The organism is Methanobrevibacter sp. TMH8 (assembly GCF_020148105.1).
Classification (GTDB): Archaea; Methanobacteriota; Methanobacteria; order Methanobacteriales; family Methanobacteriaceae; genus Methanobinarius.
Genome location: NZ_JAHLZE010000011.1, coordinates 1 through 57,530 on the forward strand (window position 1 = coordinate 1; position 57,530 = coordinate 57,530).

Annotated in this window: 46 protein-coding genes and 1 pseudogene; 25 read left to right on the top strand and 22 right to left on the bottom strand. The window is 25.9% G+C overall.

All coding sequences use genetic code 11. The features are described 5' to 3' along the window. The coding region (locus tag KQY27_RS02215; RefSeq protein ID WP_224424944.1) for a hypothetical protein at positions 1-214 on the top strand (214 nt) is incomplete at its 5' end. A gap of 157 nt (positions 215-371) precedes the next feature. Here KQY27_RS02215 and KQY27_RS02220 read toward each other — a convergent pair. Then, entirely contained in the window at positions 372-989 is a 618-nt protein-coding gene (locus tag KQY27_RS02220; protein WP_224424945.1) for a TetR/AcrR family transcriptional regulator, read from the bottom strand. A gap of 679 nt (positions 990-1,668) precedes the next feature. Here KQY27_RS02220 and KQY27_RS02225 point away from each other — a divergent pair. The 3 genes from KQY27_RS02225 (at position 1,669) to KQY27_RS02235 (ending at position 6,037) form a co-directional block, all read left to right on the top strand. Beyond that, the gene (locus tag KQY27_RS02225; protein WP_224424946.1) at positions 1,669-2,160 is read left to right on the top strand and encodes a hypothetical protein; all 492 of its coding nucleotides are present in this window, start codon (positions 1,669-1,671) and stop codon (positions 2,158-2,160) included. Positions 2,161-2,237: 77 nt separating this feature from the next. Then, a complete protein-coding gene (locus KQY27_RS02230) occupies positions 2,238-3,938 on the top strand; it encodes a DUF11 domain-containing protein (protein ID WP_224424947.1) in 1,701 nt (566 codons plus the stop codon). A 449-nt stretch (positions 3,939-4,387) separates the two neighbouring features. Beyond that, on the top strand, positions 4,388-6,037 hold the full coding sequence (locus KQY27_RS02235; RefSeq protein WP_224424985.1) for a bifunctional N(6)-L-threonylcarbamoyladenine synthase/serine/threonine protein kinase: 1,650 nt from the start codon (positions 4,388-4,390) through the stop codon (positions 6,035-6,037). A gap of 18 nt (positions 6,038-6,055) precedes the next feature. Here the strand turns inward: KQY27_RS02235 and ftsA are convergent, their stop codons facing one another. From ftsA to KQY27_RS02250, 3 genes are all read right to left on the bottom strand, one after another. Then, positions 6,056-7,489, bottom strand: coding sequence for a coenzyme F390 synthetase (gene ftsA, locus KQY27_RS02240; protein ID WP_224424948.1), 1,434 nt, complete (start codon positions 7,487-7,489; stop codon positions 6,056-6,058). A gap of 190 nt (positions 7,490-7,679) precedes the next feature. Then, a complete protein-coding gene (locus KQY27_RS02245; protein WP_224424949.1) occupies positions 7,680-8,516 on the bottom strand; it encodes a 4Fe-4S dicluster domain-containing protein in 837 nt (278 codons plus the stop codon). 5 nt (positions 8,517-8,521) lie between these two features. Continuing rightward, positions 8,522-8,875 (bottom strand): metalloregulator ArsR/SmtB family transcription factor, encoded by a 354-nt coding sequence (locus KQY27_RS02250; protein ID WP_224424950.1) that lies wholly within the window; start codon positions 8,873-8,875, stop codon positions 8,522-8,524. A gap of 124 nt (positions 8,876-8,999) precedes the next feature. Here KQY27_RS02250 and KQY27_RS02255 point away from each other — a divergent pair, with 124 nt between their 5' ends. The 4 genes from KQY27_RS02255 to KQY27_RS02270 all read left to right on the top strand — a co-directional run bounded on the left by KQY27_RS02255 (position 9,000) and on the right by KQY27_RS02270 (position 13,192). Continuing rightward, positions 9,000-9,569, top strand: a complete 570-nt coding sequence (locus tag KQY27_RS02255; RefSeq protein WP_224424951.1) for an XTP/dITP diphosphatase — start codon at positions 9,000-9,002, stop codon at positions 9,567-9,569. Positions 9,570-9,861: 292 nt separating this feature from the next. After that, positions 9,862-10,260: a 30S ribosomal protein S15 gene (locus KQY27_RS02260; protein WP_255596596.1), complete on the top strand. Its 399-nt coding sequence runs from the start codon at positions 9,862-9,864 to the stop codon at positions 10,258-10,260. Further along, on the top strand, positions 10,250-11,596 hold the full coding sequence (locus KQY27_RS02265; RefSeq protein ID WP_224424987.1) for a DHH family phosphoesterase: 1,347 nt from the start codon (positions 10,250-10,252) through the stop codon (positions 11,594-11,596). The genes KQY27_RS02260 and KQY27_RS02265 overlap by 11 nt, the downstream gene beginning before the upstream one ends. A 381-nt stretch (positions 11,597-11,977) precedes the next feature. Then, positions 11,978-13,192 (top strand): aconitase X catalytic domain-containing protein, encoded by a 1,215-nt coding sequence (locus KQY27_RS02270; protein WP_224424952.1) that lies wholly within the window; start codon positions 11,978-11,980, stop codon positions 13,190-13,192. A 239-nt stretch (positions 13,193-13,431) separates the two neighbouring features. On the opposite strand, the gene KQY27_RS02275 is transcribed toward KQY27_RS02270, so the two are convergent. Together KQY27_RS02275 and KQY27_RS02280 are read right to left on the bottom strand one after the other, a co-directional pair. Continuing rightward, positions 13,432-16,602 carry a right-handed parallel beta-helix repeat-containing protein gene (locus tag KQY27_RS02275; RefSeq protein WP_224424953.1) on the bottom strand — a complete coding sequence of 1,057 codons (3,171 nt, stop codon included), beginning with the start codon at positions 16,600-16,602 and terminating at the stop codon, positions 13,432-13,434. 934 nt (positions 16,603-17,536) lie between these two features. Beyond that, complete coding sequence (locus KQY27_RS02280) at positions 17,537-18,685, bottom strand: hypothetical protein (protein ID WP_224424954.1); 1,149 nt, start codon at positions 18,683-18,685, stop codon at positions 17,537-17,539. A gap of 869 nt (positions 18,686-19,554) precedes the next feature. Between KQY27_RS02280 and KQY27_RS02285 the strand changes: the two genes are divergently transcribed. Beyond that, positions 19,555-20,670 carry a radical SAM protein gene (locus KQY27_RS02285; protein ID WP_224424955.1) on the top strand — a complete coding sequence of 372 codons (1,116 nt, stop codon included), beginning with the start codon at positions 19,555-19,557 and terminating at the stop codon, positions 20,668-20,670. A 75-nt stretch (positions 20,671-20,745) separates the two neighbouring features. On the opposite strand, the gene KQY27_RS02290 is transcribed toward KQY27_RS02285, so the two are convergent. After that, the gene (locus KQY27_RS02290; protein ID WP_224424956.1) at positions 20,746-21,966 is read right to left on the bottom strand and encodes a hypothetical protein; all 1,221 of its coding nucleotides are present in this window, start codon (positions 21,964-21,966) and stop codon (positions 20,746-20,748) included. After that, positions 21,967-23,175 (bottom strand): oligosaccharide repeat unit polymerase family protein, encoded by a 1,209-nt coding sequence (locus tag KQY27_RS02295; protein ID WP_224424957.1) that lies wholly within the window; start codon positions 23,173-23,175, stop codon positions 21,967-21,969. Positions 23,176-23,550: 375 nt separating this feature from the next. Between KQY27_RS02295 and cfbB the strand changes: the two genes are divergently transcribed. Both cfbB and KQY27_RS02305 read left to right on the top strand, forming a co-directional pair. After that, the gene (cfbB, locus tag KQY27_RS02300; protein WP_224424958.1) at positions 23,551-24,912 is read left to right on the top strand and encodes a Ni-sirohydrochlorin a,c-diamide synthase; all 1,362 of its coding nucleotides are present in this window, start codon (positions 23,551-23,553) and stop codon (positions 24,910-24,912) included. A gap of 1,329 nt (positions 24,913-26,241) precedes the next feature. Further along, positions 26,242-27,072 carry a F420-dependent methylenetetrahydromethanopterin dehydrogenase gene (locus KQY27_RS02305; protein ID WP_224424959.1) on the top strand — a complete coding sequence of 277 codons (831 nt, stop codon included), beginning with the start codon at positions 26,242-26,244 and terminating at the stop codon, positions 27,070-27,072. A 1,068-nt stretch (positions 27,073-28,140) separates the two neighbouring features. Here KQY27_RS02305 and hisB read toward each other — a convergent pair. After that, positions 28,141-28,716 carry an imidazoleglycerol-phosphate dehydratase HisB gene (gene hisB, locus KQY27_RS02310; RefSeq protein WP_224424988.1) on the bottom strand — a complete coding sequence of 192 codons (576 nt, stop codon included), beginning with the start codon at positions 28,714-28,716 and terminating at the stop codon, positions 28,141-28,143. A 159-nt stretch (positions 28,717-28,875) separates the two neighbouring features. Between hisB and KQY27_RS09220 the strand changes: the two genes are divergently transcribed. Next, the gene (locus KQY27_RS09220; protein ID WP_255596597.1) at positions 28,876-29,007 is read left to right on the top strand and encodes a hypothetical protein; all 132 of its coding nucleotides are present in this window, start codon (positions 28,876-28,878) and stop codon (positions 29,005-29,007) included. Positions 29,008-29,033: 26 nt separating this feature from the next. Here KQY27_RS09220 and KQY27_RS02315 read toward each other — a convergent pair. Both KQY27_RS02315 and KQY27_RS02320 read right to left on the bottom strand, forming a co-directional pair. Next, positions 29,034-29,132, bottom strand: a pseudogene (locus KQY27_RS02315) (4Fe-4S binding protein); the annotation flags it as partial. 101 nt (positions 29,133-29,233) lie between these two features. Next, positions 29,234-29,926, bottom strand: coding sequence for a TOBE domain-containing protein (locus KQY27_RS02320; protein ID WP_224424960.1), 693 nt, complete (start codon positions 29,924-29,926; stop codon positions 29,234-29,236). Between the two features lie 633 nt (positions 29,927-30,559). On the opposite strand from KQY27_RS02320, the gene KQY27_RS02325 reads away from it, so the two are divergent. Next, on the top strand, positions 30,560-31,861 hold the full coding sequence (locus tag KQY27_RS02325; protein ID WP_224424961.1) for a TrpB-like pyridoxal phosphate-dependent enzyme: 1,302 nt from the start codon (positions 30,560-30,562) through the stop codon (positions 31,859-31,861). Positions 31,862-32,231: 370 nt separating this feature from the next. Here the strand turns inward: KQY27_RS02325 and KQY27_RS02330 are convergent, their stop codons facing one another. Next, positions 32,232-33,032 carry a hypothetical protein gene (locus tag KQY27_RS02330; protein WP_224424962.1) on the bottom strand — a complete coding sequence of 267 codons (801 nt, stop codon included), beginning with the start codon at positions 33,030-33,032 and terminating at the stop codon, positions 32,232-32,234. A 510-nt stretch (positions 33,033-33,542) separates the two neighbouring features. Here KQY27_RS02330 and KQY27_RS02335 point away from each other — a divergent pair. The 9 genes from KQY27_RS02335 to albA all read left to right on the top strand — a co-directional run bounded on the left by KQY27_RS02335 (position 33,543) and on the right by albA (position 42,587). Further along, positions 33,543-34,133, top strand: coding sequence for a flavodoxin family protein (locus KQY27_RS02335; RefSeq protein ID WP_224424963.1), 591 nt, complete (start codon positions 33,543-33,545; stop codon positions 34,131-34,133). Between the two features lie 514 nt (positions 34,134-34,647). Beyond that, positions 34,648-36,195, top strand: a complete 1,548-nt coding sequence (locus KQY27_RS02340; RefSeq protein ID WP_224424964.1) for a flippase — start codon at positions 34,648-34,650, stop codon at positions 36,193-36,195. 290 nt (positions 36,196-36,485) lie between these two features. Then, complete coding sequence (locus tag KQY27_RS02345; RefSeq protein WP_224424965.1) at positions 36,486-36,728, top strand: hypothetical protein; 243 nt, start codon at positions 36,486-36,488, stop codon at positions 36,726-36,728. Between the two features lie 89 nt (positions 36,729-36,817). Further along, a complete protein-coding gene (locus KQY27_RS02350) occupies positions 36,818-37,864 on the top strand; it encodes a DUF1786 domain-containing protein (protein ID WP_224424966.1) in 1,047 nt (348 codons plus the stop codon). Positions 37,865-37,918: 54 nt separating this feature from the next. Next, a complete protein-coding gene (locus tag KQY27_RS02355; protein ID WP_224424967.1) occupies positions 37,919-38,641 on the top strand; it encodes a PHP domain-containing protein in 723 nt (240 codons plus the stop codon). 225 nt (positions 38,642-38,866) lie between these two features. Further along, positions 38,867-39,127 carry a zinc ribbon domain-containing protein gene (locus tag KQY27_RS02360; RefSeq protein WP_224424968.1) on the top strand — a complete coding sequence of 87 codons (261 nt, stop codon included), beginning with the start codon at positions 38,867-38,869 and terminating at the stop codon, positions 39,125-39,127. 21 nt (positions 39,128-39,148) lie between these two features. After that, positions 39,149-39,958, top strand: a complete 810-nt coding sequence (locus KQY27_RS02365; protein ID WP_224424969.1) for a DUF63 family protein — start codon at positions 39,149-39,151, stop codon at positions 39,956-39,958. 344 nt (positions 39,959-40,302) lie between these two features. Then, positions 40,303-41,844 (top strand): 2-isopropylmalate synthase, encoded by a 1,542-nt coding sequence (locus KQY27_RS02370; RefSeq protein WP_224424970.1) that lies wholly within the window; start codon positions 40,303-40,305, stop codon positions 41,842-41,844. Between the two features lie 464 nt (positions 41,845-42,308). Then, positions 42,309-42,587, top strand: a complete 279-nt coding sequence (gene albA / locus KQY27_RS02375; protein ID WP_224424971.1) for a DNA-binding protein Alba — start codon at positions 42,309-42,311, stop codon at positions 42,585-42,587. Between the two features lie 220 nt (positions 42,588-42,807). Here the strand turns inward: albA and KQY27_RS02380 are convergent, their stop codons facing one another. The 5 genes from KQY27_RS02380 to KQY27_RS02400 form a co-directional block, all read right to left on the bottom strand. Next, positions 42,808-43,980, bottom strand: coding sequence for an aldo/keto reductase (locus KQY27_RS02380; protein ID WP_224424972.1), 1,173 nt, complete (start codon positions 43,978-43,980; stop codon positions 42,808-42,810). Between the two features lie 305 nt (positions 43,981-44,285). Beyond that, positions 44,286-45,506, bottom strand: coding sequence for a PQQ-binding-like beta-propeller repeat protein (locus KQY27_RS02385; protein ID WP_224424973.1), 1,221 nt, complete (start codon positions 45,504-45,506; stop codon positions 44,286-44,288). 136 nt (positions 45,507-45,642) lie between these two features. Next, positions 45,643-46,884, bottom strand: a complete 1,242-nt coding sequence (locus tag KQY27_RS02390; RefSeq protein WP_224424974.1) for an ABC transporter permease — start codon at positions 46,882-46,884, stop codon at positions 45,643-45,645. A 33-nt stretch (positions 46,885-46,917) separates the two neighbouring features. Beyond that, positions 46,918-48,183: an ATP-binding cassette domain-containing protein gene (locus KQY27_RS02395; protein WP_224424975.1), complete on the bottom strand. Its 1,266-nt coding sequence runs from the start codon at positions 48,181-48,183 to the stop codon at positions 46,918-46,920. Between the two features lie 100 nt (positions 48,184-48,283). After that, complete coding sequence (locus KQY27_RS02400) at positions 48,284-48,772, bottom strand: helix-turn-helix transcriptional regulator (RefSeq protein WP_224424976.1); 489 nt, start codon at positions 48,770-48,772, stop codon at positions 48,284-48,286. A 1,032-nt stretch (positions 48,773-49,804) separates the two neighbouring features. On the opposite strand from KQY27_RS02400, the gene KQY27_RS02405 reads away from it, so the two are divergent. Then, positions 49,805-52,306: a carboxypeptidase-like regulatory domain-containing protein gene (locus tag KQY27_RS02405; protein ID WP_224424977.1), complete on the top strand. Its 2,502-nt coding sequence runs from the start codon at positions 49,805-49,807 to the stop codon at positions 52,304-52,306. A gap of 157 nt (positions 52,307-52,463) precedes the next feature. On the opposite strand, the gene KQY27_RS02410 is transcribed toward KQY27_RS02405, so the two are convergent. Then, positions 52,464-52,751: a DUF3467 domain-containing protein gene (locus KQY27_RS02410; protein ID WP_224424978.1), complete on the bottom strand. Its 288-nt coding sequence runs from the start codon at positions 52,749-52,751 to the stop codon at positions 52,464-52,466. Continuing rightward, positions 52,741-53,322 carry a hypothetical protein gene (locus KQY27_RS02415; protein WP_224424979.1) on the bottom strand — a complete coding sequence of 194 codons (582 nt, stop codon included), beginning with the start codon at positions 53,320-53,322 and terminating at the stop codon, positions 52,741-52,743. The genes KQY27_RS02410 and KQY27_RS02415 overlap by 11 nt, the downstream gene beginning before the upstream one ends. A 161-nt stretch (positions 53,323-53,483) precedes the next feature. Between KQY27_RS02415 and KQY27_RS02420 the strand changes: the two genes are divergently transcribed. Next, positions 53,484-53,765 (top strand): hypothetical protein, encoded by a 282-nt coding sequence (locus KQY27_RS02420; protein ID WP_224424980.1) that lies wholly within the window; start codon positions 53,484-53,486, stop codon positions 53,763-53,765. Between the two features lie 265 nt (positions 53,766-54,030). Here KQY27_RS02420 and KQY27_RS02425 read toward each other — a convergent pair whose 3' ends face one another. Together KQY27_RS02425 and KQY27_RS02430 are read right to left on the bottom strand one after the other, a co-directional pair. Beyond that, complete coding sequence (locus KQY27_RS02425) at positions 54,031-54,408, bottom strand: DUF2283 domain-containing protein (RefSeq protein ID WP_224424981.1); 378 nt, start codon at positions 54,406-54,408, stop codon at positions 54,031-54,033. Between the two features lie 152 nt (positions 54,409-54,560). Continuing rightward, a complete protein-coding gene (locus tag KQY27_RS02430; protein WP_224424982.1) occupies positions 54,561-54,941 on the bottom strand; it encodes a DUF2283 domain-containing protein in 381 nt (126 codons plus the stop codon). Between the two features lie 540 nt (positions 54,942-55,481). Between KQY27_RS02430 and KQY27_RS02435 the strand changes: the two genes are divergently transcribed. Next, on the top strand, positions 55,482-56,294 hold the full coding sequence (locus tag KQY27_RS02435) for a sugar phosphate isomerase/epimerase (protein WP_224424983.1): 813 nt from the start codon (positions 55,482-55,484) through the stop codon (positions 56,292-56,294). Positions 56,295-56,453: 159 nt separating this feature from the next. Here the strand turns inward: KQY27_RS02435 and KQY27_RS02440 are convergent, their stop codons facing one another. Further along, positions 56,454-57,248, bottom strand: coding sequence for an HAD family hydrolase (locus tag KQY27_RS02440; protein WP_224424984.1), 795 nt, complete (start codon positions 57,246-57,248; stop codon positions 56,454-56,456). Between the last annotated feature and the right edge of the window lie 282 nt (positions 57,249-57,530).

Consider the following 57,530-nt stretch of genomic DNA (forward strand, 5'->3'; position numbering starts at 1 on the left):
TAAGTTTGTTAATATTAGGAGTAAGTCTGTTCGTGTGGGTTCTATTGGTGCTGGTATGAGGAAGTCTTTTGTTGTTTCTTATTATCCTGATAGGGATGGTCATAGGTTTTGTATTGGGGAGTATTTTGTTTTGAATCCTAAGAGGTCTATGGATGAGGTTTCTTATAAGAATAATCGTGTTGTTAAGACTAAAAGAGGTTTAAAAAGAATATAAAAATAGATAATATTAATAATTTATTAATATTATTTATAATATTTTTATAATATTATTTTTTTATTGTGGAGGAATTATTATTTTTTCCTTATTTTTTCAAATATATTATTTTTTTTTCTTATAATTTTTTCTACAATTTTTCATAATTTTTATTAAATTATCGTGGTTTAATAGCTTCCCAAATCAATTTTAAGTTAGTATCTATAATTTTGTCTAATGAATCTCGCGATTGATAAATCCATAAGTATACATATCCTTTTAAAGCACTTTGGATATATATCACGAGTGTTTCAATCTCAATATCCTCTCTTATTTCATTTTTTTTAATAGCTTCTTGGATTAATTTATAGTAAAGATCATATAGCTTATTATTTAATTCATTGATTTTATCCTTTGTTTCTCTATGATGATGAGTAGTACTTATAATGAAGGTGTAATAGTCTTTATAATCAAATTCAGCCAATACTGAAATATGTGGGTAATAAGATTCTTTTTTACCATAATCATTTGTTTTATATTTCATGATAAATCTTATCTTTTCAATAAAAGACCCATCAAAATTTTGCAAATATTTTTCTAATTCATAAAAACCATCTATGATATATATATTTATTATGTGTTCTAAGATTTCTCTTTTATTTTTAAAATGATAATATATTGATCCTGAAGCTAGTCCAGATTCTTCTTGGATTTGTTTCATAGATACATTATCAAACCCTTTTTTTAATGATAAAGCAAATGTCACATCAATTATCTTTTGTTTCTTGTTTATCATAAAATTGTTATATTAATTTTCCACTATTTAAATGTTTATGTAAAAAGCGATTATAAAAGCTTTTTTTAAAGTTTAATGTTATTTTTTGGTTTAATATTCTTTTTTAGTTATAAATATTGATATATTTTTGTTTATACTTTATTTATATTATATAAATAATTTTTAGAAGATTTTATCAGATTTACTGTCTCTGATTTAGTTTGTTATATAAATTAAACATTATCGTTGAATGCCTATTCGGTTTATTGAATGTTCGGTTTTGATAAAATATATATGGCAACTAGATAATATAAAGTGATATATGTAATAATTCGATGTTATTGATTTTATTCAATTATTCATACAGTTATTCATATGTTAATATATTAATCAAAATGCGAAGAATTTGAAGATATTTCATGATTTGAATCAGGTTTTTTTAAATCTGCATTTTAGATATTCATGAATATATAGATTTTTTACTAGTATTTCTATTTTGAGAGAGTATTTTCAAATTTTTTAATTTTTTAATTAATATAATTTTTAATTATATATAATTCACACTAATATACACTAATCTCAACCAATCTTAACTTAAATCTAATTTTTGATAATATCATGAGTAATTTACTCTACTGTGTGATTTTTATCTTAATTAATAATGAATTAATAATGAATTAATGAAAGGAAGGAATGAAAAATGAAAAAAATAAGGAATTTATCAGCTCAATCTTTAGTGTTTAATAAAGTTATATTTCTCATAATCTTATTAACTCTAATTTTTGTTGCTTTTTCAGCAGTTGATGGAGCTGATATTAATATTAGTAACTCTACTTCAGGTGGTTTAAATAGAACTGTTAATCAATCTAACAGTGGAGATAGGATAGTTCTTGATGCTGGAGTCTATACAAATAATGTAACAGATATATATGTATATAATAAAAATCTAACAATTGTTGGAAAAGATTCTAAAAATACAATAATAGATGCTAGAAAACAAGGAAGAATATTCTATATTATAAACTCAGTAACTCTAATTAATCTGACTTTATATAATGGATATGCCGGATCATCTGAAAATGGTGGTGCTATTTTCAATACTGGAAATTTAACTTTGATAAATTGTACATTTAGTAACAATGCAGCTTATCAGGGGGGGGGGGTGCTATCTCTAATTATGGTACTACTCTAACAATCATTGATTCTAATTTTGTTAATAATGTAGCTACTACTGGTCGTGGTGGTGCTATTTATAATGATAATACTGGAATGAACCCTAATAATCGATATCATACTAATGTAACAATTATTAACTCTATATTCACAAATAACATTGCTGAATGGGGTGGTGCTATTTATGATCAAAACTGGATTAATCTTACTATTGAAGGCACTAATTTCACTAATAATTCTGCTATTGTAGCTTCTGGTGGTGCTATCTATATTGGTGGGTCTGATAGAGCACAAATTAATAATTCTAAATTTGAAAATAATATAGCTGTCGGTTCTGGTGGAGCAGTTTCTTTTAATGCAATGTATAGTAATATAACTAACTCTATTTTCATTAATAATTCAGCTAATGTAGCTGGTGCAGTAGATTTTGCTAGTGCACCTGATGGATCCTTAATTTATTGTATTTTTATTAATAATTCTGCTAATAACTATGCAGGTGCTTTAAGAATTTATTCTAATAGAGTATTAGTCAGTGGTTCTAGATTTATTAATAATTCTGCTACTAATTATGGTGGTGCTATCTACAATAATGCGAATAATAATGTAATTATTAATAATTCTGATTTTTCACAAAACAAAGCTAATTATGGAGGGGCTTTCTACAATGCAGGAGATGCAAAAATTACTAGATCTAATTTTATAAGTAATTTAGCTAACTATGGTGGGGGTATTTACAATTCTAATGGAAATTATTTGATTGTTTCTGCTAATACTATGTTTTCTAATATTGCTAATGATTTAGGTAATGAAATTTATAATAATGGTAATATGGGTATTTTAAACTTAAAATATCTTAATAATTCTAATATTATTGTTAACAATAATTCTCAAATAACTTTATATGCGACTTTAACTGATGATATGGGTAATCCTGTCACTGGTCAAACTGTATCATTTTTAATCGATGGCTTAAGTGTTGGATATTCTATTTTTATTGAAGGGGCTGCTGAATTAACTTATTTTGTGAATTTAAACACTGAAAATGCCCTTGTTAATGGTCTTTATTTGGGATCTGGAAACAATATTAATATTTTAAATGGTATGTTAAGAATTACTTCTACATCTGAGGTAGGAGGTAATTTAACCTTAAATCAAACTGAATATTTTGTTAATGATACTATTAAAGGAGTTATTAATGTAATTAACAATGGTCCGAATCATGTTTATAATGTCAATGTCAAAATAAACTTACCAGCTTGGTTTAATATTAATAAAAATGACATAATTGTATCTCAGGGTTATTATGATGATATTACTGGTATCTGGTATATTGGTGATTTGGTTTCTACTGCAAGAGCTATGATGGAATTTACAGGCGAATTTACTCAAAAAGGTCAAGGTATTTTATCTATCGATATATCTGGAGATAATTTTAATAATTCAATGGATTCATTTAATTTTTTAGTTAAAGAAAAAACATTGAACAATGGTACTAATCCCGGTTCAAATAATAATAGTAATAATAGTAATAATGGATCTAATAAAGGTAATGGTTCTGGATCTAATGGAAGTAATTCCGGTAATGGTAATGGTTCTAATCATAAAGAAAATAATCCTCCGGATAAATCTAAAGATCAAGATTTTGATAAAAATAGTTACATTAAAAAAGGTAATGATAATAATAGGAATAATAATTATTTAGTTGTTGAAGCAAATATGAAAAAAACAGGAGTTCCAATAGTAGCTATACTTTTAATATTATTGTCTATTTTAGGTCTTAGTATTAGAAGAAAATAAAATTAAGCTAAAAATTATTTTTAATGAAGGAAATTGTTTTTAAATTCCTTCTAATATTATTTTTTATATTTATTTTAAATTTATATATTTTTTAGACATATTATTTAATATCTACATCTAATGGTAATTTACATTATTTATGATAATTACTTGTTATATGATGAATTTTATTCATGATAAAATAGTTATAATAAATTTATAGATAAAAAAGATTTAATATATAAAAAAATTATAAATTAATATATTTAGTATAATAGAAAATTAAATTATATATTAAAAATATTTTAATTAATATATAAAACTTTTATAAATTTTTATAAAATATTATAAAATATTTAAAATTATTAATTAAATATTAAAAAAATTTTATACAATAGATATACAATATATTTCAAGACATATACAATATATTTAAATAAATAATTATGCACAATATAATTTTATTTTAACTGATTAAAATGATTTGTTTAGGAATTGAAGGAACAGCTGAAAAAACTGGAGTTGGAATAGTTGATAGTGATGGAAATATTCTAGCTAATGTGGGAAATCAGCTATTTCCAAAGGAAGGTGGAATTCATCCAAGAGAAGCTGCTGAACATCATGCTAAATGGATTCCTCAACTAATTCTTCAAGCATGTAATGAAGCTAATATTACATTATCTGACATTGATCTAGTTTCTTTTTCTAAAGGTCCTGGTCTTGGCCCTGGTCTAAGGACAACAGCTACTGCAGCTAGAACATTAGCTCTTTCAATAAAAAAACCTATCATTGGTGTTAATCATTGCATTGGACATATTGAAATTGGAAAACTCGATACTGGAGCTATTGATCCTGTTTCAATGTATGTTAGTGGTGGGAATAGCCAGATAATAGCTTATGAATATGGAAGATACAGAGTATTTGGTGAAACTTTGGATATAGCCATTGGTAATGCATTGGATCAATTTGGAAGAGAAACTGGTCTTGGACATCCTGGAGGGCCAGTTGTAGAGAAATTAGCTAAAATGGGCAGTTATGTAAAATTGCCCTATACTGTTAAAGGAATGGATCTTTCTTTTTCAGGTCTCATGAGTGCAGCTATTCGTAAGTTCAAGGAAGGAATAGCTATTGAAGATATTTGTTATAGTTTCCAAGAAACAGCTTTTTCTATGCTAGTTGAAGTAACTGAAAGGGCTCTTTCCCACACAAAAAAAGATGAAGTTTTATTATGTGGTGGTGTAGCTGCAAATAAGAGGCTAAGAGAAATGCTTGATGATATGGCCATAAGCCATTTTGCTAAGTTTTATATGCCAAAGATGGAGTACTGTGGTGATAATGGAGCTATGATAGCTTGGCTTGGAATACTGATGAATGATAGCTATGGTCCTGATAAAATCGAAAATACTGAAGTCATCCAAAGATTTAGAACTGATGAAGTAGATGTTCCATGGGTAAAACAATCAAACTCTAGGATAAATCTTCCTAATGATATTTTAGCTAAGGGAGCTGAAGCCGATATATTGTTTGGTAAGTGGATAGATGAAGAATCAATTGTCAAAAAAAGAATCCCAAAAGTTTACCGGATAAAAGAAATTGATGATAAATTGAGAAAATCGAGGACTAAAAAAGAAGCTAAGCTACTTTCAGATGCAAAACGAGCTGGTGTCGTTTCTCCTATTTTGTATGATGTTGATTTAAATGAAAAATCAATAGCTATGGAAAAAATTAATGGTGAATTAGCTAAAGATATTTTAGGAAAACTATCTATAGATGATCAAAAGAACCTATCTATAGCTATTGGTCGTAATATAGGGTTAATTCATAAAAATGACATTATTCATGGGGATATAACAGGGTCTAATATAATGATTAGTGATGATAAAGTTATTTTCATTGATTTTGGTTTAGGAAAGTATTCTAATCTTATTGAAGATAAATGTGTTGATTTGCTTGTTTTTAAAAAATCATTACAAAGTATTGATTATAAAATAGCTAATAATATTTTCAATTTGGTTTTAGATGGATATGTTAGTAGCTATGATAATGATAATATTGATAAGGATAAAATAGTTAAAAAGATTAATGAAATTGAATCAAGGGGAAGATATGTTTCTCATTGATTTACAGTAATTTTAGTATCACCTACGATCAATAACTCTTTTTGGCCTACCTTTAACCTTATAAAATTCAAGTTCGCCTTTTTCACAGAAATTAAATAATATTTCTAGTTCATTTTCATAATAACTATAATATTTTTCTTTTAAACTTTTTTTATTTTCTAAAAAAGATTTTAAAAAGTTATTTTCAATAAGTGATTTATCAGTGTTTTCAAGGTCCTTACATTCTAATGAAATACGCAATGTATTTTGAATTTCATCTCCATATATGAATGATTCATATTCTCCAGTTAAGTATTCCATATTCTCTTTTTGAAATACTCCTGCTTCTATATCTACTCTATTAATGGATATTCCGAATAAATTAGCTGTTTCTGTATTTCTAACTGGATTATTAATTTTCATATGTGTTCTCCCACATGCACATTTTTCTCTAGTTATAACAGAACTTGAATCATCAGTGTCATAATTTATAAGTAAAGTTCCAGCTTTTTCACCTTTATTAAGTAAAGTAGTTAATATTATTTTTCCTTCTTTACCATCTTTTAAAAAACAACTATTAGGGTGACTTGAATAGGAATTAGAAGTTTTAACTATTTCATTTTCTATTCGCATATTAGGATCTTCTTCTATGTCAGTGTTGTAAATATCTAAATGAATTAAATCTTCTGGAACATGAATTCCATTTTTTTCGCTACATTCTCCACACATTGTTCCTTCAGTACTTCCATATGTATTAAACACATCTACTCCCCATAATTCTTCAATATATTTTCTAGATTCTTCTGAAAAACTTTCTCCTCCCGCAATTAACCTTTTAATACTAGATTCTTCTGGATTTAATCCATTTTCTTTCATTCTCTTAGCTAGTCTTAAAAATTTAAAGATACTTCCTACAATACTAGTTGGTTTATAGTTTTCTATAATTCGCACTGGGAAAGTACATTTACCTTCTGGAATTGTAGTAATATTCAGTTTTTTTGCAGCTAAACTCATGGAATCTGCACCAATATTCATTCCATATGCAGCACATACAATTAATGAGTCTCCTTTCTTAAATCCTTGAGATTTGTAGGTTCGAGCATACTTTTGAATATATTTCCCCCAATCATCTTTAGTTAAAAAAAAAGATTTAGGATTCCCACTTGTTCCGCTTGTTTCATGAATAGTGATTATATCTTTATCATCTGCAGATTTAAATGAGAAATAATTATTTATAGGAGGTTGATTTTTTTTAATGGTATCTCCAGAGATTATTGGAAGCGCTTTCAAATCTTCATGGGATTGGATTGAATTAATATCTATTTTATTTTTTTCAAACCATTTTTTATAAAATTTTGAGTTTTCATAAGCATATTTAACAGTATATTTAACTTTTTCATCAATTAAAGAATCAAGATCTCCTCTATCCATTGTTTCAATTTCTTTGTTATAATAGGAGGTTTTATTTTTCATGTTATTATTATATAAATAAAAACATATTAATTTTGTCAAATATATGATTAAATTATGCTTATGCACTTGAAATAGTTCTATTTTTTAGTATTGTTTGAAGTATTTTATCTGCTAAATATTTTTTATAATTAATATACAGGTTCATAAAAAATGACATGAACTATTGAAATATTATGCCATAGAATTTGTATTATAATTTCCTTTTTCCATTTAATTTAGCTTCTAATTTGTCATGTTTCTCTTTCACATAGCTATATCCATCTTTGTAAAAAGGGCATTCTTCAATACAATATGTACATCCTTGATTACATCCTAAACATTTGGATTCAATAAAATTTGCCTTATTTTCATCCATATATTCTTTTTGTAGTGCATCTTCAGGACAGGCCTTAATACATTTTCCACATCTTTTACAATAATTATTAATCCATTTATATGTGTTTTCTTTTGAAATTGTTAGGTTTTCAATTGATGTTAGTATTGCTCCTATTTTTTGACAAGGCCCAAATTCTGGAGTGATTAATAAGTGACTTCTGCCTACTGTTCCAATTCCAGATGTTTCTCCTAGTTTTCCAAGGTCTAATAAATTTTGATGAGGATGTGCAACTTGAGTTTCAAAGCCATTTTCTCTAAGATAATCAGAAAGAATATATAAACTTTTTCCAAATTTATCATAAACTAAATCATTCAATTCTTGGGCGAATACACTAGGAGGTTCATTTATAATTTTTTTCCCAATTTTCATAGTGAAAACAATAGCATTTGAATATTTTAGCTTTTTATTTTCTTTCATTTCTTCTTTAGGTATTTTTCCAAAAGCTATAATTCCTATATCTAAACTTTTACTCATCTCTTTGACCTTGTTAAGAGTTTCTAAGTCTATTTCTTTTTTTGGACTTTTTGGATTTTCTACTTTAGAATCATCAGTTACTTCATAATCACAGCAACAAGAACTTATATCTTTTTCATATGGATTATCTTCTTCAGTTTGTTCACAACAACAGCCCATAGTACTTTCATCGACCATGATAGCTATTCTCCTATCTTAATTAGTTTTTCTATATATTCGATTATTTTTTCATCAGACAAACTATAATGAGTCCATTTTCCTTCTTTTTTCCACTTTAAAAACTCAGCTTTTTTTAAAACATTTAAATGGTGGGAAATTGTTGATTGAGGCTTATTTAAAGCAGAATCAATATGACAAGCACATAATTCACCATTTCTTAATAAATATAATATTTTTAATCTTAATGGATCAGAGATAGCTTTAATCATTTCCCCCATATCATATAAATCATCATCTGAAGGGATTTCACTTATTAACTCATCTAAATTTAAATTTTCATATTGTTCAAGACAACTATCATTTTTGCAATTTGACATATAATTTAATTTATATAATTATATATTTAAATATTTCATTATGTCAATATAATATAATAAATTTAAAAAATTTAAAAATTATAAACATAAAAATATATAAAATTTGAAGTTAAAATTTTAGTATATGATAACATTTATTACTGGTAACAATCATAAAGTAGAAGAAGCAGAAAATATTTTTGAAAAATTCAATATTGAATTAGAGCATATTGACTTAGGTTACACAGAACCTCAAGGAACTCTTGAGGATGTAGCTAAAGCTGGTGCAGAATATGCTGCTCAAAAATTAAATAAATCTGTGATTGTTGAAGATGCTGGTTTATTCATCAAAGCTCTTAGTTGGTTTCCTGGAACATATTCATCATATGTTCAAGATACTATTGGAAATCAAGGAATATTAAAGCTTATGAATAATATAAAAAATACTGAAGACCGTTATGCTGAATTCAGGTCGGTCATTGGGTATTGTGCCCCCAATATCGAGCCCAAGATTTTTTTAGGCAAAGTGTCAGGTAGTATTGCGTTTGAAGAAAAAGGTAATGAAGGATTTGCTTTTGATCCAATATTTTATGTTCCAGAAAAGGATAAAACCTTTGGTGAACTAACTACAAATGAAAAAAATCAGTTTTCTCATCGAAGAAATTCATTAGAGCTATTTGTTAATTGGTATAAAACTATAGAAGATAATAAATAGATAATCATTGATAAATTATTTAATTGTATTGTTAAATCAAATTATTAACAATATTTAGATTTATATAATTGTTTGATGTTTATATAATTAGATAATCTAATTTTAAGCTCTAATAATGAACTTTATAATTATATTTCAGATATAATAATATAAAAAAATAATTTGTAATATAATTTATAAAATAATTAAAAACAATTTATAAAAATAATTTATAAAAACAGTTTATAAAAATATTTTATAAAAATAATTTGTAAAATAAATTATCAAAGAAGAAAATAAAAGAGGTAATATAATGGCTAAACCAGAATGGGTTACTTATTCAAATGAAGAAATCGAAGAATTTATATTGAAATTTACTAAAGAAGGAAAATCTCCAAGTGAAATAGGAATTGTTTTAAGAGATCAATATGGTGTTCCTAGTGTAAAAGCTGTTACTGGTGAAAAAATTACAGCTATCTTAAAAAGGAATGAACAAGCTCAAGAATATCCTGAAGATATAATGAACTTGATTAAACGTGCTGTAAATATTAGAGATCACTTAAGAGAGAATCCAAAAGATTTACACACTAAAAGAGGATTAACCATAATTGAATCAAGAATCAGACGTCTTGGTAAATATTATGTAGGAGAAGGAGAATTACCTGAAGGATGGAGATATGACCCACAAGAAGCAGCACTCCTTGTTAAATAGGGCTAATGTTGCCTGTGATGTGATATCTAAACACATCAAAGAAGATCATGTTATAAGGATAATTTCTCATAATGATGCTGATGGACTTTCAGCTGCAGGGATTATAGCTAATGCTATTAAGGAAGAAGGTGGTCAATTTCACACCACAATTCTTTCACGTTTAAGGCCAGAAATTGTAAAAGAACTTTCTAGGGAGAAATATGAACTATTCATATTTTCAGATATGGGAAGTGCATGTTTAAAGCTTATAAACAGATTCAAATCTGATGCTATTATTGCAGATCACCATCAAGTAGATGATATTGACCCAGAAGATCATGTTATCCATGTAAATCCTCATGCTTTTGGAATTGATGGAAGTAAAGATCTCAGTGGTGCAGGTTCTTCTTATTTATCAATTAGAGAATTAGGAGAAGGAGAAAACAATAAGAAACATCTTGCTCCTTTAGCTCTTGTTGGTGCATTTGGAGATATGCAGTGTCAAGATGGTTTTTCTGGTGTTAATGAATTAATTGTAGAGGATGCGAAAGAATTTGGATCTCTTGAGATTCATGAAGACTTAAAAGTAGTTTCCAAGTCTCAAGAACCAATGTATAAATCATTAGCTTATACTTTAAATCCAGCTCTTCCAGGACTTACAGGGGATTTAGAAGGATCTATGGGATTTTTGGAAAAAATAGGAATATCTTATGGAATAAAATTCACAGATCTTGAAAATGAGGAAAAAGACATTTTAAAAGATGAGCTTATAAAATTAAATCCTGAAATTTTTGGAGATGTTTATAGTATTCCTAAAGAGAATCCTGTACTCAGGGATCTTGAGGAATATTCATATATACTTGATGCATGTGGAAAAAACAAAAAAACCGGATTAGGATTATCTATTGTTCTTGGTGAAAGATCAGAAGCGCTTGATGCAGCTTTAAATCTCCAAAAAAAATATAGGGATCAGCTAACTAAAGGAATGGAATGGATTAAAAGAGAAGGTTCTAATCAAATGGATTTTATCCAATATATTTACAGTGAAGATAAAGTTTTAAAAAGTGTAATGGGTACAATTTCAGGTGTAGCTATGGCTTCAAAACTTCTTAAATCTGATAAACCTATTCTTTCAATGGCTAGAATGCATAATGATGTTAAAGTCTCTGGAAGAACAACAAGAGACTTGGTAAATAAAGGTGTTGACCTTGGAAAAGCCCTTCATGACAGTTCATTAAGTTTTGGAGGTCAAGGTGGAGGACACGACATTGCTGCTGGAGCTATGATTCCTTATAAAGAAATGGACAATTTTTTGAATTTAGTTAATGATATGGTTGAACATCAGCTTAATAATTAATTAAATTATTTATCATTGTCACTTTTTATTCTCACTTTTTATTTTTACTTTTTATTTTTATTTCATACTTATTTCAGATTATTTTATTCAATTTTTATATAATTTTCATGATATTTAATTACTTGAATTTACATATAATTTAACATATAATTTATATATTAATAATAAATAGTAATTAGCTAAAAAATCACTATAAACCTAATCTTTAAATTTTAACTATAATTATAAATTATTTATATAAAAAATTTCAAAAAATATATTTTATTAAAATATTTTATAAATATATTATATAAAAATAATTTATAAAAATAAATTTAGAATAATAAATTTAGGTCATTTTATTTATTAAAATTAATAATTCAAGATATTAAGAGGATTAAAATGTATTTAAACAATGAAGAAGAAAAAATGTATCAAGGTGAATATGGAGATACTGTAAGAAAGAGTATGGAAATAATTGTTGCATTAGGAGATATTTATGGTGCAGAAAAACTTGTTGATATTACTTCTGCTCAAATATCTGGTGTTTCCTATAAAACTATTGGTGATGCAGGTCTTGAATATCTTGAAGATTTAGCTAATGATAAAGAAGTTAAAGCTAAAAAAACAACTGCCAAAGTTCCTTCTACTCTTAATCCTGCAGGGACCGATCTTGATAAATGGGAAAAACTAGGATTTCCTCCATTATTTGCAAAAAAACAAAATGATATTGTTGATGCATATGGGTCTCTTGGAATTTCAGAAACTTGTACTTGTACTCCTTATCTTGTTGGAAATGTCCCTAGATTTAAGGACCATGTGGCATGGTCTGAATCTTCTGCTGTTGCTTATGTAAATTCAGTTATTGGTGCAAGAACTAACCGTGAGGGTGGTCCTGGTGCATTAGCTGCAGCTATCTGTGGTAAAACTGCTATGTATGGTTATCATTTAGATGAAAATAGAAAAGCTAATTTATTAGTTGAAGTTGAGGAAGAAATTTCAGATATTGGATATGGTGCCCTTGGTTACATGATAGGTAATGAAGTTGGAGATGGAATTCCTTACTTTATACTAAAAAATAAATCAACAAACACAGAATTAAAATCTCTTGGCGCTGCTTTAGCTTCTTCTGGAGCTGTAGCTTTATATCATATTGAAAATGAAACTCCTGAATTTAATTTAGCTGGAAAAGAAGATTTAATTAAAAACAATAATAAAGTCACAATTACAAATAATGATATTAAAGAAACTTCTGAAAAATTAACAAATTCCTCTAAAAATGAAGCAGATCTTGTATGTTTAGGATGTCCTCATGCATCACTTGAAGAAATTAAAGATATAGCTAATATTGTAGAAAACAAAAAAATTAAGAATGAACTTTGGGTATGTACTTCTATAAATGTCAAAGCTGCTGCTGATAGAATGGGATATACACAAATCATTGAATCTGCAGGTGGCCATATAGTCTGTGATACTTGTATGGTAGTAGCTCCAATCGAAGATATGGGATATGAAATAATTGGTGTAAATTCTGCAAAGGCAGCTAATTATGTGCCAAGTATGTGTGGTCTAGAAGTAATATTTGATAAACCTGAAAATTTGATTAAATTTGATTAAATTTTTAAAATTCGTTTTAATATTTATAATAATTTTATTTATATTATTTTATTATACTATTTTTTTTATCATGCTATTTTTTCAGTATAATATTATTTTCTTATTATAAATATCATTAAAATAATTGATATATCAACTATTAATTTGTTTAAATAAAATAGATTTTAATTTTAAAAAATAAATAAAGAATAAATAAAAATAAATAAAAAAGGGCACAAATGCCCTTGAATTAGGTTATATTATTTTTTTCTATAAACAGATCCGAATATAGCTAATAATACAATTAATATAATTGCTATTGGAGCACCTGTTTTTTGATTTTTTGTATTAATTAAGTTTTTGCTGTTTGATTTTGCACTGACTTGATTTTTCTTGTTTGATTCTTCACTAGTTGAATTATTATCATTTGGTTCTGTATTGTTAGTGTTGTTATTGTTTTCATCGTTATTATTTGTTTCATAAGCTTTTGTATTTGTGATGCTTATGAATCCTTCGTGTGTGTCGTTACCTGCGTGTGATGCTTGGATTTTGATATTGTTTGTGTGTGTAGGAGTATACGTTAAATTCCATTCTCCTAGGTTGTTTGTTGTTACTATGTAAGTATTTCCTTCAATGGTGATATTAAGTTGAGTATTAGTTAATGGGTTTCCAAATTCATCTTTTGCAATACCTGTAATGGTAATAGGTTTCCCTACCTCATCATTTGGAGCATTAACAGTAGAATTCATTATTATTTTTAAAGCTTTTGTATTTACAATGCTTGTGAATCCTTCGTGTGTGTCGTTGCCTGTGTGTGATGCTTGGATTTCGATGTTGTTTGTGTGTGTGGGAGTGTATGTTAAGTTCCATTCTCCTAGGTTGTTTGTTGTTACTGTGTAAGTATTTCCTTCAATGGTGATATTAAGTTGAGTATTAGCTAATGGGTTTCCATGTTCATCTTTTGCAATACCTGTTATGATGATAGGTTTCCCTACTTTATCATTTGGAGCATTAACAGTAGAATTCATTCTTATTTTACCAATTTCTAATAAACCTTCTTTAATATTTATTGGATAAGTTCCAGCACCTTCATAAAAGCCATTAACACTTAATAAACCACTTGATAATCCATTAAAAGTATATGTTAAATTAGCATACCCTTCAATTGATTCTAAAGAACCAATTAATGTTCCATTTATATAAAAACTTATATTTTGGCCTGTAATAGTATTGCCCATGTCATCAGTTAAGGTAGCGTATATATTTATTGTAGAATCGTTGTTAATTCTTATTGTGGAATTATTTATGTATGTTAAATTTAAGACTCCCATACTTCCATCATTGTATATTTCGTTACCTAATGTTGTTGCGGTATTATTATTCATGGTATTGCCAGTTACAAACATACTACCTTCATTATAAATACCTCCAGCATAAATTGCACTGTTATTAGTAAAACTAGAACTAGAAACAGTTGTATTATCGCCAGAGTTATAGATAGATCCTCCAGTATTAGCTGCTTTGTTGTTTGTAAATTCAGAACTAATTATAGTTACATTAGTACCGGTATTATAGATACTTCCTCCGTAACTTCCATTATTGTTAATAAAGTTAGAATCAGACACATTTATCCCATTACCAGTATTAACTATAGCACCACCTACTTCTGCACTGTTGTTATTGAAATTAGCTGTGATTTTTGTATCATTACCAGTATTATAAATAGCACCACCATAGTCAGTTGCACTATTATTAGTGAATATGGAATCTGATACACTTAAATTATTGCCTGTATTATAAATACCGCCACCACGAGCTATTGCATTGTTTTTAGTGAAATTAGAACCGCGTATGGTCATGTTATAACCAGTATTGTAGATAGCACCACCATTATAAACAGTCGCTTGATTGTTTATGAAATTAGCTGATACAATCATATTAGCACCAGTATTAGATATAGCACCACCAAAGTCACCTGTGTTATTAGTGAAATTAGAAACATACACAGCTGTATTATTGCCTGTATTATGGATAGCTCCACCAAGATATGCTTTGTTTTCACTGAATTTAGAATCAGTCACAGTCATATTATTGCCGGTATTATAAATTGCACCACCATAATAATCTAGAATCTTATTATTGATGAAATTAGAACTAGATATATTCATATCAAGACCACTATTAAAAATAGCACCACCAAATTCTGTAGCATTATTATTTGTGAAATTAGAACTCTTTATAGTCATATTATTCGCTTTATTATTATAGATAGCACCACCATCACCATCAAGAGCTTTATTATCAGTGAAGTTAGAGTTTGCTATGGTTAGATTAATACCATAGTTATAGATTCCACCACCTATATTCGCACTGTTGTTAGTGAAGTCAGAGTTTGATATGCTTAAATTACTGCTGGTACTATATGTAAATATAGCACCACCTCTAGCTGCAGCATTGTTGTTAGTGAAACTAGAGTTTGATATAGTTAGATTTTTACCCATATCTATGATAGCACCACCAAAATCACCTGTGTTATCAGTGAAATTAGAATTCCTTATGGTTGTATTAATACTACCTGTAATGTAGATAGCACCTCCTCCATTAGGATTGTTAATATTGTCTGTAAAGTTAGTAACTCGGTTACCAGTAAAATTACATCCGTTTATAATTGAATTATTACTTGCAAAGATATGAATAGCGCCTCCCTCATACATTGCACTATTATTAGTGAAATTACAATCTAGTGCATATAAATTACCATTACTTACTAAGATTGCACCACCTAAACCTTCAGCAGTATTATTAATAAAATTAGAACGAATCACAGATAAATTAAAATAACCATCAATAGCACCACCACTAACAGCACCATATATAGATTGACGTGCAGTATTATTAGTGAAGTTAGAGTCTGTTATATTAATATTGGCATGACCATTTGATACTCTAATTGCACCACCAGTATAACCAGTATTGTTAGAAAATACACAATTTTTAATTGTTATGTTGGGATTACCACCATCACTCTGGATAGCACCACCACCATCAACAGTATTAGAATTAGCAAGTCCATTGATGAATGTTATATTGATGAATGTTATATTATAATCATCATTTATAAGGAATATTTTACTGAGACCTCTTGCATCTATTATAATCTTATCAGCAGACCCATTTCCTTTGATTATTATATTTTTATTGATATAGATATTAGTATCTTGATTTGTTTTATTGTAGGTTCCTGGGTTTAAAGTCAGAGTTCCTCTGTCTTCAGTATCTGCAATACCTTGTGCAATTCCCCCGGTACTTGTAGAATTAATAGTTTGATTAGCTGCATTTATAGCTGATAAACTGCAAAATAATAAGATTGCAATGCTCATTAAAATTATAATGTGTGAATATCTTCTTTTTTCGCTTTTTTTATTTTGCATTAATTTTCACCCCCCGGTTAATTAATTTTTAAAATAAATATGTGATAAAGTAGAAATAGTGTATTTAATCATTATAATTAATTATTATAAAATAATAACTATTACTTTTAAACTTGTATCTTTTATTTAGTGATTAATAAATATAGTATACTAATCTAATCTTTATTTATAGAATTATAGGTTTTCTAAAAAAGACCCTGATTAATATCAAAAAAGCTTTCATTTATTATTATAATTCATTGAATAATTTAATAAAATCTTTTTTGGTCTTTTTATTAATCAGAACAAAATTATTGTTTTAATAATTTTGTCCTTATTAATAATAGGACAATATAGAAATAATTTTTAGTAAAAAGTATTAATTAGTAGAATAATTTTTATTTATTTTTAAACCCCCTCTTTCTTGTAGATCATGTTTCAAATAAATTTTGATAGAAAAAGTAAATATTTCCATGTTAATACAAAGCAATGGCTGACAGTATTAAGTTTTAAGTTAAAATAGCTAAATATAATCAAGTTTTAAGTTAAAATTTTTTAACTTGTATAATATTTTGAAATATTTATAGATTTAACATTGTATTAACTTACATATAAATTTATTGTTCGGATAATAGTAAATAGTTGTAATATTATTAGATAAAATAAAATTTTTTAAGGATAATTTTTATTTTTATCCTTACTTTTTTTTTAAAATTGATAAATTGATTGTAATTTTTTGCTTTCATTAACCTTGATATTAATTTTAAAATATTTTTTTATTTATAAATATTAAAAAACTTAAAAATTCAAAAATAATTTATGTAGATCTAATTTCAATTAAAAAAGAAATTTATCAATTTAAAAAAAAGTAAAGGTAAAAATTGAAAAAATAGATTAATAGCTATATAAAAACTATATTAAATTTAGATTAAAGTAGTGACAACTATTTATTTAATTAATGTGCTGTTAAATATTTGGGATTTTTAATAATATGCTCTTTACCACATACTAAACAGAAATCAGCATCACATTTAGTACAAACCCACATACCTTCTGGAGATGTAGTACCATCTTCATAAATCATACATCCATATTTTTTACAGTATGGGCAATAGTTTTTGAAACTAGAAGAATGATATAAATAGTCTCCATATTTTCCACAACTACATTTTCCAGTACTTATTAAATAATCATGATTGTATTTTACTTCGGTTGGACCACAAGAATATTTTGCTTTAATGATAGTAAAATTTTTATTATCATTATTATCTGAAGGCAATATATTAAAATTTTGATGCTTTGTATATGTTGGAATTACTTTATTGATCTTATTATTTTTTGCAATGTTTAATGTTAATGAACTAGGTAATTTGTTTTTATGATAATGGCTCCAATATAATATCTTATTGAATCCATAAACAGCAGTTTGATATTGAATCTTTCCAATTTTAGTTGTAACATAATTTGGAACTCTATTGTTTTTGTCAATATACTTTATTATGTTTTTTGCATAAGTATAAAATTGCTTAGTTGTAAGTTTTCCTTTTATCTTTGTCCCCATTGGGGTTTTAGGATTTTTGACATCATATTTTATTATAATATCAGTATTTTTCTTGTTGTATTTGTAATAAATAAGTTTATTTAATAAATATGTATATTCTGGTATAGAAAAGTTATATCCTCCAATATTAACTTTATTTGGAAGTTTTTTATACTTAGTGACATAGTTATTTATATAAATAGAAGCTTTTAAAATTTGGACTTGAGTTAATTTTTTAGGTTTAATCTTTCCATTTGTGGGATTATTTTGATTATTAGAATTATTTTCACTATTAATACCAACTGTAGATTTAGTTTTATTAGTTGTATCATTACTAATTGTAGAATTAGTATTTGTAGCTGTATTAGAACCATTAAAAGAATTAGTATCATTAATAGATTCATTAGATGTAGCTGCCTTTACTACAACTATATTATTTTGTTTAGCTGATTTTTCATTAGCTACTTGATTAATATTTAAATTTTCAGCAATAACTGGAGAAGTAGCTATTGAAATTAGGATAAATATAGCCATAATATAGTAAATAGGCTTTTTATATTTCATAAAAGTTCCGCCTCAATAAAAAATTCATTATTTTAAATTAATTAATATATTTCATAAATTTAGTGTAAATTTATTTTGTAAAAGTTGAAGATTCTAAAACTATTAAAACTTTTAAAATTTTTAAATTTTTTAAATTTTTTAAATCTTTTAAAACTATTAAAAGTTTTTAAATCTTAAATTCTTTAAATTCTTAAAAAAAAATTATTAAAAAAAGAGCTATTATTTATATTAAAACTTTTATAATAAAAAATATTTTTAGAATTAATTATATTTTAATTATATTAATTATTTTTATTAATTTTCAATTGAATTTATTTTATTTATTATAAATTTTATTTAATTATATGTAATTTTTATCATAATAGATAATTTCTATCTTATATTCTATTTTATATTCTAATTTATATTGTTCATTTAGTATATTATATTTTAATATAATATTATAAAATATTATAAAATATTAATAAATTATCATTGTCTTTTGTTTGCATTCCATATTTATATTTCAATCTTATATAAATGTTTTCTTTTAATTTTCTTTAAAAACTTTTTTTAGAGCTTATTTTTTAAAATAAAGCTTCTATAGAAGAGATTTATTTTTCATTAAATAGTCCTACATTTATATTTTTTAATATTCTTGGGCTAGTGATAAGGATAGGTATTTCCATGTTATACTTTTAAATTAAATTTATTTTTAATTAGCTTTTGTTCCTTAAATTTTATTAATTATCAATTAAAAGTCTTTATTTATTAATTAAATTGAATAAAATAGATTAAAATTTTAATACTTTAGATTATAACCAATAATACATATTACTTTTCATTTGCTCCCAAAAATTAATATTATATAAAAATATAATATAATATTAATGAACACTTTAAAAAAAATGCAAGTTTTAAGTGATTCTGCACAATTTGATGTTTGTGATTATGTAAATCATTATAAAAAATCTGATGTCAATCTTCCTGGAATTTATAATGCAACAGGGCCTGATGGATGTAAAATTCCTCTTTTTAAAACATTAATGACAAACAAATGTGTTAATGATTGTAAATACTGTATAAATCAATCAAAAAGAAATTTCACTAGGCTTGAATTGAGTCCTGATGAGTTAGCTAGGGCATTTCTTAATTATTATGGTAATGGATATGTAGAAGGTTTATTTTTAAGTTCAGGCATTGCAAAAAATATTGATAATACTATGGAAAATATGCTTGAAGTAGTTAACATACTCAGAAAAAACTATGGTTATGATGATTACATTCATTTTAAGGTTATTCCTGGTGCTAGTAAGGATTCGATTAAAAGAGCTATGTCTTTAGCTAATAGGGTAAGTTTAAATATTGAATCTGCAACTCCAAATGGATTATCAGATATTTCATCCACTAAAGATTATAATAAAGATATTTTAAAAAGAATTAGCTGGATAAATTCAATATCTAAAAAGAAAAACTCAATCATGTGCTCTAGCTCTACAACACAAATGATTGTTGGAGCAAATGATGAAACAGATCTAGAAGTATTATCTAGGATAAAATCACTATATAAAAAATATGATCTATCTAGAAGTTATTTTAGTGCATTTTCTCCTGTTGAAGGAACTGATCTTGAAAGAAAAGAAGAATGTAATAAAGATAGAACTTCAAAGTTATATAATGCCGATGCATTATTAAATACTTATAAATTTGATTTAGATGAGCTTGTTTTTGAAGAAAATAATCATTTATCTCTTATAGAAGATCCTAAATATTCAGCTGCATTAAAACGAGATATTTTTCCATTAGAAATTAATTCGGCCCCATTTTATGAATTAATCCGAGTCCCTGGAATTGGAACAATTTCAGCTAAAAGAATCATGGCTATCAGAAAGAAAAAACCATTTAAAAAGCTAGAAGAACTAAAAAAATTAGGGGTTGTTGTAGATAGAGCTGAACCCTTTATAAAATTAGATGGAAATTATCAAATAGGTTTATATAGCTATTGATTTGTTATTAAATATATTTTATTTAGTATATTTATCTTGTATTAATTATTTATAATCATTTATAATTATTTATATTTATCTATAATTAGCTCTTTGATTCCAAATAGCTTTCATAGATTTGTAACCACTGCTTTTTGGAGGATTTTTCAAGTTAAAATTATTTATAATTTCAACTATATTTTCAATAGCTATTTCACTATTTTCAAGAAGTTTTTTTCCATTAGGCTTGTTAATAATGAGTTTATATTGATTATTAGAATGATTAAAATCACTTAAAAAATCAGCTATTTTATCAATTTCAAGAATTGGGATATCTAATTCATTAGCTAAATCAACACTTCCATGTTTTTCATGGAAACCAGCTATTTTTATTGAAGGAACTTCTAAAACTCCTGCTTCTATTGTCATTCCCATTCCTGCACCATAAATCATTAGTTCAGCTGATTTCATAAGACTTAAAAGTTCAACATATTCATCTAAAACTTTAACTTTAGATGAACTTACTAAGTTTTCAATCAATTCTTTTTTAAACCTATATGGCGCTATTAATGTAGGGAAATTAGCTTTTTCAATAGCTGCTATTAAACTCTCTAAATCATTATTCTTTAAATCTCCACCTAAAACTACTAAAATAAACTCAGAAACACCATATTTTGTTTTGATTTCCTTTTGAGGTGTTAAGTTCATATCATTTACAAATTTATTTACATAACTTGCCATTGGATATCCGTGGATATTTTTGATATTATCTGTATTTTCAATATTTTCAATATTATTATCGTTATTAAGATTATTCGCATTATTTCCTATCAAATAAACTTCTTTTAAAAAACTTTTATATTTTTCTTCAGGAACAGTAATTAAGTTTGAATAAGCTATTGTTTCAATGGGATTATAAATATCTTGTTCAATATGAATTATAGGAATTCTAAGTATTTTGGCCGCAATTATTGATTTTCTAACATCTCCTGCATTTCCACAAGTGATTAATAAATCGATACCTTTTCCACTAAGTGCAGATAAAGCTTTAATAGTATCTTTAGCTATTAAATAAGCTAACTCTATATTATTTCTTTTTACTTTTCCAGTGCCTCTGCCTTCACCTATTGAATATGTTTTATCACAGTATGGACTTATTAAATCATAAGCTCCAGATCCATGAGTTAAACCAATTATTTTACTTTTTCTCCAATTTAGTTTTCCTTCTATTTCTAATTCTTTTAATTTTTGTATTATTGGAATAAAAGTTTTTCCAGGAGCTATTTCACATGCAATGGCTATAGTAATGTTTTTCAATTAATCACCATCATTATTATAATTATTAATTCCAAAATCACTATTAGATATATTATAAAGATAATAAACAATTACTATGATTCCGAGTAAGTAGAATAACCAGACTACAAGATCAGTTGGCCCGGTTTCAATCCAAACAATTGTTTGTGCAAGTATTATCCCATAAAATGCAGTAGCTATTCCTTTTAAATGTTTTTGAATCATATGAAGTAGTTTAAGGATAAAACCAATCAAAAACATTTGTATGGCAATACCTATCATTCCAAAGTCTAAAATAGCTGGACCAAATATTGTAGAGGTTATAGAATGACTCTCTCCAAGTACAGTTTCCCCAACTAGAACACGGGGGTCTACTGATTTAAAAAATCCTGTAAGTGTATAATAAAATAGATCTCCATGTGTTGAACCAGCAAGTGGAATAGCTCTATCTAAAATATTTAATGTAAATCCTGCCCTATATGAAATTAATTCAATGGCGTTTAGTCTCCAATGTTGCCATTGGATAGCTTGAACTGCTATGAATCCAACAACAATCAATAAAATAGCTATAATAGCTGTAAACATTATTTGATATCTAATTTTCATATTTCTAGAATAATATAATGTTATAAATACGCTTAATAAAATAGCTATTGGAGTAGTTCGGTAACCAGTTAATGAAAACATTCCTAACCCTATAATTAAAAGTAAATAATAGATTTTTCTATTATATTTAGAAAGTAAAAGGTTTATTCCTATTATGAAAAATATATATGAGAATAACCAAATTTTTGTAGCTGCTTTTGCCTTTAAAATTCCACTAAATAGAGGAATTCCTCCAAGGAACAAAAAATTAATTATTTGTAGAATTATCCCAATTAGAACAATAGCCAATATAATATATTCGACTGATTCAAATTTTGAAAAATCAAATGAAGGAATTGAAGGCGATTTTCCAAAATTTATACTTTTTAAAGTTTTTATCTTATTTTTAAAGCTTTTGGAAAATTTAGATAGTATTTTTGGAAAATTAACCCCTAAAATAAAAAATAAAATTCCAAGAATTATATATAAATACACTTGAAATGTTGGACTGGGTAATTCATCAGAAAAGTATAATGCAGGTATAGCTATTAATATAAAAGCTATTATAAGAATAATAAGTACGTAAGGATTGAAAATATCAATATTTTCTATTTTGCTCTTTAAATTATTCTTTTTGAGATTCATATGATATTTCCTATATTAGTATATTATTTAGAATATCTTTATATCCTTATATTCTTATATTATTATTGAAATTATCTATATAATAATTCTATATAATATTATAATAAGATTATAATAATAAATTATATTAAATAAAATTAATAAATAGATTATTTTATAATAAATATTATATTATAATAAGTTTTGTAATTATTATAATAATAACCTTTATAATTTACATTTTAATAATGTATTTATTGTAATATTATTTATCTTTATTTTGTCTTATTTTTTATTTTTCTATTTTGCATTGATTATAATTATAATTATATAATAAAATATTTTTTAAAATATTTTTAATAAAAATATAAATAATGAAAAATATAATTAATATCTATGAGAATTGTATTAGCTGGAACTGGAAGTGCAGTAGGTAAAACAACTATTTCTACAGGGATAATGAAAGCATTATCTAATGAAATGAATGTACAATCTTTTAAAATTGGTCCAGATTATATAGATCCTTCATATCATTCGTTAGCTACAAACAACCCTCCACGAAATCTTGATTCTTTTTTTATGAATGAAGATCAACTTAAACTTTCTTTTGATCGTGGAATGAAAATAGCTAAAGCTGATATTGGAATTATTGAAGGTGTTAGGGGTCTTTATGAAGGTATAAGTCCTACAGGAGATATTGGGAGTACTGCTTCTGTAGCTAAAGCACTTGATGCTCCAGTTATTTTAATCATGAATGCTAAAAGTCTTGTTAAAAGTGCTGCAGCTCTTGTTCTTGGGTTTAAAGCTCTTGATACTGAAGTTAAAATTGAAGGAGTAATTCTTAATAAAATAAAAGGTAAAAGACACTATTTAAAAGCTAAAGAAGCTGTTGAAACACTTTCTGATGTAAAAGTAATTGGGGCAATCCCTCGGGATGATGATTTGGAAGTAAAAGAAAGACATCTTGGTTTAGTTCCAGCTCTTGAACAAGAAAGAATAGCTAATGATATAGATAAATGGTCAAAAGTTGTAAAAGAATATATAGATTTAGATGCTTTAAAAGAAATAGCTAAATCATCTCCAAAGATCAAAATTAATAAAAAAACTGAACTTTGGAATACAAACAACAAAAAAACTACACGAATCGGAATAGCTCGTGATGAAGTATTTAATTTTTATTATACTGAAAATTTTGAAAGTTTAGAAGACAATAATGCTAAATTAACCTATTTTAGTCCTTTTAAAGATGAAGAACTTCCTGATGTTGATGCACTTTATATTGGAGGAGGTTATCCTGAAATCTTTGCAAAAGAACTTGAAGCTAATGAATCTATGAAATTAGCTATTAAAAAATTCCACAATGATAATAAACCTATCTATGGCGAATGTGGAGGACTTATATATCTTTCAAAATCTATTGATGGATTTAAAACATGTGATATTTTACCATATCCTTCACAAATGACTGATAAAGTTCAAGGTCTTAGCTATGTAATAGCTAAATCAAATGAAGATAATCTTATTTCACAAAAAGGAGAAGTTTTTAGAGGTCATGAATTTCATTATACAAAGTTGTGTATAGATGAAAAAGATGTAAATAGTGCTAATTTTGCTTTTGATATTGAAAGAGGTCGAGGTATAATTAATAAACAAGATGGATTGTCAGTTGGTAATACATTAGCTAATTATATTCATTTACATGCTTGTTCTTGTCCTAATTTAGCTTACAATTTTACAAAGAATATTAATGAACTTTGATTTACTTTTATGATTTTTTATTTCATATTTTTATTCACTATTTTTTATTTATTAATATTCCATTATTTTCTTTTATTAAAATATTTTAGCTGTTTTCATTTTTTCATTATTTTAATTTCTATATAAAATAATTTTTTAATATGAGATAAATTTATGTATTTCAAAATAATTTTTTAATATAGCTTCAATTTTATTAAAACAAAATAATTTTCTTAATTAAAGGTAATATTGCCTTTAAAATTAGTTATAGAAAAATTTATTTACTATTAAATCTTAATTTATTGTTAGGGTGAACTTCTACTAATTTAAAAAAGAATAACATTTTAAAAATACTGGGTAAGGAGAATTTTACTATTCACCTTGCTACTTAATAGTGGAGGTGATAATATGATTGAAATTTTTGAAATTATTGCATACCTTTTACTATGCATTTCAATCATTTAAACCTACTATTCTATCATTAAAAAGTAGTTAGAAGTTTTCTATTCTTTTACTTAATTAGAAGGGTTCACCCTATTATATAATTGTTTTATGTAGATAGTAAAATATATATGTTATGGAATACTAAATATTTCATAAGTAAAGTGATGAACTTTGCCCGGTATTTGTATATTGAAGATGTTTTTAACTTCTTCTGATCTTGAGGATAGCTATTTCATAGCTATCTATATCAAGATTCTTCTATTTTTATAATTATTTTTCTAATGTATAATAAATTATCTGATTATATATTAGATGATTAAATTTTAATAAAGAACATTTTTTAATAAAAAGAGGAGGATTATCCCCTCAATTATTATTCCTTTTTTTCATCTTTAATAGAAGAACAATAATGGTAAAACATGTCTGTTATAATTTTTTTGGAATAATATTATTGAGAGGAGTACCAAAATATGAAAAACCTATTTACGGACTTTATTTTATATAGAGGAAATAATTTTTTTTAGGTTATTCACAATTATTTGTATTGTTGGTTATAGTATATAAATATTTAGGCATGCCTAAAAATATAACTTATAAAATATTATAAAATATTATAAAAAAATGGAAGTTGTATAATTATCAAAATATTGTAAGTAATTAATACAAAAATGATAATAATTTGACCTAATAATTTTCACTGAAAATTAACAAAAATGATTTTTTTTAAATAAAAACTATCTCAATCTGTTTTTTATAGCTATACTTCACTATTATTCTATTTAAAAGTTTTTGAACTTTTCATAACTAAATTTCTTCAATTACAAGAAACTTATATATATACTTAATGGTCCAAGCTAAAGCATAAAGTACTTATTAAGAAACAATAAATAAAAAAATGGTGATAAAATGGTTGTCAAAATTGGAATAATTAAAAGCGGTAATATTGGTACCTCACCTGTATTAGATTTATTACTTGATGAACGTGCTGATAGACCAAACATAGACGTAAGAATTATCGGTTCTGGAGCTAAAATGAATCCAGAACAAGTAGAAGAAGTAACTCCGAAAGTTAAGGAATTTGACCCGGATTTTGCTATATTTATAAGTCCTAACCCAGGTGCACCAGGACCAGCTAAAGCAAGAGAACTTTTATCTGGATATGACATCCCTGCTGTAATTATAGGCGATGCTCCAGGAGCTGGAAAGAAAGATGAAATGGAAGAACAAGGTTTAGGTTACATAATTGTTAAAGGAGACCCTATGATTGGAGCAAGAAGAGAACTCTTAGATCCAACTGAAATGGCTTCTTTCAACGCAGATGTTATTAAAGTATTAGCTTTAACTGGTGCTTACAGAGTTGTTCAAAATGCTATCGATGCTCTTATAGAAGCAGCTGAAGCTGGTAAAGAATTAGAATTACCAAAAATCATATTAACTGCTGAAAAAGCTGTTGAAGCTGCAGGTTTCACTAATCCTTATGCAAAAGCAAAAGCTTATGCTGCATACGAAGCTGCTGGTCAAGTAGCTAGTATTGATACAAAAGGTTGTTTCATGGTTCAAGATGCTAGTCAGTACATAACTATTGTAGCTGCTGCTCACGAATTAATTGCAAATGCTGCAAAATTAGCAACTGAAGCAAGAGAAATTGAAAAAGCTAACGATTCAGTTTTAAGAACTCCACACAGTGGAAAAGGTACTACTGTTTCTAAAACTAAATTAATGGATAAACCAGCTTAAGTTTATCTTAATAATTTTTATTTGCCGTTTTAAAACGGCACATTTTTTATTTTTTTTATCATATATTGTTCATAGGTCTTTTTAGATTTTTTCTAGATTTTTACTAGTTTTTATAAGATTTTTATATTTAATATATACTTTTTATATATTGTAGATTTTATTTTCATTTTATTATAGATTAATTTTTAAATATAATAAAAAAATTTGATTTTGTTTATTAGAAAAATTATTGATATCAAATTACAATTTTACTATTTCATGTAAATTTTTCATTTCAAAATAAATTTTTTTATTAAAGCTTTATTTTTCTATTTAAGAGCAATATTGCTTTTAAATATCCATTAAAAAGGTTTATATCTTATAAATCTAATATATTAATGGAGAAGATTTATGAATTCAAAAAAAGTCAAACACAATCTCTTGGCAGTTGAACAATAAATTCATCTGCCTCTATTTAAACGATAGGAGGTGATTGCATGAAGGAATATTTTAAAGCAATTGCTTATTTCTTGTTGCTATTCATTTCAATGTTAATTGGACTATGGTTCCGTTAAATTACTATTGTTCTGGCAGTGAAAAGTTTTTAGTCTTTTTTATCTTAAAGATTTAATCTTCTCCAATTTAAACAATAAACTATATATATTATCAGTCACATACTATATATACTATTGTAGTGATTCTGCTACGAGATTGTGTTTTAAGGAGCTTTTTAGCTTCTTGAAATTGTCTTTAGTTCTCAATTTTTGAGAACTTTTAGACAATTATTTTTTTAAATAAGATTAAGTTTCTTTATTCATCATTAATTTTTAAGTTTTTTAGTTTTTTCAAGGATTCATCAATGTCAGATTTATATTTTTTGGTTTAAATTATTCTAAATTTTTCATATTCTTATTTAGCTATTTTATCAGCAATTTTTTCACTAATATTTTCTTTATCTATTTAATTGAGATACCTACAATGTATAGTGGATAAAAAAGAAAAATATTATAAAAATTACCTAATAAAATAATAAAAAAAGAAAAAAGAAAATAAGAATAAATAAATTTAATCTATTTAAAAAAATAATATTTAAATAATTCCTTTGGTACTAGGAATTGAATCATGTTCGATTTTACAAGCATCTTTGAGAGCTTTTGCAAAAGCTTTAAATATTGCTTCGGCTTTGTGGTGGTCATTAGATCCTTCAGCTTGAATGTTTAGATTTACTTTTCCTGAACTTGCAAATGATTCAAAGAAGTGGGTGATTGTATCACTAGTCATGTCACCAATTTTATCATTATTAAATGAGAAATCTGTTTTTAAATAGCTACGCCCACTGATGTCAATAGCTACAGTAGCTAGAGAATCATCCATCGGAACGATTGTATGAGACATCCTCTTTATTCCCGTTTTATCTCCAATAGCTTCTAAAAATGCTTCTCCAAGTAATATTCCAACATCTTCGACAGTATGGTGATCATCAATGTCAATATCACCAATAGCTTCAATATCAATGTTTATTGAACTGTGTTTTGAAAATGATTCTAACATATGATTAAAAAATTTGATTCCAGTATTTATATTATATATCCCTTTTCCATCTAAATCTATCTGTATTTTAATATCTGTTTCAGATGTTTTTCTAGATACTTTAGCTATTCTCATCTTTTTCATTTTAATCACTATTAGATTTCATTTATCTTATTTTAGTAAATATTAATTATATTATCTATAATTTTATTACTATAATTGTTTTATATCTATAATTTTATAATATTCTATAATTTTATCATATTTATAATTTTATTATGATTAAATTAATTTATGCCTAATTTATCTTTATTATCTTTTTTAGCATTTTTTAATCTTTTTAATTCATTTTCATCATTAGGAGCATTTCTAATAACAGTTATAGCTCCTTCTGGGCATTTTGATGCACAAAGTGTGCAAACATGACAGTATTCTAAATGATCTGCATGAGCTGTCTTATTTATGTTCCAAATTTTCTGCCCCTTTGGACATATTTCTTTACATTCTCCACAACCAGTGCATTTATTTTTATCTACTTCAATTTTTAAAATAAGAACACCTCACCCTTTCCATAATCTATTAATTCTTATTTATTATAAACACATATTATTATAAATTAATTATTTAAATTTATTATTAATTATTTAAATTATTATAATTTTAAAGTAGCTATTGAAACAGCTTTAAAACCAAGATAAACATCTTTTCCTAATTTTAAATTAAGATTTTCTTCTGCAGAACGTGTTATATTTGAATATAAATAAATTCCACCTACGTCTACTTTAACTCGAATCATTTCTTCATTTAAGCTAATTTCGGTTATCTGTCCTTTAAATATATTTCTGACACTTGATTCTTGTGGTTTCAACATTATAAATATGTTATCATAGCTAATAAGTGCTAATATCTTATCTCCAACATGATATTTTTCATTCATTGGAATTGTTATATCGATATTATTTAGCTTAATAGTCATTACTTGCTCTTCTTTGTTAATAGATATTACAATAGCTTCAAGCTCATTTACTTCTTTATGAAGTTCCATAATAGCATTGATTTTTTTACATTCTTTTAAAATCAGCTTTCCTTCTGAGGTTAGTTTTGCACTACCTCCTCCACCTTTTCCCCCTTTACTTGTTGATACAACAGATATTTCAAGTGAAGATTCAATTTTCTCTATATAATTGAGAGCCGTTCTATAAGATATTCTTGTTAGTTTAGCTGCTTCTGTGATTGATCCTAAACTATTTATATTATTTAAGAGTTGGAATTTTTTTGAATTTAGAAGAAAGTTATTCTCTCCAACATTTATTTTATATTCCACTCCTGCTTTAACCTTTGTCATGTCAATCCCCTAGTTATTCTCATTAATGCCCTTTCATCTGTTTTATAATATTGATTTTATATTATAAATAATACAAATTATATAATATCTTTATAGCTTTTTATTATTATAGATTTTGCTATTCATATTATTATTGTGTTTATGTTTTTAATATAGATATTTATTGTTATGATATCTAAATTCTGAAATAATAGGTTAAAATATAGGTTAATATAAATATATTATATAATTTGTAATTGTATAGAAAATATTATAGATATTATTATAGATAATAGTATAAAAAATTTTATAGATAGTATTTATAGAATCTTTAAAATCTACAAAAATGTCCTGCAAAGGTTTAAATAGTACATTTTACTACCTTTTATTAATAGATAATTTCAGTAAAATCATGAAAAATTAATTGAAATATTTAATATATTACCTTTTTTAATTCTTTAACTGAATTATTAAGTTTTATTATTATCTTAAATCATATATAGAATTATTTTAAGTTAATTAATTTAAATTATAAATTTAATTATAAATTTAATTATAGATTTAATTATAAATCTAATATAAATATTCCTATTATAAACATTTTTATAATTATTTTTTATAATTATTATAATATTATAAATTCACGGTGAAACTATGTATAAAATCGAATTATCTTCTGATGAAGTCCCAAAAAAATGGTATAATATTAATGCAGATCTTCCAGCTGAAATTCCTTCTCCAAAAAATAGTAAAGGGAAAAAACAAGTTGAATCTCTCCCTAAAATATTTTCAAAAGGAGTACTTGAGCAAGAATTTTCAACTGAACGATATATATCTATTCCTAAAGAAGTTAGAGATTTGTTCATGAGAATGGGTAGACCAAGCCCGCTTTTCAGAGCAAAATCTTTAGAAGAAAAGCTAAATACTCCAGCTAAAATCTATTATAAGAGAGAAGATTCGTCTCCAACAGGTAGTCATAAACTAAACAGTGCAATTCCACAAGCTTATTATGCAAAAAAAGATGGAATTGAACGATTAACTACTGAAACTGGTGCTGGACAATGGGGTACAGCCCTTTCTCTTGCATGTTCTCAAGTTGATATGGATTGTACAGTTTATATGGTTAAAGTCTCATTTGATCAAAAACCTTTCAGAAAAACTATCATGGGAATATATGGAGGAAAAGTTTTTGCTTCACCAAGTAAACACACAGAATATGGAAGAAAAGTTTCAGCTGAAAATCCAGATCATCCAGGATCTCTTGGTATAGCTATTTCAGAAGCTATTGAAGATGCACTTGTTAATGATGAGGTGTACTATTCTATTGGTAGTGCTTTAAATCATGTCATGTTACATCAAACAATTATAGGTCAAGAAGTTAAAAAACAATTAGAAATAGCTGAAGAAGAACCAGATGTAATGATTGGATGTGTTGGTGGAGGAAGTAATTTTGCAGGTTTTACTTTCCCATTTATAAAAGACAAACTTGATGGAAATAGTGATTGCGAATTTATTGGTGTTGAACCTAGTTCTTGTCCTACTTTAACACAAGGAACATATGATTTTGATTTTGGAGATAGTAGTGGTTTAACTCCTCTAATTAAAATGTTTTCTCTTGGGCATGATTTTATAGCTCCTTCTGTACATGCTGGAGGTCTTAGATATCACGGAATGTCACCTCAAGTCTCTTTACTTAAAGACCAAGGGTATATTGAAGCAAAAACAGCTAGCCAAGATGAAATTTTCAAAGCAGGAACTTTATTTGCTAAGGCTGAAGGAGTTGTTCCAGCACCAGAATCTAGTCATGCAATAAAAGTAGCTATTGACGAAGCTAAGAAATGTAAAGAAACTGGAGAAGAAAAAACAATAGTATTCAATCTATCTGGGCATGGTTTACTTGATTTAGTTGGATATGATAAATATTTATCTGGTAGTTTGCCTGTAGATTCTAAATAATAAAATACTTTGTATTTTAAACTTATAAAATATAAAAAGTATTTTATAAATAATAAGAGATTTTTATCTCTTTATTTTTAAATTTAATATTATAATTTTACTTTTTTGCCTATTTTATCTTTTTTATCTTTTTCTAACTATTTTTTACCTATTTTATCTATTTCATTTATTTACCTTTTAAATATTTTCAAATAATACATAAAATTGTAAATAAAACAAATAGAAATAGAATAGAAATAAAAATAAAATAAAAATAAAGCAAAAATAAAGTAAATATAAAATAAATATAAAAAATAGAAATATATAAAATTAAGAATATTTTACACAAATATTCAATAAATATAGAATATTGTTAATAGGAATTAATTTTTTAATAAGATTTTAAAATAAAATCTTTTAATTTTTTAGATAATTCTGTATGGTAATTAGCTATTTCTCCAATTTTTTCTAATTCTCTCTCTTTTTCGTGGTATTTTATAACTAATTTGTCATAGTCTTTTTGGAGTTTTGAAAGTTCTTTCTTTTGAGAAGATTTCATAGTTTTCATACTAAGTTTGATATCTTCCATATGAGATTCCAAATATTCTAACCTTTCTTTCAAATCTATTTTGTCTCTTTTCAAAAGTTTTCTTTCTTTTTTTAGTTTTTCGATATATTTATCTTTCTCTAAAAGTAACATTCTCTGAGTTTCAAGAGAAACCTTATTATCAATGTCATCTTTAGAATTTTTTTCTGATTTTTTGTCATTTTCATATTCTTTGAGAGTTTTTTCCAACTCTTTGATTTTTCCTTCAGATTTTTCAAATTGAAAATGATTTTCATTCAGTTTTTTCTGAAGAGACTCAATTTTATTTTCTAAATTAGTTATTTTAGCTTCAGAATCATATATTATAGAATTATTTTTTTCTATTGTAGATTTTTGGCTATTGTTTAATTCTGTTAATCCCTTATTTTCTGTCTCTAAATTATTTATTTTATCATAAAAATTTTCTATGTCTTCTAAATTAGATGAAGGAATTATTAACACTGTTTCATTGTTTTCAAATATATTATCTTCTTTTGGTATTGTTATTTGAACTTGTTCAGTATGGTATTTCTTTTTTTTCCCATCTTTAAGTGTTCTAGTGTATTCTCTCGAATATTTCTTAACAATACTTTTAATAAATTCCATAAAATTCCTCAATCAAATATCCGCAGATTTTTATCTTGTTTCATTAATAAATTTTTATTCATATAATTCAATCAATAATTCAATTATATATTTCATATAGTATATAATAATATAAATTATGAATATGTTTTTTATATTAATGTTAATTATTTATATATAATAGTTTTATCTTATTGTTTATTTTATTGTTTTAAATTACTTTTAAAAATAATTTATTTAATAATATTATCTCTATTGATATTGTATTATATATTTTCCTATATACAATGTTTAATATATTCTAATATTTAATTATTTGATATTTAATTATTTAATTATTTAATATTTAATTATTTATTATTTTATTATTTTATTATTTTTAATAATTTCAAAATTTTATTTATATTAGAAATTACATATAATATACAATTACTAAATATATAAATTATTAAATAATAATTACTAATCTATACAATTACTAATGATTTGATAATTAGAATAACTACATAATTAGATAATTTGGATGATAATATGTTTATTGTGGGAATTAGTGGAAGTCCTAGAAAAAAAGCTACTGAACATGTTTTAAGCAAAGCATTGGCTGATCTCAATGAAAAAGGTTTTGAAACTGAACTTTTTTCTGTGAGAGGGAAAAAAATTGCTCCATGCCTTCATTGTGATTACTGCTTAAAGAAGAAGGTATGTATTAATAAAGATGATATGTTTGAAGTTTATGATCTTTTTAGAAAAGCTGATGGATTTATAATGGCCAGCCCAATGTATAATGGATCTATTTCGGCCCAAATTAAAGCTATCATGGATAGATGTAGGGCACTTGGAGCTGAAGATGTAAATATGCATAAAGGAAAAATTGGAATGTCAATAGCTGTTGGAGGCGACAGAGCTGGTGGTCAAGAATTAGCTATTCAGCAGATAAACACTTTCTATATTCTCAGTGGAATTATTCCAGTTAGTGGAGGTCCTTTTGGAGCTAATCTCGGTGCTTCATTTTGGTCACAAGACACTCTTGAAGGTGTAAAGGAAGACGAATATGGTTTTAAAACACTAAATAAAACTTTAAAACGATTCATTGAATTTTTAAATAAGTATGGGGAAGATTAGGATAATTTTCTAATTTTCTTTTAAATTATTTTCTTATTTTTCTTTTATTAAAATGTCATAAAAATATTAAATAAATGATAAATTTATTCATATAATATTTAAACTTACTTTTCAGAATTTTTCAATTTTTGAAATTACCATATTCATTTTTTCAGCTATTATTTCACTTTATTTATCAGTTTAATAATCTGATTCAATTGTATTTAATAGTATTTAATTCAAAATTGGATATTTTTTATATAATATAAAATATTTTAGGGATAAGTATTTTAACTATAATGAATTAATATATTCTTTTGAAAAATCGATTGTATTAATAATTATATTAATTAACTTTAAATTAACAATAAGTATCAATAATTAGCAAAAATTAAAAATAATTAAAAATAATTAAAATTAATAAACAATAATTAAATTAACAATAATTAATTATAATAAATATAATATTATATTTATTAAATATAATCAATCGAATATTTTGAAAATATAGGATTTTTATTTATATGGTGATTTAATGTCAAAGTTAGCTAGAGGCAGTTTTTTAATTCTCATTGGAAATATAATTTTCCGATTTGGAGGATATATATATCGTTTTTTAATGGCTGCACTTCTAGGGCCTGCTTCTTATGGTATTTTGGGATTAACATTACCATTTCAAGGGATTTTTCAAGTTTTAGCTGCTGGTGGACTTCCTCCAGCTATAGCTAAATATGTATCGCAATATTCTGCTCTTGAAGAAGATGAATTAACTAGGCAAACTATTTACACTTCTTTAAAGATAATGATATTTTTAGGGCTTTTTTTTGGCCTTATAATGGTGTTTTTTGTAGCTCCTTATCTTGCATATGATTTCTTTTCTAAACCAGAAGCATTACTTCCTCTACAAGCTGTTGGTCTTATAACTCCTTTCAGTGTAATTGTTGGAGCATTTAGAGGTGCATTTCAAGGAGTATATAAGATGGAATATATTCTTTATACTCGTGCTGTTGAACAAGTATTTATGATATTATTTGCTACCGCACTTGTAATTCTCGGTATGTCTGCTTTTGGTGCTGTATTAGGGTCTGTAATTGGATTTGCACTTTCTGCTCTTTCTTCTGTTATAATATTTAAAAAATACATGTGGAAATATATTCCTCAACCATCTACTGATTTTAAATTCCCATTAAAAAAAGAACTTGATTTAGCTAAACAATTAGTTACTTTTTCTATTCCTGTAACAGTTACAGCACTAGCTGAAATGGCGATTTACAGTGTCTGTACTATTATTATGGGTAAGTTTTTAGTAGCAGATTTAATTGGTTATTTTGTAGCAGCGGATCCTATAGCTAGACTTCCATTAATAATATCTACTTCAATAGCTACTACAATTTTACCTGCTTCATCAGCTGCATTTAGTACAAAAGATCAAGGTCTTTTAAACAAGTATGTTTCTCAAGCTTATAAATATGGAATGATTTTAGTTGTTCCTATTTGTATTGGAATAGCTATGTTTGCAAAAACAATAATGTCTACAGTATATTTCACAAATTCAGATTATGCTCTAGGTGCTATGGCTTTAAGCATTCTTGTAATTGGTATGACTTTTTATTCACTCTTTACTATTTCTGCAAGTATAATTCAAGGTATAGGAAATCCAAGAATTCCAATGTATGTTCTTATTGGTGGAACAGCTCTCACAGTGGTGTTAGGTTGGTTCATGATACCTGCATTTGGAATTGAAGGAGGAGCATTAGCTACTACTATTTCATCATTTGCTATGATGATTCCAATTTTAATAATAACATTTAGATTAACTAAAGTTAATCCTCCAGTTACGTTCTTTGGAAAATTAGCAATTTCTTCAGCTATTATGGCATTATTTATTCTATTGTTACCTCAAAATATAGTTGGATTGGTTTTAGGAATAGTATTCTGTCCAATTATATATTTCATAGTTCTTACTCTTCTTAAAACATTTACTCCTGAGGACATTCAAGGAGTTAGAAGATTTTCAAATAAATTAGGGCCTTTTTCATCATTATTAAACAAGATTTTAGATATTATGGGAAGGTTTGCTTGATTTAGTATTATAACCTTTAACAACCTATTTTTATTATTTTTTTATTATTACCTTATTATTATTTTATTTTTATTATTTTATTTTCATAATATTTTTTTCATAGTATTTTCGAAACCCTATTTTTAATATTACTTTTCATGAGCTCTCTACCTAAGTCCATTTATATATAATTCACCCATTTTATATTATCTAATAATGATTTTTGGGTTTTAATAATTTTTCCAAAATCATGATTTTTATAAAAAATATGAAAAATTTGAAAATTATTTTAAAAATTTTTAGGTGGTATAATGCCAACGCAAAGATTAATTAAGCTATTCAAAAAGGATGCTTTAGTTAGAGGTATAAGAGGGAAAACTTATAAAGCTATTATTCAGGAAGGGATAAATATTCCTGAAAATCCTAACACATGTTATGTCGAATTTATAAATAAAACTCCAGTAATATCTCATTTTGATGATATCAAAGATATCCAAAAAGTTTCTTTAGAAAAAAATATTTCTGGAATTACAACACTTGAAATGTTTTCATAGATTCTATTAGAATTTAAACATTTTTAACACAAATATTTTCATGAATAATTCATGAATAATTTTAAATATTTTAAAAACAACTATCTTTTATGAAGATTTTGGCAATTGATATTGGTGCAGGAACCCAAGATATATTATTTTATAACACTGAAAAGGAGCTTGAAAACTCTATCAAATTGGTTTTACCTTCCCCTCCAGTAATTATTGTTGATAAAATTAAAAAACAAACAAATTTAGGAAATAATTTGTACTTTGATGGAACCATAATGGGTGGAGGTAAAATCAAAGGAGCTATTTTAGCACATATTGGGGCAGGATATGAAGTTGTGATGGAAGAGAATTCTGCTCGCACTATAAAAGATGATTTAAAAGTTGTTGAAAATTTAGGCATTGAAATTGTTGAGGAAGATAGCTACATATATAGTCCAAAATATTCTAACTATTCAAAAATAACCTTAAGAGATATTAATATTGATGAATTATCTTCAATAATATCTCAATTCGATATAAATTTTAATTTTGATGAAATAGCTGTTGCTGCTCAAGATCATGGCTTCAGTGAAAAAATGGGTGATAGGGACTTTCGTTTTGAAAAAATTCGCGAGAGACTATCTGAGCCTTTAGCTGTTGAAGAATTTGCTTTTAATGGAAATATTCCAGATTATTTTTCTAGAATGAAAGCTATTGAAAAATCTCTTGAGGGTTTCAATCCAATTCTTATGGATTCTAAATTTGCTTCTGTTTGTGGAGCAAGCATGGATCCAGAAGTAGCTAAACTAAATAGCTATGTTGTTATGGATATTGGTAATGGCCATACTATGGCTGCTTCTATAGAAGATGGGAAAATTCAAGGGGTCTTTGAACATCATACTTCTAGTTTAACTCCTGAAAAAATTGAAAATTTAATTGAAAAGTTAGTTCAAGGAACTATAACTCATGAAGAAGTTCATAAGGATAATGGTCATGGGGCTCATGTTATTAATCCAATATCTAAAGTTGAAAAGGTTGTTGTTACTGGACCAAGACGAAATATAATTGAACAAACTAAATTAGATTATTATAATGCTTCTCCTGGTGGAGACGTCATGATGACAGGGCCAGTTGGTCTTATTAAAGCAGTTGAATATCTTAAATAATTATTGTTCTTCTTATAATAATTGTTTTCTGTTAATATATTAATAATTTTTAAAATGAAACTCGATCCTCATATTCACAGTATTTATTCTGGAGATGCAAGAAGTAAGCCAAAGGATATTATAAAACAGGCTTCATTTCTTGGCTTAGATGCTATAGCTATAAGTGATCATAATTCAGTTGAAGGTTCTAAAATAGCTATTGAATTGTCAAAAAATATTGATAATTTATTAATTGTTCCTTCTATTGAAATCAGCTCTAGCGAAGGGCATATTCTTGGTTTTGGAGTTGAAAAAGTTATTCCTCGAGACTTATCTCCTGTGGAAACTGTTGAAAGAATCCATGATCAAGGAGGATTAGCTATTGTTCCTCATCCTTTTTCTTCATATAGGGATGGATTGTTTTTTAATAATAGAAAAGCTATTGAAAAATTAACAAACCCTGATTATTCCAATGATAGTAGTGATAATAATTATGATAATCTGAAGATAGATGGTGTTGAAGTTCTAAATGCAAGATATATTATTGGATATTCTAATTATAAATCTAATAAATTAGCTGAAAAATCAAATTTAGCTAAAATTGGTTCTAGTGATTCTCATTTTTTAGATTCTATAGGGAATTGTTATACAGAAATTAAAAATATAGATTCTGAACCAACTATTGATGATATTATTGAAGCTATTAAATCTAAAGATACAATTGCAAAAGGTACTAGAACTTCTAATAAATTGATATTAAAAGAAGTTTTTAATAAGAAAATAAGAAGAATCTATTAGTTTTTACATTTAAAAATTCATAATTACAACTTATTTTAAACAATAATATGATATAAAATACATATTCTAGAATATGATATATATTCTATAATAAAATTTATATAAATTAGATTATATATTTTAAAATAATGTTATATCAATAAAAAGATATTAAATCTTAATATAAATATATAAATTTTAATATAAATTTTAATATTGATTTAATATTATAAGGTATGTGATATTATGGATATAGAATTTTGTCAATCTTGTGGTATGCCTATGAATGATAATGATTATGGAACCAATGTAGATGGAACTACAAATAAAGATTATTGTAATCATTGTTATGATAATGGAGAATTTACTTCTGATAGAACAATGGATGATATGATTAATTTTTGTGCTCCTAAAATGGCTGAAAATACTGGCATAGATGAGTCAGAAGCTAGAAAAATAATGGAAGAAATGTTTCCTAATTTAAAACGTTGGAAAAATAATAAATAAATAGTTAAACCAGTGTTTATCATGGCAATAGAGTCAAATATAATTGATTTTTTATCAACTTACTTTTTTTCTGGATATACAATATTCAACACACTTATATATGGAATAATACTTGTTGTAGCTATATTTGGAATTATTAAGATTTTTGAGCACTATAAAATAAACCCTACTGATCTTATATTTCCTCTTATTCCATTTATTTTTCTAGGGTCTGGTGTTCGTGCACTAGTGGACAATGGAATCTATCCATATACCTGGGCTTTAATAACACCTGGAATTTACTTTATTGTAGGTGGTGCTGCAATAGTTACTCTTATATTTTCAATATATCTTCAAAAATGGAAAGATATTGATTTTAGATATACAATATTTATTATTGGCCTTATTATAGCTATTCCAAATCTTATCAATATCAATCAATTAAATTTAATAGTTATTGCTCAAATTTTGCTGATCTGGGGACTAATTACAGCAGCATTTATTATAGTAGGCAAATTTTGGCCTTTATTCTACCACAATTCTTATAATGGAAAAATAAACCTTTCAATAATTTCTGCTCATTTATTTGATGCTTCAACTACATTTATGGCTGTAGATTATTATGGTTACTTTGAACAACATGTAATTCCCAATTCTATTTATAATCTAACGGGAACAGCTATTACAATGTTTCCTCTTAAAATTATAGTTATTTGTCTAGCTTTATATTTAATTGATAAATATGTTGATGATGAAATTATTGCAGGAACTTTAAAACTAGCTATTTTTGTACTCGGCCTTGCTCCTGGAGTTAGAAACTTTTTGAGTTTAGCTATTGGTACAGCTTTTTAATAAAATTTATACTAATATTTTTTTTGATTTTCTTAAAATTTTTATACTACTTTAAACAAAAATTTTCATGTTATACTTTAGATGAATTTTCTTTCATTTTTCATTATAATTTATAATTTTATATAAAATTTAAAAAAATTATAGATAATAATGTAAAAAATTAGAAAATATTGAAAATATTGAAAATATTAAAAATACAGAAAATACAGAAAATTTAAAGATTTTAAGATTTAAAAATTAAAATGATATCAGATTTTAAGATATTAGAATTTTAAGATATAAAACATTAAAATTTAAAAAGTATTTTTTCTAAGTATAACATAATACAGAAATGAGGAATAAGTGTGCAGATAAACAACATAGAAATACCAAAAAGTGAATTGAATCTTCCAAAGACAATTAAACTTTTTGATACAACACTCCGTGACGGAGAACAAGCACCTGGGGTAGCTCTAACTGTAGATGAGAAAATACAAATTGCTCAAAAGTTAGATAACCTTGGAGTTAATACAATAGAATATGGTTTCCCTGCAGTTTCTGAGGGAGAACGAAATGCAGCTAAACAAATCAATGATTTGGGATTGAATGCAAATATTTGTGGTTTAGCTAGAGTATTAAAAAATGATATTGATGCTTTGTTGGATTGTGACTTGAGTTATGTACACACATTTATTGGAACTTCTCCTCTTCATAGAGAATATAAATTAAAAATCTCAAAAGAAGAAGTTTTAGATAAAGCAATCTCAGCTGTTGAATATGCTAAAGATCATGGAATCACAGTTGAATTTTCTGCAGAAGATTCTACTAGAACTGAAGAAGATTTCTTGCTTGAAGTTTATAAGGCCATAGAATCTGCTGGTGCCGATGTGATTAATGTTCCTGATACTGTTGGAGTATTAGTTCCAACAACCACAAGGAAACTTATAAATATATTGATGGATAATCTTAAACTTCCAATTAGTGTTCATTTCCATAATGATTTTGGTTTAGCTGTAGCCAACTCTCTTGTAGCTATTGAATCTGGAGCTAGTCAAGCTCATGTAACTGTTAATGGAATTGGTGAAAGGGGTGGTAATGCATCTCTTGAAGAACTTGCAGTTACACTTAAAGTTGCTTATGGCATGGATTTAGATATTGATACTACTCAACTATATAATGTTTCTGACTTTGTGTCAAAAATTACTGGTATTAAAATGCCTCCAAATAAACCAATTGTTGGAGAAAATGCATTTGCACATGAATCTGGAATTCATGTTCATGGAATACTGCAAAATGCAGCTACTTATGAACCAATATCTCCAGAAATCGTTGGACACTCAAGAAAAATAGCCCTTGGAAAACATACTGGTGCAAATTCTTTAAGAGCAAAATTAGATGAATATAACATAAAAATGGATGAAGATCAATTTTGTACTGTTTATGATCAAGTTAAAGATCTTGGTGATAAAGGAAAATGTCTTACAGATGCCGACTTAAAAGCTATTGCAGTAACAGTCCTTGGAAAAACAAAAGAAGAAGCTGTAAAGTTAGTTGGATTATCAGTTAGTTCTGGTTCTGGAAAAACTGTTTCACCTACAGCTACTGTTAAATTGAATATTAATGGTGAAGAAAAAGAAACATCTTCTATTGGTGTAGGGCCAGTTGATGCTGCATTAAATGCTATTCAAAATTTAGTCAAAGGAACTACAAATATTGAATTGGAAGAATATAATATTGAAGCTATCACTGGTGGTACTGATGCATTAGCTGAAGTATTCGTTATTACTTCTGATGAAGAGGGTAATAAAGCTACTGGTAGAGCTACTCGTGAAGATGTTATTATGGCCAGTGTAGATGCAGTTTTAAATTCAATAAACAAAATTTTGATGATAAAAGAAGCTAAATAACTCTTTAAATATATATGTAGAAAATCATTTTTATAATATATTTTATTTTTTCTTTTATTATTCTATTTTATTATTTTATTATTTTATTTTTTATTTATTTTTTCTTTTATTACTATATTTTTTTTATTTTTATAACATTTTAAATCATTTATTTTTTATTTAAAACTTTTATAAATATTTTTTTATCTTATATTTCATTAAATAAGCTTATTTTTTTGTTTTAAGATTATTTAATATATATGTAGAAAAAAATTTTTCTATTAGATATATTTATTTTCAAATTATATATCTAAATATATCTAAAATATATTTAAATTATATTTAAATTATATTATAAAATATATTTTTAAATTAACTATAGTCAAAATATTAAAATTAATACTATTTATCCAAAACTTTAAAAAAGATAAGTTATATAAATGTGTTAATACATAATATATGTATTATTATCGGAGGTCATTATCATGCCAGAAGAAAATATTGTATACATAGGAAGCAAACCTGTAATGAATTATGTTCTTGCAGTAGTAACTCAGATGAACAGTGGCGTATCAGAAGTTATCTTAAAAGCAAGAGGAAGAGCTATTAGCAGGGCCGTTGATGTTGCCGAAATTGTCAGAAATCGTTTTATACCTGATATGGACGTTCAAAACATTGATATTTGTACCGAAGAAATTGTTGGAAACGATGGTGTTTCAACAAATGTATCTACTATAGAGATACAGCTTAAAAAAGATAATTAGAGTTTATTTCTTTATTTATCTATTATTTCATTTTTTATAATTCATTTTTTATAATATATACATAATAATTACATAATATATTACATAACTTATTACATATTCTATTACATAATCATTACATATTCTATTGTATACTCTTTTTAAATAGCTTATTTTGTAATTTATACCGTTTTCATATATTTATCATATATTCATGATTTTCATAATTTATTGTCTACTATTATCTATACATGATAAATTTGATAACTTTTCCAAGAACTCTATAATACCAATGATCCATTGATTTACTAACATTCTTCAGTTCATCTATAATAGGTATTTCTTGAGGACATTTCTTTTCACAAACACCACATTCTGTGCATTTATAAGCAGCTGATTTATCTTCAGTTGACTGTACATACATTACTTGTGGTTTAAATCCTCCAAACATTGATTTATCATTATAAGAAGAGAAACAGATAGGTATATCTACTCCCTGTGGACAAGGCATACAATAAGCACAGTTTGTACAATTCACTTTAATTTTCTTTTTAAACTCTGTTTTAACCTTTTCTAACATTTCTTTTTCTTCGATTGTTAATGAATTGGCTTGGGTTTCTGATGCAACTCTTATATTGTCTTTGATATGCTGTTCTTCATTCATTCCTGATAAAACCACTTTTACTGCAGGATGATTCCAAACCCATCTAAATGCCCATTCTGCTGGAGATCTTTTAATTTCAAAATTGTTCATTATCTTTTGAGCCTTTTCTGGTAGCTTGTCAACTAACATTCCTCCTCTAAGAGGTTCCATTACTATTACACCAATGTTTTTAGAAGCTGCATACTCTAAACCTTCTGTTCCAGCTTGATAATTTTCATCAATATAATTATATTGTATCATACAAAATTCCCAATCATAATCATCTATTATCCTTTTAAAATGATGTAAATTTCCATGGAATGAAAAACCAAAATTAATTATACGTCCTTTTTTCTTTTCTTCATCTATAAAATCTAAAATTCCATTTTCTTTTAATGTTTCCCAGTCTTTAAATTGCATTAAGCTATGAATCATGTAATAATCGATATAATCAGTTTGTAATCTATCCAGCTGCTTTTCAAAGATTTCATCCATTTTTTCTCTAGTTTTAGCTATAGGGCCTGGCATTTTATCAGCAATTTTTACCTTATCTCTACAGTTATTATTTTTTAAGATTTCTCCTAGATTTTTTTCACTTCCTGGATATAAATAAGCAGTATCAAAATAATTAACACCATTTTCTATAGCTGTCATTATTTGTTTTTCTGTTCTTTTATAATCAATAGCTCCATTTTTTCGAGGATATCTCATACATCCATATCCTAAAATGGACAATTCATCTCCATTCTTTTCTATTTTTCGATAAAACACATTTTCATCCCCATAGTAAATTATTTTCCCAAATTATTATTTTTTATAGATTAAAAGATAATATTAATCAAATCGATATAGTTGATATTAAAATTAATATTAAATTGGGATTGATTTCAATATTAATTTTTTAATAGCTTATTAATTCCTTCTAATATTAATTCTAATATCAATCTTTCATTAAATCAATATTTTATTAAATAAATATAAATTAAATATTAAATATTAATTATTAAATCATTAAATTATTAAATTAAAATTAAAAATTAAAAATAATAGCTATAAATTTAATATAGCTATTTAAATTAATTCTTTCTTCTTATTAAAGCAACAAGTGCAATTATTACAGCTAAAACAGCTATAATTATAATGCCTGTGTAATAAGTAAATACTGATGTTGGAGTATTAAATTTATTACCATCTAATGAATAAACATATCCATCTTGACCTGAGAAGAACAAACTTTGTCCATAAACTACTGGTGATGAACTTATTGCTGAGTTGAAAATGTAGGCTCCTGGATTATATGTTAATTTAGTGTTTCCAGTATATTTATTTAAAACATATCCATTTCCATCATTTGATCCAAATGCAACATAGTCACCATATATTGCAGGAGTAGATTGAACATCTCCTCCAGTTTTAAATGCCCATTTAAATGTTCCATCTCTTGAATCAAGACAAGTTAAGTTATCACTATCAGAACCTATATATAAATTATAGTTTCTAGTATCTAATGATGCAGAAGAGATTACTTTATCTCCAAGGTCATATTTCCATACAAGGTTTCCATTTGTAGCATTTAGAGTATATAGTGTACCATCTAATGATCCGATATATACTTTATCTTCTGTGTATGCTGGGGAAGCTGTAACTTGATCTCCTGTTGTATAATTCCATTTTTGACTTCCATCATTAGTATTAAGAGCAAAAATATTACCACTACTAGATCCTACAAATATTGTATTATTCATTACGGTTGGAGAAGATTTTATCTTTCCTCCAAGTTCTTTCTCCCATTTTTTACTACCATCAGGGTTTAGTGCATATAATTTTCCATTATCTGCTCCAAAATATATGGTGTTTCCAGCTACTGTAGCAGTTGATTCAATAGGCTTGTTTACTGTGTAATTCCAAGATAATTTCTCTGTTTTGATATTGTAACTATACATATGTCCTTTTTCAGTACCTATGTATAAATTATTTCCACTAATGACTGGAGAACTCACAACATTGCCTTTTAACTTGTATTCCCATTTTTTATCCCCAGTTTCCATATCAATTGCCTTTAAAATTCCATTTTCTCCAGCAATATACATTATTTTATCTTTAATAGCGGGAGACCCTTTAATTGGACTTTCTACATTAAAAATCCATAAATTTGATACAAAATCTCCTGCTTCTTGAATGAACCCTGTATGTTCAACATTTTCTTGAAACATTGTCCAATTTGCTCCAGAAATAGGGGATATAAAAATAGCTAAAATAGCTATTCCTATTAGTAATCCCTTAAATTTACTTTCCATTAAATCACCAAATTATTTTAATTACTTATTTTTGATATTTTATAGATATTATGCTCTATAGATGTTATGTTCTATAGATTATGTTTTATATATCCTGTTTTATTAGATATTATGTCCTTTTTTAGGTATCAAAGATTTAAACATCTCTATCAAATCTTATAACACCTAATACAAAGAATACTATTAAGAATCCTACAAGAACTAATATATCTAACCATATGTCTCCTAATCCTTGTCCTTTAAGCATAACTCCTCTCATAGCATCATTTAAATAGGTTAATGGAGCTATGTATGCTATTTTTTGGAATATCCATGGCATTGTTTCTATCGGATAAAATACTCCTGAAACAAACATCATTGGCATGGTAAATGGCATAACAAGTTGTGTATAATCTTCTTGTGTTTGAGCCGTTGCTGAAATCATTATTCCAAATCCAACAAACGTTAATGCTCCGAGTATCAGCACTCCCACAGCTAAGAATATATTTCCATTAATTGTTATTCCAAAGAGTAAAATAGCTGCTGCCAGCAGTATTATGGCTTTTACAACTTCAATTATTAATTTTGAAAATATTTTTCCTCCAACAACTGTAGCAACACTTGTAGGAGTCATAAATAACCTAGCTAATTCCCCTGTCTCTCTTTCACCAGCAATTGATTGACCCATTCCCATCATACATGACATCATGACAGTCATAGCTAATATTGCAGGAACTAAAAAGTCAATATATGCAATATTTCCATAAATTTTATTTACTTGAAGGTTAATTGAATTTACAATTCCATTAACACTATCTGAAATACCACCAACAGAAGATCCCTGGGAACTATCATTTAATTCCGTAGATACATTACTTCCACTAGCTGCACCCCCATCAGTACCATTCGAACTTTGAACAGTATTTTGTACTTGGATGGAAGCTAATTTTTCAGCACCTATTTTGGCACTTATTTGACTAAATAATTGTTGACTAGCTGGCACTATTGTTTGACTTGCTATTTGATCTGATGAATCAAGATACAATACAACCGTCTTACTTTGATCCGAACTTATATCATCATAATTTGGAGGCAGTATTATGGCTGCTTTAACTTGCCCATTGTTAACCATCTCTTTAGCTTGATTTACATTGGTTGTAATATTTTTAACTTCAAACAACGACATATCTTTAACTGCCATAAGTGTTTGATCAGTTATATTTCCATGGCTTTGTTCTGCAATTACTATTGGAACATTTTCAATGTCTCCTCCCATACCATAACCAAATAAGGTTATCATTATAATTGGGAAGAGAAACATAGCTATCATTCGTGAAGGATGTCTATAAAGAGATAAAAGATCTTTTTTAAGCATCCATAAGAATTTTTTGCTTTCCATATATTCTCAACTCTTCTTATTTTTGATATTTAATTATTTGACATCCTTTATATTAGCTTGATTAACCTTTTTCTTACTAGTTACATCAACAAATACATCTTCTAATGATGGATCTTTTGTATTAATAGAAGTTATGTTTCCATCGTTCTTTACAATACTCCAAATAACATTATTAACACTATTTTCAGCAAATTTGTCTACATCAATAGCTAATCTACTTCCTTTTCCAGTTTCAGTTACTCTTACATTATAAACAATATCTAAATCTTCAAGATCTTTCTTAATCTTGTCGGTCATATTTTTGACCATGATACTAACTTCTTTAGAGACTTTTTCAATCTCAGCTAGATATTCTGAATTATCTGTATCTCCATTATAGCTATCTTCATTATAGCTATCTTTACCAGCATTATCTTGATTTTTAGTTAATGATGGAGTAGACACTCCTGTTACTACTCCATTGTTCAGATCAGTAACATTTCCAACTATGGTATCATCTTCTTCAGTACTATAAACTGTTTCAGTTTTAAGTGATTTAGCTGCAAATTCAGTTTTTGCAAACTCTTTTGCACTAGAAAATCCTTCCATTTTTTTGAGAATTTCTTGTTCTTTTCTATGCATTAAAGTATCTTTAAGTCCTTGGGGAGTATCGAATGCAGCTAATTCTCCTAAATTCATGATACCTACATTTTCACAAAGCATTTCTACTTCATACATATCATGAGAACAGAGAATAATGGTATGGCCATTATCATTAAGTTCTTGTATTAAATCCCAAAGAACCATCTTAGTTGTTGGATCTAAACCAATAGTAGGTTCATCAAGAAATAGAACGTCTGGTCTGTGTATTAAACTAGCTACTACAGAAACCTTTTGTTTTTGACCACCAGACATTTGTTTAATTAACTTATTTTCAGCATATTTAATATCAACAAGTTCCATAAGATCGTCAATACGGTCTTCTTTTTCATCTTCTGTAAGACCATAGTAATCAGCACAAAGTTCTACATTTTCTCTAGCTGTTAAATCATTGTATAGACTTACAAGCTGTGGAACCATCCCTATTTTTTGTCTTACTTCATTTGGACTTTCAATAATGTCATGGCCACTTACTTTTGCTGTTCCATTTGTGGGTTTTATAAGACATGTTAACATTTTTATGGTTGTGGTTTTACCTGCACCATTAGGCCCTAAAAAACCGAAGATACTCTTATTTTTGACTTTCATATTAAGATTATCAACAGCTAAGAAATCACCATACATTTTAGTAAGTGAATCAGTTTCTATTGCATATTTCATTTATTCACCTTTTCCAATAACTTTTATTAATCTTATAATTGTAAATACTCTAAATTTTTTATTTATTTTTATATATTAATAATTCATTTATCTCAATAACTCATTTATTACTATTATTCGTCATTACATCCATCCAAAATTCTCTTATAGTTGGGGGGACGTTTTTATGAGGTTTTTTTCTAATTATTTCAATAGTATTGATACCTTTATCGGTAGCTTCATAGTATTTTACTTTTCTTTTACCTTGTAATTCCCAATCTCCCTTAATCAACTCTTTTTTTTCTAATTCATGGAGAATGGGGTATATTTTATTAGGTCCCGGGCCCTGTAATTCAAGATCATTCTTATCTTCTAATCCTTCTTTCATTTTTTTTATTATTTCATATCCATGTATTCTTCCTTTGGTTATAATCCAAAGAATAATTATTTTTATGAAGCCTTTCATTAAGGCAGATATCAATGTTTTATCGAAGTTCCCATCTTTTAATATACAATCGGTTTCCCAAGAATCATGATGGGCATGTTTTTTGATTTTGTTTTTCTTTTCTTTTTCTTTTTTTAAGGTCTTCTTTTTCACTAATTTTTTCATATAATTTTCACCTCAATGCTCTGTAAATAATTTATAGTAATTAAATTCATTAAAAATTATATTCATTTAAATTTTAAAATAAACATTAATTTGAATTAAAATTAAAATTAAATAAAAAATTTAACTAAAATACTAAATTAAACTTAAATTAAAAACTAAATTAAAATTTTAAATTATTTTATCATTATTTTCATATAATTTAAATCATGTAAAATTGATATTTATATCACTAGAAATTAATATATTAAAATTGATATATCAATTTTCTGATATATCACATTATTAATTATTTTTCATATATAAATGTTTCTATGAAAATTATGTAAATTATTTATTAACCATATAATTGTTTTTATAAAATTGTTATGAAAATAGCTATTGTAATATACATTATGGTAAAATTGATAAAAATTGTAAGAAATGAATATTTATATGCAAAAACTTAAATATTTAAATTTATATAATTATTATATATAGTTCATAAGTTCATATTTGTATATCTATTTTATATTTTTAAAAAAATAAAATCATATTTATGTTATAAATATATAAAATAAAGAGATTATAATTTAAAAAGTTTTGATGAAAATAAATAGAACAATATTTTTATGTATTAACTTTTTGTTTAATCAATTATTGATGAAAAGAAGGTTATCTAAATATATAAGTAATTTTTGAGTAATTTTCTTTTGATTAATAAAATCTAAGAACTTTATTTTGAGTAAATGTGTATTTTAATGTAATTTTAAGTTTGTACTTTGGAAGAAGTTTATTATTTTTCAGTATGATTTTAATCAAAAATATAATATAATAAGATAGTATTTTATGTTTTATTAAGAATTGGCTAATTAAATTTAATATTATGGAATAGTACACCATTATGGACTTAACAGTGCATCATTTTGAACTTTTTTAGATTATTAAGATATGTATTTCTGTGTTAATAAAATAATAAAGATTCTTTTTAAAGCATTTTGCTTCTTTTTTATATTTTTTTAATTTTTAATTTAAGAATATGTTTTAATTGATTTAATGGGAGGTGAAAAAATTAAAAAAAATAAAAAAATAATAACTCATACTTTGATTATTTTAGCCATTATATTATTAGCTGTAGTAAGTTTACAGGCTGGATCTTCAGCTACTACTAATATTACTAACACAACTTCTGGTGGAATAAGTGAAGCATTAAATAATGCAACTGATGGAGACACAATAGGTCTAGATGAAGGAATATACACAGGTAATAACAATACCAACATCACAATAAACAAGAATATAACAATTAAAGGAAATGGACCTGCTAGTAATGTAATTATTGATGCACAGGGACTTAGTGGAATATTTATTATAGGAGATAATGTTAGTGTGACTTTCATAAACATAACCTTTTTAAATGGAAACGCTAGTCTTTTAACTGTAGACTATAATTTAGGTGGTGCTATTTATAACAACTATACTAGTTCTTCAATGACTGTTACAGACTGTACATTTATAAACAATAGTGCATTCTATGGCGGTGCCATTTATACTTCTGGTAATTTGTCTGTTAATAATTCAAATTTCACAAATAATGAAGCTGATCGTGGTGGTGCTATCTATAGTAATAATCTTACGGATAATCAGTCTATTATTAATTCCATTTTTATAAATAATTATGCTGAGGATTATGGTGGCGCTATTTGTAATTTTGGAGATAATCAGTCTATTATTAATTCCACTTTTACTAATAATAGTGCTGGTGCTGTTGTTGGTTCTGGTGGTGCTATCTATATTTCTGCTGATAATCAGTCTATTATTAATTCTACTTTCACAAATAATAGTGCTAATCTCTTTGGTGGTGCTATTGATAATAATGGTATTGGATTAATTATTGATAATTGTTTTTTCAGTAAAAATGAAGCTCCCTCTGGTGGTGCTATTTATAATATAGTAGGTGGTAATTTTACTGTGATTAATTCTAATTTTGTTGAAAATAATGCTACTTCTGGTGGTGCTATCATGAATTCTGGTAATATGACTATAAATGATTCTAATTTCACTGGTAATAATGCTACTTCTGGTGGTGCAATTATTAATGATGGTCTAAATGTCTCTATTCTAAACTCTAATTTCACTCTCAATAATGCTAGTGTCTTGGGTGGTGCTATTTACAATAATGGTATTGGATTAACTATTAATAATAGCTTTTTCAGTAAAAATAAATCTCCCTCTGGTGGTGCTATCCTAAATTATTTAGGTAGTAATTTTACTGTGAATGATTCTAATTTTGTTGAAAATAATGCTACTTATGGTGGTGCTATCATGAATTATGCTGTTAATGTTACTGTGAATGATTCTAATTTCACTGGTAATAATGCTACTTATGGTGGTGCTATTTTTAACAATGGGGGTGCTAATGCTACTGTTAACTCTTCCGTTTTTACAAACAATAATGCTACTAATTTTGGTGGTGTAATCTATAATTCTGGTAATATGAGTGTGTCACGTAATGTTATGAATGGTAATAGTGCTGGTTTAGGTCAAATGATTTATAATGCTGGTGCTATGGGTATCTTGAATTTGACTTATCTTGATAATTCTACTAAAGTTGTTAGAGATGGTCAGATCGTTACTTTGTATGCTAATTTAACTGATGATATGGGTAATACTGTAACAGGACAGAATATAAGTTTCTATGTAAATGGAACTTATGTTGGTAATGTTACTGTTCTAGAAGGATATGTTAACTTGACTTATACTGTAGATGGATCTCTTGGAGATATTTTGCCTGTAAATGGAACATATGATGGAAATGTGAATTATCCGATCATTATTAGGGATGGTGCATTAGCAATTATGCTTTCTACTAATTCTACTATTAATGCTCCTGATGGTAAAGTAGGAAGGCCTATAAATATTTCTGGTGTTGCAACTGATGAAGATGGAAATCCAATAGCAAATACTCAAATTACTCTAACTATAAATGGTACAACATATACAGTAACAACTAATAGTAATGGTGAATGGAATTTTGTTTTTACTCCATCAAATAGTGGTGATTTTACTGCTACTATTTCTTGGGCAGGTAATTCTACTCATGTAGGATTTACAAATAGTACTACTTTCAATGTTGCTAAATTAGCTACTACTGTCACTGTTATTGCTCCAAATGCTACAGTTGGTCAAACAATTATTATTCATGGTGTTTTATTTGATGAAGATGGCAATACAGTAGCTAACGCTATGATTACTGTTATTGTTGATGGTGAAAGGTTCACAGTGACTACTGATGAGAATGGTCGTTGGAGTTTACCTTATAAAACAACTCATGCTGGAAATATTGAAGTTTCAGTAAGTTTCGAAGGTAATAACATCTATTTAGCTTCTCAAAACACAACTGTCTTCAATGTGGAAGCTAATAATGGAACAAATGGTACTAATGGAACTACTAACAATTCAGCTGCAACTGCAGCTATGAAAAAAACAGGAATACCAATAATACCTATTTTATTAATAATATTAGCTATGATTGGGGTAGTATATAGAAAAAGATAATTTTAAAAAGTTTTAAGGGCTTTAATTTTTGCCCTTTTTGTTTATTTTTATATTTTTTTATTTTTAATATTTATTTTATAAAAATAGAAATTTGTTTATTAAAAAAGCCAACAACCTATATTTAGGTTATTGGCTTATTAATTAATATATAGTTAAATTATTCTTTATTTTTTATACTATAATAATCATCTAAGTTACGTTGCAATAGGTCAATTATTTGTTGTGTTACTTCAGGATTCATTATAAGGTGTAGATTGCTTTCTTTTTTAGTTTCAATGCTTCCATTTGTATTTACAATTTTATCGTTAACAATCAATAATCTAATGTCTAAATCTGTTGAAGATCCAATTGCTCCAGTAACATAGATTTGTTGTGCAAATTCATCTATGTTTAAATCAAAATTTTCAATTGATTTATTATTAAAATCTATTATTTTATCTTCCATTAGCTACTCCTCCTTTCATGAAGTAACTCACCCTATTATTAAATAAATTTCGAGTTCTATTATATTTGTTCTGATTATTTCTTTCATTTGTTGTAGTTGCATATGTAGCATGTTTTTCTGAAATGTTATTTGTTTTTATCTTTTTCAGATGTTCATATTCTTTTTTATTTATTGATATTTTTTCATTTTCTTCTATTTCTTTTTCGACTTCATCTAAATCAATATCTGGAACATCTGTTTGAAACATTTTGTCTATTTCTTCATCAGTATATTCAATTATATCTTCATCGAATGTTTCAGCTTGTTTTTCCATTTCTCTAATAGATAGTTCATTTTGGACATTATCTAACATTTTAACAATATTTGATTTTGCATTCAATGAGTATTTATTTGAATTATCTTTTATTATAAATTCAGAATCAATTAAATTATTTATAAATTTATCTAAAGTAGATCTAGATATATTTGAACCAACAGCTATTTGTTGTTTAGTATATGAATTAAAAGGGTGTGCTAACAAGTAATCAACAACTTTTACTTGTGGACAATTCCCCATAATTTCACTTAACATAAATCATAATCCCTCACATCACTTTTTTATGTACTATTATTATACATTGCATACTTAATAAATGTATTGAAAATAATCATGAATTATTTTAATGTTAAATTATTATACATGAAATAATCATATCAAAATGGTTAAATAATACTATTGTCCATATAATTATTATGAAAGATGATTATGGAGTTCAAGAAGAAATTCTTTTTTCACTTTTTAGAACTAGACATATAGGTAAAAAACACACGCCTATTAATAATGTCTGCAAAAGATTAACAAAATTTCCCTGTAAACAAATACGGCATGATATAAAATCTCTTATGAAACAAGGTTTGATTCTTCCATATCCTACTGGACATGATCCTGATGTTAGATTAAATCCCAAAAAAATGAATGAAATTAAAGAAATTATTCGTCTTAAAATACTAACTATTGAAAAAAACTTTGGATAAAACTTATTCTCATAGTTTAATCTATTTTTTTATTTAATTTACTTATTTATTTTGTAAGGAGCATTTGATAAGTAAAAAAATAATTTTATAATTATAAATAGAAATATGTAGCTATGAAAAAAAGAATAAGGATAAAATTTAATCTATAATAAATGAATTTATTAGATTATTAAATAGTAGATTATTGAATATTAGAATATTATATATTAGATTATTATATTATAGATTAATCAAATATTAGATTATTTAATTTAAGAAGAGATTTCTAAGCTATTGCCATTGAAGTTTCAACATTTGGGATGTTTAAAATGTTATCTCCAATTAAATCAACAGGATTTAAGGAAATAGACTTGTTATGTATTGTTACAAATAAGTTGATATTTAATTCAATCTTTTTTTCATGGATTGAAATATTTAATACTCCATTTAGTTTATCATTTAGATATTGTTTTTTTGTGTTGAATTTTTTAGATGCATTTGATATTTCAACACCAATAGGGATGTTTTTTTCATCAAAATCTATGCTTACTGAATTATCTAAAAATTCTGAGTATTCAAAGTCCTTATAATATTCATCATCTAAAAAAGCAAATAGAATATCATTTTCATAATCATAATCTATTTCCATTACTTTTTTTTTCATTTTCTATTCCTTCTTTAATTTTTTCAAATCTGTCTTTTCTTATTGGGTGTGTAGTTGGAAGATTTATAAATTTATCCTTTATAACAATTATAATCTTAATAATATAATTGTTATTATAATATTTAAAAAAATAAAAAAGTAAATTAAAAGGATTATGCTGTTACTAACTCAGTTTGCATCACAGGAGCATTAATATTATTAATAGCTGAAAGATCAATAGGCATTGATGCTTTTCTATTATGAATTTCAATACCAACTGTAAGTTTAACCAAAATAACTTCATCACTAATACATATATTCATATGTATACAAGTTTTCTTATCTAAGCCCTGTTTTCTAGGAATTTTAAGAACTTTAGAGGCATCCAATATTTCAAGAGCAACAGGAATGTTATTTTCATCAAAATCTAGAATTATGCCCTCTTCTAATTCAACTGATTCTTTATATTTATAATCATCCACTACTCTAATCCCTAAAACATCAAAATGAGGGTCATACATAGACTCAATCTGAATAGTTTCATCTGCTTTCATACTTTCGCAATCTCATATTTTCTGAAAAAGGATATGAAGTAATAACTTCAACATCTTTATTATCAGTTATCTCAATATTATTTATTTATATTATTTTAAACATTATAAATGTTAACATATTGTTACATTTTCTTAATTTATTTACAATTTTTCTTAATTTATTTACAATTATTACCACTAATTAATAATAATAATCTTTTTGTTTTTAATAGATTATTAATTATTAAATAACTCATGCTTATACAAAAATATTTTCTAATTTTCGATATTTTACTATTGTTGTTACTTATATTTAAGTTTTAGCTTTTATTTAAGCTAAATTTCATAAATAAGGATAAATATTTCTATATAACAACAATTTAACAACATTAAACCAATTTTTGTATTGAAGAGCAATTTTTCTAAATTGAGACAATTAAATATTCTGTATATCCAAGATAAAAGATATAATAAATAGTAAAAATAAAATAATAAAATATAATCATTGATAAAATCATAATATATAATAATATATTAATTATAATATTTAGGGGATAAAAAATGGAGTTAGGATTTTCTTCATTATCACTTTTCATGAAATCATTAGAAGAAATATTGGATATAGCTACTAAAGATGGATTTAATCTTATTGAAATACTTTGTGAAGGACCTTATTGGCCAAGAAATCTTTTGAGTCAAGAAAACAATAGTATTAAAAGGATTGATGGCTATGATGTTAGACTAAACAATATGGATCTTGAGATATTTGAGTCATATGATATTAAAGTAATGCTTCATAGTCCAACTATTGATCTAAATCCGGCTAGTATGAATGAAGGGATAAGAAAAGAAACAGAAAGACAAACAAAGGAAGCATTGGATTTAGCTAACAAAATTGGGGCAATAGCTATAACCACTCATCCAGGTATAATCCATAGAAAAGAAGAGAGAATTAGAAATTTAGCTATTAGATTTGCAATAGATACATTATCCAAGTGTCAAAATCATGCTGAAGATCTCGGGGTAACTTTTTCAATAGAAAATATGCCTAACAAACAGAAATTTTTAGCTAATTCTCCTGAAGAACATAGATATATAGTTGAAAAAGTAGGTTCCTCAGCTACTATTGATTGGGGGCATGCTAATACTTATGAAAATCCTAATGAATTCTTATTAATTGATAATATTAGCTATTTCCACCTTAATGATAATATGGGTAAAAAAGATTCTCATATTCCTCTTGGTGAAGGATCCGCTGATTTTAGCTATGATTTTTTAAAAAATGTAAAAAGAGGAATTATTGAGTTAAATAGCTATGAGGATGTTTTAAAAGGTAAAGAATATCTTATTAATATAATAAATCATCATAAATAATTAGTAAATTAGAAAATTAATAAATAAGGGATATATAGTAAGATATAATAAAATATGCTGATATAGTGAAAAATATAGTAAGATATTGTAAGATATAGAAAAATAAAGAAATAATAAATAATTAATATAAATAAAAATTGCATGTATTAATTTGGATAATTAAAATTCAATATCTAATACTTGACAAATCTTTTCAATAATAACATCTGCAGCTTCGATAACTCGTTTGGATACTTCTTCTTTTTGTTCAAGTGTAAGAACAGCTAAATCAGATTCTTCAAAAGCAAGTATATCATTAGGTCCATTTCCAACCATCATAACTTTATAACCTTCATTTTTTAGCATAGCTATGATTTCTTTTTTTCTTTTTGTGTTAGCTGTTTCAAAAACATTTTTCTCAGGAAGATTTATGATTTCTGCAAGTTCATAGAGAGATTTAGCTCTATCACCTGAAGCAATAAATGTTTCAATTCCTTTATTATTAAGGGTTTTAATAACATTTTTAACATGTGGAAAGACTTTTCCTCCAGCTGCTATAACATATTCAACTTTATTATTATCGACATTTAAAATAAAAGCAGAACCACTACATAATTCTATAAAATTATTTTCATTATGTAATTGTTTAGCTGTTTCTTGAAAATCTTTAACTTTTATATCACTATGTCTTAGTAAGGGCAATATTTCATCTTTTGTTATATCTGCAGAGGAATAGCTAATATCTAATGGAATAGAATTGTCTTTTATAAAATCATACAATTTTTTTTCAGGATTAGCTTGCATTAGACATTTTTTTGTATCAGTTTGCATTACAACTAATGCACTATTTCCCAACTCATCAATCACATCTAAAGAACTATTGTCAACTCTTTTACTATTTTTTGTATTTTTAATAACTCTACACCTTTCTAAAAGTGTTCCTGCATTATCAAAGACTATAGCCTTCTTTTTCATAATATCTCTTTTAGTTTAATATTTTAAATTAATTTATTTAATATTCTTATTATGCTTTTAATAATATTTTAATTTTGAGGTTTTGATTTTATTCAATTTTTTATGAACTGTTCTTGTTTTTTGGTTTTCATGTTTATATTTTCCATTGGAAAATATTTATTACAAAATCGTTATATTTATATAATATGCTTATCTTAAATCATATTAGTAAAAAACATATTACAAGCTTTATTTGTAAATTATCGGTTTTTTTCTTAGTTCGTTTAATTTCGGTTAAACGAA

What these genes read in the sequence shown, in the direction of transcription:
- KQY27_RS02220 (WP_224424945.1), bottom strand. Translation starts at nt 989, where the DNA reads ATGATAAACAAGAAACAAAAGATAATTGATGTGACATTTGCTTTATCA.
- KQY27_RS02225 (WP_224424946.1), top strand. Translation starts at nt 1,669, where the DNA reads ATGAAAAAAATAAGGAATTTATCAGCTCAATCTTTAGTGTTTAATAAA.
- KQY27_RS02230 (WP_224424947.1), top strand. Translation starts at nt 2,238, where the DNA reads ATGAACCCTAATAATCGATATCATACTAATGTAACAATTATTAACTCT.
- ftsA (WP_224424948.1), bottom strand. Translation starts at nt 7,489, where the DNA reads ATGAAAAATAAAACCTCCTATTATAACAAAGAAATTGAAACAATGGAT.
- KQY27_RS02245 (WP_224424949.1), bottom strand. Translation starts at nt 8,516, where the DNA reads ATGGTCGATGAAAGTACTATGGGCTGTTGTTGTGAACAAACTGAAGAA.
- KQY27_RS02250 (WP_224424950.1), bottom strand. Translation starts at nt 8,875, where the DNA reads ATGTCAAATTGCAAAAATGATAGTTGTCTTGAACAATATGAAAATTTA.
- KQY27_RS02255 (WP_224424951.1), top strand. Translation starts at nt 9,000, where the DNA reads ATGATAACATTTATTACTGGTAACAATCATAAAGTAGAAGAAGCAGAA.
- KQY27_RS02260 (WP_255596596.1), top strand. Translation starts at nt 9,862, where the DNA reads ATGGCTAAACCAGAATGGGTTACTTATTCAAATGAAGAAATCGAAGAA.
- KQY27_RS02270 (WP_224424952.1), top strand. Translation starts at nt 11,978, where the DNA reads ATGTATTTAAACAATGAAGAAGAAAAAATGTATCAAGGTGAATATGGA.
- KQY27_RS02275 (WP_224424953.1), bottom strand. Translation starts at nt 16,602, where the DNA reads ATGCAAAATAAAAAAAGCGAAAAAAGAAGATATTCACACATTATAATT.
- KQY27_RS02280 (WP_224424954.1), bottom strand. Translation starts at nt 18,685, where the DNA reads ATGAAATATAAAAAGCCTATTTACTATATTATGGCTATATTTATCCTA.
- KQY27_RS02285 (WP_224424955.1), top strand. Translation starts at nt 19,555, where the DNA reads ATGAACACTTTAAAAAAAATGCAAGTTTTAAGTGATTCTGCACAATTT.
- KQY27_RS02295 (WP_224424957.1), bottom strand. Translation starts at nt 23,175, where the DNA reads ATGAATCTCAAAAAGAATAATTTAAAGAGCAAAATAGAAAATATTGAT.
- cfbB (WP_224424958.1), top strand. Translation starts at nt 23,551, where the DNA reads ATGAGAATTGTATTAGCTGGAACTGGAAGTGCAGTAGGTAAAACAACT.
- KQY27_RS02305 (WP_224424959.1), top strand. Translation starts at nt 26,242, where the DNA reads ATGGTTGTCAAAATTGGAATAATTAAAAGCGGTAATATTGGTACCTCA.
- hisB (WP_224424988.1), bottom strand. Translation starts at nt 28,716, where the DNA reads ATGAGAATAGCTAAAGTATCTAGAAAAACATCTGAAACAGATATTAAA.
- KQY27_RS09220 (WP_255596597.1), top strand. Translation starts at nt 28,876, where the DNA reads ATGCCTAATTTATCTTTATTATCTTTTTTAGCATTTTTTAATCTTTTT.
- KQY27_RS02320 (WP_224424960.1), bottom strand. Translation starts at nt 29,926, where the DNA reads ATGACAAAGGTTAAAGCAGGAGTGGAATATAAAATAAATGTTGGAGAG.
- KQY27_RS02325 (WP_224424961.1), top strand. Translation starts at nt 30,560, where the DNA reads ATGTATAAAATCGAATTATCTTCTGATGAAGTCCCAAAAAAATGGTAT.
- KQY27_RS02330 (WP_224424962.1), bottom strand. Translation starts at nt 33,032, where the DNA reads ATGGAATTTATTAAAAGTATTGTTAAGAAATATTCGAGAGAATACACT.
- KQY27_RS02335 (WP_224424963.1), top strand. Translation starts at nt 33,543, where the DNA reads ATGTTTATTGTGGGAATTAGTGGAAGTCCTAGAAAAAAAGCTACTGAA.
- KQY27_RS02340 (WP_224424964.1), top strand. Translation starts at nt 34,648, where the DNA reads ATGTCAAAGTTAGCTAGAGGCAGTTTTTTAATTCTCATTGGAAATATA.
- KQY27_RS02345 (WP_224424965.1), top strand. Translation starts at nt 36,486, where the DNA reads ATGCCAACGCAAAGATTAATTAAGCTATTCAAAAAGGATGCTTTAGTT.
- KQY27_RS02350 (WP_224424966.1), top strand. Translation starts at nt 36,818, where the DNA reads ATGAAGATTTTGGCAATTGATATTGGTGCAGGAACCCAAGATATATTA.
- KQY27_RS02355 (WP_224424967.1), top strand. Translation starts at nt 37,919, where the DNA reads ATGAAACTCGATCCTCATATTCACAGTATTTATTCTGGAGATGCAAGA.
- KQY27_RS02360 (WP_224424968.1), top strand. Translation starts at nt 38,867, where the DNA reads ATGGATATAGAATTTTGTCAATCTTGTGGTATGCCTATGAATGATAAT.
- KQY27_RS02365 (WP_224424969.1), top strand. Translation starts at nt 39,149, where the DNA reads ATGGCAATAGAGTCAAATATAATTGATTTTTTATCAACTTACTTTTTT.
- albA (WP_224424971.1), top strand. Translation starts at nt 42,309, where the DNA reads ATGCCAGAAGAAAATATTGTATACATAGGAAGCAAACCTGTAATGAAT.
- KQY27_RS02385 (WP_224424973.1), bottom strand. Translation starts at nt 45,506, where the DNA reads ATGGAAAGTAAATTTAAGGGATTACTAATAGGAATAGCTATTTTAGCT.
- KQY27_RS02390 (WP_224424974.1), bottom strand. Translation starts at nt 46,884, where the DNA reads ATGGAAAGCAAAAAATTCTTATGGATGCTTAAAAAAGATCTTTTATCT.
- KQY27_RS02395 (WP_224424975.1), bottom strand. Translation starts at nt 48,183, where the DNA reads ATGAAATATGCAATAGAAACTGATTCACTTACTAAAATGTATGGTGAT.
- KQY27_RS02400 (WP_224424976.1), bottom strand. Translation starts at nt 48,772, where the DNA reads ATGAAAAAATTAGTGAAAAAGAAGACCTTAAAAAAAGAAAAAGAAAAG.
- KQY27_RS02405 (WP_224424977.1), top strand. Translation starts at nt 49,805, where the DNA reads ATGGGAGGTGAAAAAATTAAAAAAAATAAAAAAATAATAACTCATACT.
- KQY27_RS02410 (WP_224424978.1), bottom strand. Translation starts at nt 52,751, where the DNA reads ATGGAAGATAAAATAATAGATTTTAATAATAAATCAATTGAAAATTTT.
- KQY27_RS02415 (WP_224424979.1), bottom strand. Translation starts at nt 53,322, where the DNA reads ATGTTAAGTGAAATTATGGGGAATTGTCCACAAGTAAAAGTTGTTGAT.
- KQY27_RS02420 (WP_224424980.1), top strand. Translation starts at nt 53,484, where the DNA reads ATGAAAGATGATTATGGAGTTCAAGAAGAAATTCTTTTTTCACTTTTT.
- KQY27_RS02425 (WP_224424981.1), bottom strand. Translation starts at nt 54,408, where the DNA reads ATGAAAAAAAAAGTAATGGAAATAGATTATGATTATGAAAATGATATT.
- KQY27_RS02430 (WP_224424982.1), bottom strand. Translation starts at nt 54,941, where the DNA reads ATGAAAGCAGATGAAACTATTCAGATTGAGTCTATGTATGACCCTCAT.
- KQY27_RS02435 (WP_224424983.1), top strand. Translation starts at nt 55,482, where the DNA reads ATGGAGTTAGGATTTTCTTCATTATCACTTTTCATGAAATCATTAGAA.
- KQY27_RS02440 (WP_224424984.1), bottom strand. Translation starts at nt 57,248, where the DNA reads ATGAAAAAGAAGGCTATAGTCTTTGATAATGCAGGAACACTTTTAGAA.